The following is a 57671-nucleotide window of genomic DNA, read 5'->3' on the forward strand; positions in this document are numbered from 1 at the left end:
GCAAAAAAATAAGCCAAAATTTAACAAGGAAAGTCAGTAGTGGCAAGGGATAGAGAAATTTAAAAGGCTAAAAACTGTCAAACTCCCAACATGTAAGTTTTTACAATAAATTTCTTGACAAGAAAAAATAACTATCTTATACTCTAAGCTTTGACACTTTTTCGAGCAAAAAACTACCCTTATCGTTGTTATTTAAACGTTTTGGGGAGTTCTTATTTTGCTTAAAATTACCGTAAACTTTTTTAATGTTTCTATTGAATAAAAAAAGTTTTTTTTATTCTAACTAAAAGTGCATAAAACCAATAAAAACTATGATTTTCAAAATTAATAAAAACTTTTAAGCTCCACAGATATGAAGCTTAAAATTTATGATTCAAAATATTTTTTCGTAAATTGAATATACAAAGTTTAACATTTATTGATAGTTTACGGTATTTTTAAGACAAAAATTTGACAAAAATAATGGGTTTGAACCCTTGATAGATTTAGCTTAACAAAAAATGAATTAATTTAAAAGTGTCAAATTCTCGCCATGTAAGCTTTTACAATAAATTTCTTGACAAGAAAAAATAACTATCTTATACTTAATTCAACATCATAAAGGTAATGCGCGAGCTAAAAAAGTATCAAGATAATTGACAGAGATCCAGCGGTGATGAGAGATTGGTTATTGATATGAAAATCACACTTGCAAACTGAATATGTGAAGCAAAAAGTAATATATTACGTGATGGGGAGCGTTATTACCCCGGCAGGTTAGATAATCTAAGCTGGTGAGGCATTTGTTGTGAGGCAAATGTGAATTATGAGGTGGAACAGAGTCGTCAAAGCTCCCTTTGAAGTAGAAATACTTCGAAGAGAGTTTTTTTAGTATATAAGGAGAGTATTGTATGGCAAAAGAAAAGTATACATATCAAAGACCACGAGGAACTGCTGACATTTTGCCAGGTGACTCAGAAGTATGGCAAAAAGTTGAAGCGATAGCAAGAGAAACATTTGCACAATTTGGTTATTCTGAAATTAGGACACCAATGTTTGAAGACTTCAATGTTTTTGCGCGTAATGTTGGTGATACTTCGGATATTGTTGAAAAACAAATGTATGATTTTGAAGATAAAGGTGGTCGAAAAATTGCATTAAGACCAGAAGGTACAGCTGGAGTAGTTAGAGCATACGTTCAAAATAAATTATTTGGACCTGAATATCCAAAGCCTTATAAAGTTTATTATATGGGACCTATGTTTAGATATGAGCGTCCAGAATCTGGAAGACAACGTCAATTTACACAAATTGGTTGTGAAGCTTTGAACAGCGAATCTCCACAAATTGATGCTGAAGTTATTTTAGAGGCTTTATTATTCTTTAAACGTTTAGGAATAAAAGGGTTAAGAGTAGCAATCAATACGCTTGGTGATGATGAAACGCGTACCAATTATCGTAAAGCCTTAATCGATTATTTAAAACCGTTTTACGACCAACTAAGTGATGATTCTAAAGAACGATTATACAAGAACCCTTTACGAGTATTAGATAGCAAAGACCTTACTGATAAAAAGATTGTTGAAAATGCTCCTTCAATTTTGGATTCATTATCTGATTATTCAAGCGACTATTTCAACAAAGTGAAGGCGATCTTAGACAAATTTAATGTTGATTATGTAATTGATAACGACATGGTTCGTGGGCTTGACTATTATACACATACAATATTTGAAATTATGTCTAATGCCCCAATATTTGGTGGTGATTACACTACCATTTGTGGTGGTGGTAGATATAATGGTCTTATTTCTCAGTTAGGGGGTCCTGATGAAGGCGGAATAGGTTATGGTATAGGTGTAGAAAGATTACTATTACTTCTTAATTCTGAAAATAAAGGATTTATTGATAAAGATTCACTTGACTTATACTTTGTTACTGTAGGAGATAAAGCAGATTCTTATGCATTCCAAGTAATGGAAAAACTACGTGAACAGGGTATTAGAGTTGATAAAGATTACCAAGGATTAAAAGTAAGTACTCAAATAAAAGAAGCATACAGAAGAAATAGTAGTCACTACATTGTGATCGGTGATAAAGAGTTAGAGTCAAAGCAAGTTGAATTAAATAATACTAAGAATGATAAAAAACAATCAATAGATATTGATCAATTAATAGCCGAACCGTATAAATATTTAAAATAATTGCAACGAACGAAATATAAAATATTAAATCTTATAATAAATATACATACACATAATAGGACAAATCTGGCAGACACAGATTTGTCTTATTTTATTGCTCTAAAATAATATTAAAATATATACTAATTATTTTAAATATATATAAAATTATTGATAAAATGCTATAATAATATAAGCGATATCAAAAAAGAGAAGAGGAAAAACAATGAAAATTTCAATTTTAGTGATACTATTTTTGAGTTTATATGCTGGTGTGGGGCAATTAGATGCATTGGCTTTGAAAATAGGGTTGTATTCTCCATTATTTGGTGGTGCGGTGACTGGATTAGTTTTAGGTGATTTAAAAACTGTTCTAATTGTTGGAGTTACACTGCAGTTAGCAACTTTGGGTGGTGCAACTGTACCTGACTTTTTATCTGGATCTATTATGGGAGCTGCTTATGCAGTTATTTCTCATAGAGGTGCAGCTTATGGTATAGGTTTAGCAATTCCAATCGGTTTGTTATTAACTCAGATGGATATTTTGGTGAGATTGACTAATACATTCTTCCAAAACCAGACAACTAAGCACATGAAAACTGAAAATTATAAGGCAATTAAAAGAGATAATGTATATGATATTATTCCTTGGGTATTATCACGTGCTATACCAGATTTCATTGGATTAACATTTGGTGCAGCAGTTGTTAAAGCGATTAATAATTGGATTCCAGTATGGCTTATGAATGGATTAAAGACCACGGGAATCATTTTACCTGCAATGGGTATTGAAATTTTGATGCGTTATTTACCATTAAGGAGATACTTATCCATACTTTATTTTAGGTTTTGAATTGATGGCATATTTTGCAAAGCAAAGATCATTATTAGGCCTAGCTTTGATCGGCTTTGCTTTAGCAGCAATTTTTGTAATGCAGAAAAAAGATTTAAGTAATAAAAAAGTTATTAAAAAATGAAACGAAATTAGCTACTCAAAATGCTGATATTCAAAATTTAAACGGCACAATAGAGGCAAGTAGAGTAGACACATAGAAGGTTGAGTTCGATGGCTAAGAAAAATAAATCTAATGTAAAAATGAATAATTTGAGTAAAAGTGATTTACAAAAAATATTTTGGCGTAATATTTTAGGTTTACAATTAGGATGGAATTATCCACGAATGCAAGGGCTAGGCTATGTTTACACTGTAATGCCAGCTTTAAAAAAGCTATATAAAGACAGTAAAGATAAGATGAAACAGGCTTTGAAATTAGAGATGGAGTTTTTTAATACTACACCTCAGATGTCACACTTAATTGTTGGTGCAGATATTGCTTTGCAAGATGAATTAGGTATGAATCATGATAATGAAAAAGCTATTGCTGGTTTGAAAACTGGATTAATGGGGTTCATTTGCTGGAGCCAGTGATACAGTTTTTGTAGCAATTTATAATGCTATTATTTATTCTATTGCTGCGTATCTATGCTTATCTGATCAGCCATTAGGGTTATTAATTCCAGTAATGGGATGCATGGCAATTATTTGGATTAGATGGAAATTTTTCAATATAGGACTTGTCCAAGGTAAGAAATTAGCATTTGCATTTCCAAACAAAATGAATTTATTAACAGAAGGTGCATCAATTTTAGGATTAACAGTAGTAGGTGAAATGATTCCTGCATTGATTAACTATAAAGTCGGAAAAGTTACTATGTCAGTTCAAGATATGTTAGATAAAATTATGCCAGAATTAGTGCCTTTGGCAATAGCGATGTTTTCATACTGGATACTAGGTAAAAAGCACATGAATTCAACTCGTTTAATTTTTATCTTAATTTTATTAGGCATGGTTTTAGGCAACCTACAGCCAATTTTCAACTGGGTTGGTAGTATCTTTTAATGTATGAAGGGAAAATAAAAATGAGTGTTTGTGCAGCAAGAGTAGATGAACGCATGATTCATGGACAAGTCGCAATGGTGTGGACTAATGTTGTTGGCACTAATAGAATCTTAATTGCAAATGATAATGTGGTTAAAGATGATATGAAGATCGAAGGGTTAAAACTAGCAAAACCAGCAGGAATTAAGTTAAGTATCTGTTCAGTTGCGAGAGCTATCCAGAATATAAATGATAATAAATATGGTGAAGATAAAGTGTTTATTATCACAAAAAATATTCTCGATGTGGCAAAAATTGTAGAAAAGACGGATATTAAAGAATTCAATGTTGGTAATATTTCAGCACATGATGGTACACGTCAAGTAAAAAAATCTGTAAATTTAACATCAAAAGATATAAATATCATCAAAGACTTGATAAAGCATAGTATAAATATCACTGCTCAGATGATTCCTAATGAACCTGATTATTCAATCATGAATTATATTGAAAAGTAGAATTATGGATAATAAAACTATTGAACGAATTAATAAATCAATTAATTGTTATATTGATAAACAAGATATCTTTGGAGTGTCTTATAGCTTAATTGATGTTAATACAAATCAATATTCATATATCGGCTTTCAAGGTATAAATAAAGACAAAATTTCTATAATTCCGAATATGATATACGACTTGGCATCTCTTACTAAAGTAATAGGAACTACAACCAGGATTTTTCAATTAATTGCTGATAACAAAATCAAACTTACTGATGATATAGGTAAGTATTTAATAGGTATTACATATCCTGACATAACGATTGAGGAATTATTGATGCATGATAGTGGACTACTTGCTGACTTGGATAGTGTACATCAAATGGATAAAGGCACTTTAATAAAAAAAGTAAGAAATGCTAAATTATTGTACAAACTTGGAACTAAAATCATTTTCAGATCTAAACTATATTTTATTAGGATGGCTGATTGAAGAAGTGGATAAAGCTATGTTAGATATAGACTTGTCAGATAGTATTTTTAATCCATTAGGGATGCTGGATACAGGCTATAATCTTTTAAAACATAGAGAACTTTTTGTACCAACGGAATATCAGGCCGAGAGAGGTGGAGTAATCAGAGGTCAAGTTCATGATTATAAAGCATATTTATTAGATGGTGTAAGTGGACACGCTGGATTGTTTTCGACTTTGGCCGATGTAACTGAATTTGTTAAAGTATTGCTTACTGGTGGAAGCTGTGAAGGAATACAGGTATTTCCAAAGATTTTTTATGATTATCTAAAAAATCCTAGGTATCGCAAGAATGGTCGAGGATTAGGTTGGGCTGTATGGAATATGCAGAAAAATATGTTTTGGCATACTGGCTTTACAGGTACATCTATTGCAATAAATCTGGTTTTGTTTGTTTAACTAATAGAATTTACCCAGCTAGAGAGAATAAAAGCTGGATAAGAGATAGACGAAGATTAGTTAAGCTATTTTTTAAAGAAAATGAGGCAATTAAATAATGCCAAAAATAAAAAATATTGTATGTAGTATCAAAAAGGTGCCTCTAAACCATCCATTTATAACTGCATTGCATCAGGTTAATGAAAGTCAATGCATTCAAGTCAAGGTTGAATTAAGTGATGGCAAATATGGTGTTGGTGCAGCCACTCCAAATGAAAAAGTCACTGGTGATACTTTATTTGGTGTTAAAGATGTGGTTGATATAGTTATTAAACCGGAGTTAATTGGAAAAAGCATTGAAAATTGGAATGAATTATTAGATATACTAAAAAATAGAGTTATACATAACAAACCTGCTAAAGCTACTGCTGAAATTGCTCTGTATAATGTTAGAGCTACTATAACTAATCAATCTTTAGTCAATTTATTAAGTGCTGCGACAAAACCTATATACACTGATTATACGATTAGTATTGAAATGATTAATGAAGCAAAAGATCTAGTAGATAAAGGATTTAGATCATTAAAAGTTAAATTGGGTAATAATGATATAGATCATGATATCCATACTATAAAAAAATTGCTCAAGCTATTGGATCTAAAATTTCATTGCGTATTTATTGTAACCAGGCTTGGAGTGTTAAAGAATCTTTGAGAGCAGGCAATGAATGAGTTAAAAATTGAATATTGATTTTATTGAACAGCCTGTGAAATATTATGATATTCAAGAATTAACATTTTTAACAGCGCATTCATTAATCCTAAATATGATAGATGAAAGTGTGGCTTCCTATGAAGATTCAATTAATATAATTAATCATCAGGCATGCGACTATATCAATATTAAGTTAATGAAAACAGGAGGTTTAAGTGAAGCAATTAAAATTAATGCTTTGGCTCAAGCCTGCAATATAAAAACTATGATTGGTTGCATGATTGAGCCAGTTGAGAGTATTAGAGCGGCTACGATTTTTGCGATAGTAAATAAAAATGTTAAGTTTGTAGATTTAGATTCAGTATTTATGGCTGTCCAAGATCCAAGTTTATCTAAATATTTCGAATTAAAAGATAATCAAATTAATTTAAAGGCATAAAAAATGCAAGTTGATAAAATAAAAAGCTTAGTCTCAAATAATTCATGGACTACAGCAATTAGTATTAAACAAGGTAATCATTTTATTTTTGAAAATGAATTTGTAAAAACTGAATTTAGAGCTGCATCTTTAATAAAACTTGGTATTGCAGTTTATATCAAAGAAATGATGTCTGATAGCATTGATAAAAACATATATTTAAAAGTCAAGACATTGTTGGTGGTGTGGTGCAGGAGTTATTAACCGATTATCTATTAATAATTGGAAAATTAGCGATTTAATTGATCTAATGTTAAGTGTATCTGATAATACTGCTGCAAATGCACTAATTGATTATTACAAACTAGATCATATAAATAAATTTTTACAACATAAATATACCAATGTATGCTTAAATAGATACTTGATGCAAAAAAGTAAGAAAGAAAATCTTGTTTCTTGCAATAGTATTATGAATATTTTTGAAGATCTATTGGTCGAAGATAATAAAGAAATTACATATGTAGTAAAAAATGCACTTGCTCATCAAGAAAACCGCAATAAATTAGTAGCTTTTAGTAGTCCCCAATATAAAACCTATAATAAAACAGGTGAATTACTAGCGCAGCAGCATGATATAGCAAGATTTTATAATAATAAAAGTGCAATAGATTGTTGTATTATGACAGATTATAAAAATATTTACGATTATAAAAAAGTAATTCAAATGATTGAGCAAATAGGGCAACTAATATCTATATAATAGTGAAAAATGAACATATTTAAATATTTTTTTAGACTATTTTTTATTTTAAATTATCAAAATTAGGTTTGAAGAGAATCGCCATTAGTGATATTATTAGCAAGAACGAAAAGCTTTCTTTTCTCATATATTATAAAGTTGGTTAAAAATAGAGGGGATGTGTATAATATGTCCGAAGAGAATGGAAAGAGCGCAGAAAAGTTGGGTCTTGTAGGACTTATTGCTCTTTGTGTTAGTGCTATGGTTGGTTCCGGTGTGTTCGATTTACCTAAAAACATGTCGATGGAAGCCGGACTTACAGCACAAACATTATCTTGGATAATAACTGGTATTGGTATCTGGTTTATTGCACAAATGTTTGTTATTTTGAGTGATGTAAAGCCTGATATGACTGCTGGATTATACAAATACGCACAAGTTGGTTTTGGATCATTTAGTGGATTCTTTACTGCATGGGCATATTTCATTTGTGAATGTGCAGCTAACGCCGCATATGCTGTTTTAGTTATGAGTACCTTAGATTATTTCTTCCCAGGAGTATTTACTGGAGGAAATAATTGGGCTTCAGTTATTGGTGCATCAATTATCACTATTGCTATTACTATCTTAGTATTAGGTGGTGTTGAAGTATCAAGTAAAGTTCAAAAAGTTGCAACAGTTATTATGTTATCTGTTGTTGTCGTATTCTTATTGACAGTACTTATGCACTTCAATTTACATACCTTTACATTGAACGCAAACGCTACACATGCAGTTAAAGCTGTTAGCGATAAACCAATGGGAAGCATTATGCAACAAATAATGAACACTATGATGGTTACACTATGGTTCTTTGGTGGTATTGAAGGTGCCGTTGTTATGTCTGGTAAGGCAAAGAATGTAAAAGATGTTCCCAAGGCTACTATTATTGGATTTATTGTTTGTTTAGTTATGTATGTATTAGTTGGTACACTTTCATTAGGTGTATACAGTTATGGTCAATTAGCTAAATTAACTTCTCCATCTACTGCTTACATCTTAACTAATTTATGGCACAATACTTTAGGTAGAGATGTAATTACAGTTGCATTGCTATTCGCAGTATTTTCAAGCTGGATTTCATGGATCCAAATGCTAGCAGAATTGCCACAACATGCTGCAAAAGAGGATGGATCATTCCCACGTATCTTTGCAAAAACTTCAAAAAAGGGTGAACCTATAGTATCGATTATCGTAGCCACCGTGGTTATTGAAATTGTTATCTTGATCGCTCACTTTGATGTTAGTGCATACCAAATGTTATTGACTATCGTTGGTGTTATGACTATTCCACCATACTTGTTCTCATCTATGTATTTGATCAAGATTAGTAGACCTAGTGCTACTGACTTTGATTGGCAAACTAAGCATAAGAAGACAAATGGTATGATAATGGGATTATTGTCATTTGTATACATTATATTTATGGCTTTTTCGGCAGGAATTAAATATACTTTAATTTCATTTATTTTTTACGCAGTAGGTATTCCTATTTATATGTGGGCTAGACACCAACACGGTAGGAAGATCTTTACCAAAGGTGAATTGATTTTTGCTATTGTTGTTATTTTAGTAGCTATTTATGGAGTATATGATTTACTTCACTAATATACGTTAAATAAATATATAAATATTTATTATAGTTTCATTTAAAAAACGAGTTATTCGCATTAGCGAGTAGCTCGTTTTTTGGATATTATGAGGTAAAACTTTTTAACTAAAACTTTTGATCTATAGCAATATTAATAATTTTTACGATATCATCTGAATATAGTGGTTTATAGTGCCCAACGGGATTTTTATCGTTATTTGTGGCTTTTAATCCCATTTTTTTGAATAATTTATCGTCTTTTTTAATTCCTAAAGCCGCTAGATTTTCATGCATTCCTACACATATAAAATACTCTTTAAATCGCTTGATTGTCATATTAATAATTTCATCATCATTGTATTCAAAACGGTCATAGTTAAATAAACGAAGCCCTAATTGAATGAATTTATTAGGTAAAAATTGACTAGTATATTTCATCCAAGCAGGGAAAACAATAGACATGCCCTCACCATGTGTAATTCCGAATTTTGCTGTTAATTCATTTTCAATTCTGTGTGATCCCCAATCTGGTTCACGACCACATTCAAGAAAGCTATTGTGAGCTGCGATAGAAGTCCACATTATTTCTGCACGGACTTGATAATCTGTTGGATCTTTTCTTAATTTAACTGCTTCACCCATTAAGGCTTGAATAGCTCCTTCAAGCATATGGTCGGTTAAATTCACGTTTTCAACTCGTGTGAAGTATCTCTCTAACATATGCGTCATCATATCTGAAAGACCAGCTCCAGTTTGAAACAATAGGAAATGACGAGTATATTCAGGATTCATTATTGCAAATTTGGGAAGAATGATATTATTTTCTAGAGTTAATTTATGAGTTTCATCATTGACGATACTATCATTTGACATTTCTGAACCAGATGAAGCTGCGGTAGAAATAATACCTACTGGTAATGACTCTGTTGGTGTTGCTTTTCCTGTAAAAAAGTCCCATGTATTCCCATCGTATAATGCACCTACAGATACTGCTTTTGCAGTATCAATAACTGATCCACCACCAACTGCTAATATAAAATCTATGTCATTATCTTTGACAGATTGGGCTAAATCATTGATTAATTCAATTCTAGGATTTGGAACGATATTTCCATTTTCTAAAAATAAGATTTTTTCCTTATCGAATTTTTCCTTAACAACTTCAGCAATTCCAAGCTTGTCATAATAATCCCCACTATACAAAACTAGTACTTTTTTATTCTTACTATATCGCTTTACTAATTCTCCAATGTTTTGCTCTTGTCCTCTACCAAAATAGATATGAACAGGATTGTAATAGTTAAAATTTTGCATAATACACACTCTCCTTAAATATAAAAGTTACTAATAAGTAAAAATATTGAATTCGCTTACAAAACTCTTAACCAAAGTAATTATTGCACAATACAAAGTCAGGTTCAATATTTAAAATGAAAAAATTACAATTTAATGTGTACAAAAAAAAAAAAAATTATAATGTAATTAGTAAGCGCTTACCAATAAAAATGTTAGTTGAATAAATACGAGGATGAAAAATGGATAAAGAAAAGAAGGCTAGTTCGTTTTTAGGTCTAGTTCCATTAATTGGGTTCTTAATTTTATATATTTTAAGTGGTGTAATATCAGGTAAGTTTGATTCAATGCCGTTACTTGTAGGCATGATAATTGCAGCAATTATTGGTTTTAGTTTACCTGAACCAATTGGACAAAAGAAACTTAAATTAGCGGATAAAGTTATGATCTTTTGTAAGGCTGGTGGAGAAAAAGGTCTTATTATGATGGTCATAATCTTTATCTTAGCAGGTGCCTTTCAAGGCGTAGCTACCAAAATGCATGCTGTTTCATCAGTTACTAATTTATGCTTGAGTGTGTTGCCACAAAATTTGATTTTACCAGGTATTTTTTTAATTGGTGTGATTCTAAGTTTTGCAATGGGGACGTCAATGGGTACAATTGCAGCATTAATGCCAGTTGGTTTTATGTTGGCTAAAAGTACAGGAATAAATCCTGCAGTTGTTGCAGGTGCAGTAGTTGGTGGAGCAATGTTTGGAGATAATAATTCATTCATTTCTGCATCTGCTATTGCTGCTGTAAATAGTCAAAAAGTTCTAATGAAGAATAAATTTTTACTGAACTTTTTATATGATATTCCAGCTATTGTAATAAACTGTATACTTTTAACTTTATATCCTATAAAAAATGTTGCATTGAGTAGCGGAGGATATAAATATGATTTGATCGATATTCTTCCATATGTAATAGTAATAATCTTATCTCTATGTGGTATGAACGTTATGTCGGTTCTTATGCTTGGGATTGTATCTTGTATTGTAATTGGAATATTTCATAGTAATTTTACATTAATTACTTCAATGAGCTTTTTGCAAAAAGGTATGGCAGGCATGGAAGATATGGCATTGATTTGTATCTTTGTAGGCGGTGTTGTTGGACTCATGAGATATCTTGGAGGTATCCAATGGTTAATTGATAAGTTGAGTAAAAATACAAAAGACAAACATGGAGCTTTACTTTCAATTGGTTCATTGATAGTTCTACTTTGTGTAGCTACTACAAATAATACCGTAGCTATTATTACTGTGGGACCGATGGCGGTAACAATTGGCAAAAAGTTTAAATTAACTAGAACACGTGTTGCGACCGTTTTATCAATGTTTGCAACAAATGTTCAAGGATTTATACCTTATGCTGGACAATTGCTTGTAGCAGGTGCAATGAGTCATATTTCTCCTGTTGATGTAATGCCATGGGTATGGTATTGCTACTTAACACTTTTAATGAGTATTATTTTAGTATTTACTAACCTTCCTAAATTGAAAAACGATAAGCAAGATTGTTATGAAAACTTTGAAGATTTAAGTGATGATGGAACATTATTAACAGAGGCTAATAAAGGAGTTTAAAATTATGGATTATGATAAATATTTTGATTTAAATCTAGTTCAAGCAAAACAATATGTCGTAGATCATACTGATTTCTTTGGCAATGAAAAAGCAAAAGACTTAAATATAAAAGAAGTTAGTGATGGTAATATTAACCATGTTTATAGAATTGATGATGGAAAGAAATCATTGATTTTAAAACAAACTGGGAAAACCATTCGAACTTCAGGTAATCCATTGGATCAACACAGGGGGCATATTGAAGATAGGACATTGGAAATTCAACGTAAACTAAGTAATGGTCAGGTACCTAAGGTTTATGATTACAATGAAACAATGCATGTTATTTTGATGGAAAATGTTGCAGATTTCAAGAATTTAAGATATGAATTGAAAAAAGAACATATTTTTCCTAAATTTGCAGAACAAATTTCAAGTTTTATGACAAATGTATTATTACCTACGACTGATTTGGTTATGGATCGAATAGAAAAAAAGAAAATGGCAAAAGATTTTATCAATGTAGGCCCATGTGATATCACTGAGAAATTAGTTTTAACAGAACCATATTATAATTATCTCAATAGAAATGTTTTTGATAATAGGATACTACCTTTTGTTGAGCAAAATTTATATAATAATTCGCCCTTAAAAGTAGAAGTAGGAAAATTACGTAATAACTTTATGAATAATTCACAAGCTTTACTACATGGAGACTTACATAGTGGCTCAATTTTTATTAACCAAACAGATATTAGAATATTTGATAGTGAATTTGCATTTTACGGACCTATGGGCTATGACATTGGCAATCTTATAGGTAATTTAGTATTTCCATATATTGCAAGAAAGTTGTATATCAATAAACTATTTCAAGGAAACCAAGAATTTATTGATTGGTTGAGAAAATCAATTGCTGAAGTTTTTGATATGACCTTTGCAAAGATGTCCAATAAATATAATTCTATTGTCGAATTTCCATTTTATAAAGAACGTGGATTTAAGAATTATTATCTTCAAAATGTAAAAAGTGATACTTTAGGATACGCAGGTACTGAAATAATTCGTCGTACTGTGGGTGATTCGAAAGTATTGGAAATTACTGATATAGATGATCAAGATATGCAAAATCAAGTTATGGAAATCTTAGTTAAAATTGGCAGTAATCTGATAATGGACAGAAAAGTATATAATGATGGGTCAGAAATTGTCGATGATATTGATAAAATTTTTGATAAAATGACAGAAAATAGTTAGAGAGGCCACATTATGGAACGTCAAGATAAAGGAATGCCATTTTTACTTAGATATGAAAATGTAGCTTGGTATGAAGATGGTACAGAACGTATTTTAGACAGACGAGTATTTCCACGAGAGAAAAAATTTGTTACTTGTACAGATTATCATGAAGTGATAAAAGCCATACAAGATATGGTTACTCAAAGTGCAGGTCCATTTACCGCGGTAGGAATGGGAATGGCATTAGCTGCATATCAATGCAAAGATAAGTCAGAAAAAGAGCAAATTGCATTTTTAATTAAAGCAGCTGATGAGTTAGGCAATGCACGTCCAACTACTGCAAATAGGTATTCTGCTATTACACATAGAGCATTAGAAAAACAAATTAAAGCATTAAAATCTGGTAAATCTGCAATAAAAGGAGCTTTTGATGATACTATTGAATCTCTAAACAGACGCTATGCAACTGAACAAAATATAGGTGATAACTTTGTTAGTATATTATCAAATAATTCAAGCATTCTAACGCATTGTTATGCAGAAACTGTTATTGGTTGTATTATCCGTGCTGCACAAAAGCAAGGAAAGACTTTGAAGGCTTATGATACAGCTACTGAACCATTTTTTCAAGGTGCTAAGTTAACTGCCAGTTGTTTTCAAGAAGGTGGTTTTGAAACGACGATGGTTCCAGACAATATGGTCAACTTTGTTTTGGAGCATGGAGATATTGATGTATATACTACAGCAGCAGATTCAGTAACGATGGATGGATACTTAGTAAATAAAGTAGGAACAAAGCAAAATGCTATATTGTGTAATAAAGTGGGTGTTCCATATTTCCCTACAGAAATACCTGATTTAGATAAAAAGACACATGAAAATATAAAAATTGAAATGCGTAATCCCGAGGATAGCTTAAAATTTGATGGAAAGAAATATGTGATGGATGGTGTTAAATCAATTTATCCTGCTTTTGATATTACTCCTCCATATTTAATTAATGCTCTTGTAACAGACCGTGGTGTATTTTCACCATATGATTTAGCAGATTATGCTAAATTAGGTGCTGAAGATTTTTATTAATTGAAAGAATGAAAAACAATGGATTATATCGAAGAACGTAAAAAAATCGTTGAATATGGAAAACAAATGATTAATAATCATTTAACTACTGGAACAGGTGGAAACTTAAGTATTTATATTCCTGAAAAGAAGGTTATGCTGATTAGTCCATCTGGCATAAATTATTTTAAAACACAATTAGAAGATGTTGTCGTGATGGACTTAGATGGTCATATTCTTGAAGGTGATAAAAAGCCTTCTTGTGAACATGAATTACATAGTATTTTTTATAAACATAATCCTAATGTAAAATCAGTTATTCATGCACATGCTGATTATGCCACAGCGTGTGCATGTTTAAGAATTAATATACCTCCATTACACTATATTATGGCTGATATTGGCGATGAACTGCGTTGTACACATTATAAGATATACGGTTCTCATGAAATTGCTGAAGAAGCTTATAAAGTAATGGGTAATAATAAGGGGATATTATTGGCTAACCATGGTTTATTAGCAATTGGTAAAGATATTGATTCAGCAATGGGAATTGCAAGAAATATTGAAATGATGTGCAAATTATATATTCGAGCCTCAAGTATTGGTAATCCTGTTATTTTGTCTAAAGATGAAATGGCAGCAGTTGCTAAGAAATTTGAGACATATGGTCAAATAAAAGAAACGAAATAATAAGCACAATATTTTTCCATAAAAGAAAGGTAAATGTAAAATGACTTTGAAAAATGTGTGGGATAGGTTGTGTTTTAAAGAGGATCCGTCTTTTTATAAGTCTAAAGATTCCCATCTCGCTCATTCTTTAAGAACAAAAGATTTAATAGCTTTAGGTATAGGTATGGTTGTTGGTACAGCAATATTTACCTTACCAGGTATTGTGGCTGCTGAAAATGCTGGACCAGCTGTTTGTTTGTCATTCATAGTAGCAGCAATAGGTGCAGGACTTTCAGCATTAGCATATGGTGAAACATCTACAGTTTTGCCTTTTGCAGGTTCGGCATTTTCTTGGATTAATGTTCTTTTTGGAAAGTTTTGGGGATGGTTAGCAGGATGGGCTTTAATGGCAGAATATTTTATCTCCGTTGCGTTTGTTGTTTCTGGTTGGTCTGCTTATATGAAGGGATTTTTAAATAGCTTTGGAGTTTATTTACCTAGGGCAATAAATGGTGGATTTAATTTAAAGAACGGAAATTATATTGATGTTTTATCTGCACTAGCTATATTTATTATTGCATGTTTATTATCACGAGGTGTTGAACAAGTTAGTAGAGTAGAAAATATTATTGTATCAATAAAAGTAGCCGTAATTATAATGTTTATTATTGTTGGTGCAACAGCAATTCATTCACAAAACTATATACCTTTCATTCCTAACCATATACCAGGAACAAGATTTGGTGGACTAACAGGGATAGTAGCCGGAGCGTCTCAAATATTTATTGCATATGTTGGATTTGATGCTATAGCAGCTAATGCTGCTGAAACTAAAAATCCTAAAAAGGCAATGCCACTAGGTTTATTGGGTACATTAATTCTAGGAACTGGATTATTTGTAGCAGTATCTTTAGTTTTGGTAGGGATGTTTAAATATTCTGTTTATATAGGTAATGCAGAACCAGCCGCTTGGGCATTAAGACATGCGGGATTTCATATAGCAGCTAATTTACTTTCTATAGTAGCTTTAGTGGGATTGTTTTCAGCGCTTATAGCAATATTATTGGCATCATCTAGATTATTGTATGCGTTTGGAAGAGATCATATGTTACCACATACATTAAGTAATATTGATAAACGTAAAGTCCCAAACCATGCTCTGTGGTTCATTGCAATAACTGCAATGATTTTAGGATCTATATTTCCTTTTGATTTTTTATCAACTTTAGTATCTGCTGGGACATTAGTCGCATTTATTATAGTTTCATTAGGCATATATGCCTTAAGACCAAGAGAAGGAAAGGATCTTCCTGACGCTACATTTAAAATGCCATTATATCCCATATTGCCTGCTATATCAGCATTATCTTCATTATTTATATTTTGGAATTTAAAAAATGATGCAAAGATATTAATGTTAATTTGGTTTGTTTTAGGAGTAATAATATATTTTTCATATGGTATTAGACACTCCAAAATAAAACAATATAAGTGACAATTGATAAAAAATAGTAAAGGAGAATAAGAAAAATATGTTAAAAGGTATTTCGCCAGCTATATCACCAAAGCTATTAAAAATACTCGCAGAAATGGGTCATGGTGATACCATAGCACTAGGAGATTGTAATTATCCAGCCACTACTACTGGTAAAAGAGTGGTAAGAGCTGATGGCGTTAAAGCTACTGATTTATTGGATGGAATTATGCGATTATTGCCTTTAGATGTGAAAGAAGAGGGCAGTCCAGTTACTTTAATGAAATCTACCGATCATCCGGATATGAAACCAGAAATTTGGAAAGATTTTGAAGATATTGTTAAACAATATGAACCTGAAGTCACTTTTGATTATTGTGATAGATTTGGTTTTTATGATAAGGCAAAAGAATCATTTGCTTGTGTCCAAACTTCTGAAGAAAAGTATTTTGGTTGTATAATTTTGAGAAAGGGAGTTTGGTTCACAGCTAATGACAAAGATTAACATATACAAAAAAAGTATAGAACTATAGTCTCACATCAAAATATTGATGTGGGGCTATTTTTTGTTAAGATTTTAAACAATTTTCTAAACAAGAATCTTAACAAACAAATAAACAATTAAATTGTTTATTTAGTTATTTATTTAGTTACTTAATAAACAGTTCATTAATATAATAAATTATAAATGAAATTGTTTACATTTTAAATAACACTATACATTTAATTTGAATCGTGTATTATTAATTGAGCCGACTAATAATATGAGGAGAGATGCGCATGACAAATCGCCAAAACTACGATTTACCTATAAAACCGCTGAAATGGGATGATGAAAATATCCATAATATCTTGAATAAAATAGATCCCAAAGTGATAAAATACGATAACAAATATGAGATCAAGCCTTCAATGCTAGTCTTGTACAATTTAAATATTCCATATCAGGATAAATGGAATTCAGTAGTTTTAGATGAAGATGATGGGATAGTACTAACTAAGCAAAAGACCAAAAGTATTATGTCTGATTTTGCAGAAAAATTTGTTTTATCTTTTAGTCATCAACATCACTTTCATAAGGAATTAGCTAATCACTATAAACATACCTTTGCTGCAGGTAGGTATGCGTTTTTTTCAATTAATGGGTATTCATTAAAGCACACTCATTGGATTAGCTTGCATATGATCAAGTGCTATCATATGCAAAAATCAGGAGTGGTTTTTCATTCAAATGGAGCTATTAGATATTCATTTAAATTTACTAGGATTCCTAAGCATTTTGAAAGAGATTTATTTGCAGGGATCAATCATGCATATGTGATTCGCAAGGTTTTACTTAAGACGCTGAAGCCGATGGGATTTAATTATCTGAGGCAAGATCCATCGCTACTAACAGAGAATGATTATCTATATGAAACTAAGGCGAATTATGTAATTGATAACTTTACTGTGCAAAAAATGCGCCGAGTGTTAGATAATGAAGTGGTTGATCATGCGGTTAAGTATCTAAATAAAGAATTAGAATTAAAAGTGCAAAATGAATTTACCAAGTCAATTCGCAGGCATTTGAATAATCGATATAGGATATAGAAAAAGCAGATACAACTTGCGATCTAGCAAGCATATCTGCTCTATTGTTTTAAAATTTGGTAATGTGGGAATAATTATTAATAACTGTATATTATAGTAAGTTTAAATATTTTGCGGGAACCCATTGCATTTGAGAACCTAAACGGTAGTAAACTTGACCGTTAATAGTCTTTTTAGCAAAAATCTTCCAACGTAAGTTGGTTCTAATATAATTGCCTGTGAATTTGCCATTCATATCTAATAAGGCTATTTTCCAGTTAGCATTTCTGTTAATAACAGGAGCATATGCTATGGCTTCAAATGTAGTTTCATCATTTTCGTTAGCAACTTTTTCACCAGTATATTTTGCAGGAACCCATTGCATTTCAGTACCTAAACGGTAATATTCTTGGCCGTTGATGGTTTTTTTAGCAAATACTTTCCAACTTGAGTTAGTATTAATATACTTACCAGTGAAGCGTCCATTACTATCTAATAATGCGACTTTCCAGTTAGCGTTATTGTTAATAACAGGAACATATACTACTGCACTATAAGCTTCTTCTGATGATTTATCAGACATCGAACTAGTACTAGTAGATGTTGTGCTGCTCATTGATGAAGTACTGCTACTGGTGTTAGAATTTGTATTTGTTTTCTTTGCAGCAGGAACTGAAGGATAACTGGCTAAAGCAGATTGAGCCTTAGAAATTGCTTGGGTTAATTGAACAAAAGTTGGAGTCTTTGACTTCAAAGTAGAATCGGCAAGTTTTAAAGCAGAGCCTAATGTTGAATAATCAACTCTAGCTTGTTTGTAATTAGCAACACGATCACTTAAAGCAGCTTTTAATGAAGCAAGAATTTCTTGACCTGCAGCAATATTTTGCTTACTTGAGCCAGCAGGAAAAGTTGCTAGAGCAGTTTGAGCTTTAGAAATTGCTTCAGATAATTGAGTAAAAGTTGGATTTTGCATCTTCAAAGTAGAATCAGCAAGTTTTAAAGCAGAGCTTAATTCAGAAGATGCAACTTTGTTTTGCTTATAATCAGCCATACGATCACTTAAAGCAGGTTTCATTGAGGCTAGTAATCCTTGACCTGCTTCAATATTTTGTTTACTTGTGTTAGGTTCTAACTGACTGTGATTATCAGCAATGTGGTTAGCGATATTGCTTAATTGTGCATTAACTGCATTTAAATTAGTGTTAACTTCTGCAAGTAATGCAGCAACCTTAGTACGTTCGGCTTGAACGGTGACTAATCTTTCACGTACTTGATCAACTGTTGTAGCAAATTGTGCGCGTGCAACCGATAAATCAGTAGTATTCAAATCTTTAACTGTTTCACCAAACAAATTTCTGTGAATTGCAGTGTTGAAGCTATCGTAATCTTTTGCAGTAGCATTTTTGTCATTTAATGCAGTTTGTGCACTACCTAACACCATTTCACTGATAGCAATTCTAGAATCCAAATCGGTTAAGTAACTAGTTGATTTAGATTTCATATACTCGAGCTGTGATTTTTGTTCAGCAAGACCTTGACCAACTTTTGAAACATCTACAGTTTGAGTTGGAGCACTACTTGCGCGTACAACTTTTTGAGAGCTAACTACTCCTAAACCTAGTAGCAACGCCCCCCCATACTGATTGAGAGCATCTTTTTGTTCATGATTCTTTTCTCCTTTTAAAATTCAAATCATAATTACAATACAATAATATAACGTCTTCATTGCAAATTAAAGTCACAAGATTACAAAAATATTAAATTATTATAAATTAAGCAAAATGTTATAATTATTAAACATACATATTTAACAATACTGATTGATACAAATGCTTTATTAATCTTAAAATACTAGATTTTAAGATTGATAATATAATAAAGACGGTAGCAAAAATAACTTATAAAATAACATAAAAATTAATTTAATATTTTATACAAACAATAGAGCAGATACAACTTGCAATCTAGCAAGCATATCTGCTCTATTGTTATATACTTCTTAATGTTTCGAGCAACAGTTTCTTGTGTTTACTCAAAGTCTTTCTTGAAACTTGATAGTGTATCGCTAATTGAGTTAGTCTAGTTTGCTTCAGCAAATGCTCATAAAATATGACTTGTTGCAAGTGTGGCAGCGTAGCAACCACATCTTTCATCGCAAACATGACAGTCCAATTTTTGTTGGTGTTATCACTGATATTATCTGCATGATCAAGATTTGCAAATAGTTCATTAGTTAAATAATGGTGTTTCAGTTGGTCGTAGCAATGCCACAAGATTTTTTGAAAACTTAGTTTATCAATTTCGATTTGTGTTTTTTCATGGTATTGAACAATGTTTTGAGCATAGATTAGCAATCCTTCTGAAAACAAATCTTCATATAAGTAGCTGCTTGGTACAATTTTGGCGGTTTTTAATGCGCCATGGATTAGTTTTTGATGATTCCAAGCATATAGCATGGCATCGTGGTTAATATTATTGTTTTTCAATGTGACAATTTCCTTTGTATTTGTGTCACAAGCTTGTGCTAGTTTAATTTAACAAAATTCAATAATATTAAAAAACAAAAGTTAGTACGCTTAAATATATTGGCGTATAAGCACTTGCATATCTGCTTTAAAATAAAGAATGCTTTAGTAACAATAGTTGCTAGTAAGTAAACTTTGCAAAAAATTATTTTAATTATGCAATAGTGCTATTAAGGAGTGATATTTAATAAACATTCACATAAATAGGCTTGAGGATTTTTTAACTTCGAGCCTTTTTTCTATTAATTTTTTTCTCCTAAAGGTTACATTTTTACAACTTGAATCGTTAGTAATAGTGTGAGCAGCGCGCAGCTTATAAGACACATAGAATATAGGAGAATCAACCAATGAAATTACAATTAACTAAGCAAGATGTCGTTTATACATTTTTATCAGATGCATACAAAAATGGTGAAAAGGACCGCACATTAAAATACGTAAAACCAAACGCAAACCCAGATAACTTAGCAGCAGTTGGACAAGCAATTGCTAAGTTGCAAGATGATGAATTGAAACAAACTGTATTAGTGCAAACTCAAGCAGTAGTAGCTGAATAAGGAGAAAATAAATGACTAAGACTTTAAGATTAACTTTTATGAATGGCTCACACAAAAAGACAGGTTTAACTATTAATAAACTTGCTGAAAATTTATCTGCGGAAACTATCCGCCAAAGCATGGACACCATTGCACAAGCTGGTGTGTTTGCTAATGAAGGGATTGATGTATATCAAAAGCCACTTAGTGCTGAATATATTGAACGAACTGTTACCAGTGTGTTTGACGATTCTGCAACTGGTGATGACAAGTAAGAATTTATGCATAATAAACGAAAAGGCAGGCTGGAAGGTTTGCCTTTTTAATTATAACTAATACTTGCATAATATTTAAATTATAATATAAAATTTATGTATTTAATTTGTAATCATATTGAAATAGATTAAGAATGTCTTAATATGATAGTATTTAAAGTGTCTATACCACATATTAAAAAGGAAGAATACATCTATGAAAAAACGATCAAAAATTCTCACATCATTATCGCTGACTGCCGCAATGATTGGATTAAGTCAAGTTAGACCAAACAAAACTGAACTGCAAGCAGCAAATCAAGTTATCTATACACCAATTATTAACAACAATCCAAATTGGAAGATAGCTTTATGGACTAAAGATGGTCAACTATCTGGTGAATATTTACCAACTAATACTACTTGGAAAGTTATCGCAACTAAATACATGCATGGGCAGACTTATTATTGTTTAGGCACAGATAGGCAATGGATTCCTGCAAAATATGCGACCAGTCAATTGCCTGTAGTGCAGTCTGCAACTAATCCATATACTAAAACACAATTAAATGGAATTGATGTGGCAAGCTATCAAACAAATATCAATGTGGCAAATGTAGAAGGGGATTTTGCCATAGTTAAGGCAACTGAAGGTACAGGCTATGTTAATCCATACTTTAAGAGCCAAGTTCAATCAACTTTAGCAGGTAATAAATTACTTGGACTCTATCATTTTGCCAATGGTTATGATTATCGAACTGAAGCAGATCATTTTTTGAATCACGCTAGACCATATTTTGGCAAAACAATTTTGGCGTTGGATTTTGAAGGGGATGCAGTTAAGACAGGCGGTGTTAGTTGGGCTAAGAACTTCTTAGATTATGTACACCAAAAAAGTGGTCAAACTCCATTCATATATATGGGATTAGCTGACGAAAACCACTACAATTGGAATTCAGTTGCAAATAAATATCCTCTTTGGGTAGCTCAATATAATAACTACAATACCAATTACGGCTATACTCCAAGAAATATTTATGGCAAAGTTAAGCATTGGAATAAGATCTCGATCTTCCAGTATTCTGCATCTAATAAAATTAAAGGTTGGAGCCAACATATAGATACTAATGTTGCATATTTGACTCCTCAGCAATGGAATCAATATGCAGGAAGAAATGCAGTTGCCCAAGCTCCTAAAAATGTCGAAAAAACATCTAAAGCTCAACCAAGTCAAAGCTTGCCAGTTAATGTAGCACATGCACCAATCATTAATGGTAATCCAAGTTGGAAGATTGCATTGAGAAACCAAGATGGGACAATGTCTGGTGGATATTTAGCAACTAATTCTAATTGGAAAGTTTTAAAGCGCAAATTAATTAATGGTGAGATGTATTATTGCTTAGGATCTGATAAGCAATGGGCACCAGCTAAATATTTTACAGGCAATATTGTTGCCCCAATAATTAAAGATCATATTGTAAAAAAGCCAATTATCACGCCAACTCTTAACAAAAATGTTGTTCATGTACCTGTAATTAACCATAATCCATCATGGAAAGTTGCACTATGGGATCAAAATGGAAAGTTTACAGGAAGTTATATTTCAACTAATACTAATTGGAAGTTTTTTGATACAAAAATAATCAATGGAGAAAAGTATTATTGTTTAGGATCTAATCGCCAATGGATTCAAGCAAAATATACTAGCCACAATTAGCCAATAAAAAGAGCCAAGATCATCATGATCTTGGCTCTTTGCATATATAAAATTATCCTTGATGTGCTGAGTGACTCTTTCTGTTGGCTCTAACACGATTATTTTCAATACGTTCAGCTTCATGTTTAGCAGGGTCTAAAACTTTTAATTTATAAGTATATAATCCTGCAGCAATAGCACTAACAGTTGTAAAGATTCCACAGAAAAAGCCAGAACCAAATTTATTTTTTTTAGCCATAATATTTCCTCCTAAATAATTCTTTTATTAATTAAATTCTAGCAATTATATTAGTGAATAACAATGGTTGCGCATACAAAAATCATAATTATTAAAATTAGCGTGAAAACCTGCTATATTTTAAATATCTCAAAGAACTTTAGTGCTTAAGGTAATAAGGTTTAAGAGATAATTGAAAAGCTGTATAAAAATTGCAAAAAATCAATGATGTTTATGATTTAGCTATAAACAAGTTGACATAGATGAATTTTTGTACAAGGTTAAAATGATTATTGAGTATGTGTGAGTGCTTGATAGTCATTTTTTTGACATTACTTTTACTATTGACATACGTATAAATTATATTAAAAAGATCGGAGTACCAATGTCTATCTTTGGATCATACACCAATCATCCATTATGCATCAACTACCATATTTTGTGGCCAGCCATTTTGTGATTTATGTTTATCAAGTGCCATTATATTTTTCATTTCATCATCAGTTAATTTGAAATCAAAGATATCAAAGTTTTGTTTAATATGCTCTGGATTAATTGAACGTGGAATAGTCATGATTTTTCTTTGAGTTAAAAAGCGCAATAATACTTGAACTCCAGTTTTATTATATTTATTCCCAATATCAACAAGGGTAGGATCACTATTTAATAAGCGTGCACCTTGAGCTAGAGGAGACCAAGACTCATGGATAATGTCATTAGCTAATAAAAACTTATGCATCTTAGTTTGTTGTAAATATAAATTAGTCTCAATTTGATCGACTACAGGCTTTACTTCAGTCTTATTTATTAAATCTTGAATTTGTGCAATATTATAGTTTGATACACCTATTGCCTTAATTACACCTGCATGATAGTATTCTTCCAAGGCTTTATATGACTCAATTGATTTTGGGCGTGGCCAGTGCAAAATCATCATATCTAGATAATCTGTTTGTAATTTTTTGAGAGATTCTTCAATACCTTTTTTAGTTTCATCATATCCATCAGTATCTACTTTTGTTGTCAAAAAAATATCTTCTCGATTGATTCCACTAGCAACAATCCCATCGCCGACTTCTTTTTCGTTGTTATAATCCTGTGCAGTATCTATATTTCTATATCCAACTTTAAGCGCTTCTTTGACAGCGCTAGTTGTATCTTTTGGCTTAATTAGATAAGTACCAAAGCCAAGTACTGGGACTTTTGTACCTGTGTTTAATGTTAAATATTCCATAAAAATCTAACCTCATTTCTAATTACATTTCTATAGTAGATTTTAGCATTATTTATCTGCTTTTGTATCTGGTTTAATAGCTGCCTTGTCATCTTGTATTTTAGTTACGTTAGCTTTATAAACACCTGGTTGAATCTGATCATTCATATTGATGTTCCAGCGACTAGTTTTATATCCTTCATCAATATCAACTACTTGAGGCAGACCTTGGCTTTGCATTAACATGTTCATCCAAGTTGTGCCTTTTTTGACTACATAAGCAAGTTGCTGAGTGGGTTTTGAATTAACTTGGAACTTTGCATGTTCACCCGCATCAAAGGCAATAGTCATATACTTATTTGGATCATATGGACTAGTTATATCATTTGGATGAGGACGATTTTTGTCATGTTCATTTAATGGATTGTCCTTATCAGAAGGGATGTATCCATTAATTACAGGGCGAGTGACGCCGAATTTTGCCATAAAGATTTTAGTTGAAACAGTTTTGTTTGAGTTTTTATTTAATAAATCAAAGTTTGAACCATCCCAACCAATAAACTCTAATCCAGGTGTAGGGATAGCTTGTGGAATTTTCATCCCATTTTTTAAAGCTTCATCCCAAGTCAAATTATCACGCACCATGTATTTGAACCCAGCAGTCACTTTATTATTTAACTTCAATTTACCAAGTCTAAATGTTGAAAAGTACACATCAACATAGTCACCTGCATTAACATCATTATCCCCAAATGAATCCAAAAATACTTTTTGTCCATCTTTGTGACGCATATTGCGGAAGTTAGCATAGATTTCAACATCATTGTTAACTTTTTCTTCTTTTGATAGATCACGTGACCAATTTTTGAAAAAGAAGTCTTTACTTGCGACAGTTTCAGGAATAGGCAAGTTCACATCTTGAATTGCTTTATCTTTTCTCACTAAATAAGTTATAGCCTTACTTTTTTTGCCAGCAACTTGCAAGTCACCAAAATTATTACCATAGTGATACTTTTGATTAGCCTCACGCACAATGTACGTGACTGCCCAATAATTGTTAATATCTTTAATGCCTAAATTTGGGTTAGTCTTGATTAGCTCTTCTTTATATAACTTTCGATGCTCCATCGTGTCAGTAAAGATAGGACCTACAACAATTTTGTCTTCAATTGAAGTGTCATATGGCTTAGGTTCTGGATGATGGTGTTCATGTTGTGTTTTCATTTTCATAGGTTTAGCTGGATCAATTGGATCAATATGTTCATGATTGCCATGAGGGTAGATGATATAGTTTTGTTCAATATCAAATTTAATCTTTGATCTAAGTTCTTGTTCAGAAACTCCTTTGTTTATCGCAAAAATTTCAGCATATTTTGCATCTAGCAGCTTTTTCCATTTCGTTATTTCTTGTTCAACTGCAGGATCATCAAGTTTGACTTCTGGAGTGTTGTTTTGTTGCTTAGTTTCTGCTTTAGTTTCTACAGTTTTAGTTTGAGGAATCAAATAATCCCATTTAGTATTTTTTAAGTCAGAGTAGGGGATAAAGTGTGAATGATTTCCATGTTTGACAACTAATCCAGAGTCTAATTTATTGGTAATATTTTGCCCAGTAAAGGTAAAACCATCATCTGTCATTTGGTTGATTTTACTTTTGGGTATTAAGTTAGTTTTAATTGTGTGAGTACTAGTATTTTTAGTTGAAGCTGCAATTTGATTTTGGACTTTACTTTTTTCAATATAGTGGAAGTGATCACCATGTTGCACTATATAGCCATTAGCATCTTGTGAAACAACGTCGTTTGGATTAAAGATATAGTTATCGTGGTCATGGTTGTGATGATGGTGGCTGTGTCCATGGTGATTATCTGTTGATTTTTTAGTTGGAGTATAATTTTTAGGAATTAAATGTTCCCACTTAGTTCCTTTTAGATCTGAATAATACATAAAGTGGACATGTTTTCCATGCTTTACTAGAATTCCTTCAGGCGTCTTACTTTTGATTTGTGATTTATCTGATAACAAAAAGCCATCTTCTGTTTCATAATCAATTCCTGCAACTAATTTGCGATCTTTAGAAGTTGATTTTTTAACAGATTTTTTATTTTTTTGATGAGTTTGAGCATCTTTTTTTGAACTATTTTTCTGACAAGCAGTTAAAAATAAATTGCATGACAATAATACACTGGCAGCAGTTAAAATATATTTCCCTCGATTCATTGGTTAAGTAACCCTTTCTAATGTGTCTAATATTATTAATCACTTAAGTAAGCGCTTTTTAAAATTTACTTAAGTTGTTCAGAATATCAAACTACATATTCAAAGGCAACAAAAAAGCCTCGAAAAAATCGAGACTTTTAGTTAAGGTTACATATGTTCTAATTGAGAGTTAATCTCATCTTTGTCAAATTCATTCAAATCAATCTTTTCTCCGCTATTGGTTTGATTTTTGCTATATTGAATTTGAAGCATATGTATTTTCTTCGCATGACTAAATTATGTAGTGGATTGTTTATGTTTAGTATATGTGATAGCAATTTAATGTAATAGCCTTTTGATGTAAAAAGGCAAGAAATATTGTAGTTCATGTAATTTATCTGTATAATGAGTATATAAAAACAAGCGTGTTCCAGCACGCTTGTCATGTCACTAGTTAGATGGTGGCATTACGAACTTAATTACGAATCAAGACCATCATCACTGATGGTCTTTTTTGTCGGCTTTTTTCTTTTTGTTCCTTTTGGATTTGAAGAATTGTTTTACATGGTCAATGATTAAGTAATACTTTCATTAGGCAACCTCCTTTCTGAGTTATTCTGATTACAAATACAAGTTAATATACTTATAAGCATCACTCCTTTGAATAGAAGTTGCCACCATCACTACCGCGACTTAAATAATGATACAGGAATATTTACTAATTAGCTATACCAAAATAAAAAATTTCAAATCAAAAACCCATAATCCATTTTTGGAATGTGGGTTTTATCATGTATATCAATATAAGCGTTTTTAATTAATCTGTTTATTTATAAAATTTTGCATATTGTGCAGGAATCCATTGGTTTTGAGTTCCTAAACGATAATATAATTTACCGTTGATTATCTTTTTAGCAAAGACTTTCCAGTTAGTATTAGTCTTAAGATATTTACCTGTGAAATTACCATGCTGGTCAAGCATTGCTACCATCCAGTTTTTATCATGGTTAATAAGTGGTAGATAAACAATTCCTGAAATATGTTCTTCCATATTTTCCATGCGCTCACCAACATATTGTGCAGGAATCCATTGGTTTTGGTTTCCAATACGGTAATACAATTTACCATTGATCATTTTTTTAGCAAAAACTTTCCAATTTGAGTTCGTTGAAATATAGTTGCCAGTAAACTTACCATCTTTGTCCCATAGTGCAACTTTCCAGCTAGGACTGTTGTTGATCATGGGAACATAGACAATTCCACTCATTGGAGTTTCAGGGTTAATAGGAACATTAATTTTTGGTTGCTCTGCTTTTGGCATATCTTGTTTAGGCATTGAAGGAGCAGGCACAGCAGGTTTTTCTGCTTTAGGTGCAACAGGCTTCTTAGCTTCAGGCATAGCAGGAGTTTCAACCTTAGGTTGCTCTGCTTTTGGCATATCTTGTTTAGGCGCAGGTCTTTTTGCATCTTTTAGCTTCAAGTTTTCTTGTTTAGCAGATCCTGCAACTTTTTCAATTAAAGCCTTTGCCTCTTTAAAAGCATTATCTACATCGTTTTTAGTAGTGGCTCTATTAATAGCACTTAGTCCCTTATTTAATTCATTAGTGATCTCATTTTTAGCCTTATCTTTTTTGTCTTGTGACAGCAATTCTAGCTTATCAATATCACTTTTTTCATCTGTACCAATTTTATTTAAAGCAATGCGCTTATCAAGTCTTTCTTTATAAATTCCAGATTCTGGAAGAGTTCCTTTTAAGCCAATATTTAATGAAAATTCTTTATTAGTTTTTTCATTAAATAATTTTAAAGTATATGGACCTGGGTAAATTGAGCTATCTAAAACTGTTACTAATAATTTTGTCTTATCTTGTTCGATTTTTAATCTGTCTTGACCTAAGTCATATAATTCACCAACAACTTTGATTTTAAAATTACCTGGATCTAAAACCATTTCATCTTTATCATTTTTAATTTCTAATACAAGAGTTTGCTGGCTTTTGTCAGCTATTGTGATAGTGTTGCTACCTTTTAAAGTGATTGACTTAATTTGAGATGAAGTTTGATCTTGTTTAGGCATTTCTGTATGAACAGAAGGATCGTTGCTTTGGGGTAGATCTTCATCAGTCATTTCAGGCAATTTAGGTGCAGGTGAGTTAGGCGAATTTTTAATATCTTGAACATTTTGTTTTAAGGTTGCAAGTTTTGTTTCAGCTTGTTTATATAAACTGTCTATATATGAATTTGCAATAGATGCAGAAATTTGAGTGCGCAAACTTTTCAGTTCTGTTTCAATTCCACTAGCAATAGCTATTTTTGAAAAATCAGATCCAGCTTCTTTTTTGATTTCATCTAGATATTTTTTCGCATCAGCTTCTAATTTATCTAATTTTTTTAGAACATCTTCACGATGTTTGAGATTATTTACCTTATTTTTTGCTTCAATTTCTTGTTCACGATCTAAATACAGTTTCTTATTTAATGCTTCTACGCTATTAATATCTACATCATCACCAATAGACTTAATTGAATCTATATTATTTTTGTAAATAGTACTTACAAAAACTTCATAATCTCGTCGTTCTTCAGCAGTTAAATTTGGTAGTGTCTTAATTTTTGCCAAAGTTGCTTGATATTGAGCTTCATTTTCAGCAAGCAATTTTGCAATTACATCTTTGTATTTTTCTAATCTACTAGTTGCAGTTGTTTTAACTTCAGCAGCTTGGATTTGTTGTGCACTTAATTGACTGATTCCCGCTAAACCAAGTGTTGCAACAAAGACATTTCCAATAATCCACTTTTTATTAATTGTATATCTTTTATTTCTAGTTTTCATAACATCTTCTCTCATTTCTATAAATCTACAATTATGATAATTTATTAGTTTTTTATGCCGATTCATCGGATATATTTAATAATATCATGCAAGTTAAAAACTATACAAGTAAAATAATATATATTTTTTATCTAATACATATATAAGACAAAAATAATACATTGAGCCAAGGACATAAAACTTCCTTATAATAACGATTTCAAAATCAAAAATTAAGGTTTAACATATTACAGAACAGCAGTTTTTTGGCTATAATATATAATTGTCTATAAAGAAGTTTTTCAAGAGAGGATCAAGATATATGAGTCGAGAGACGATTTTGGCTGGATTAAATGACCAGCAAAAAAAAGCAGTTGAAATAACTGAAGGCCCACTATTAGTGGTAGCAGGTGCAGGATCTGGAAAAACTTCAGTGTTAACAAGAAGAATTGCTTACTTGGTTGAAGAAAATAATGTAGCTCCATGGAATATTTTGGCAATTACTTTTACTAATAAAGCAGCTAATGAAATGCGTGAACGTGAAGAAAAATTACTTGGAGTAGCTGCTCAAAGTATTTGGATGTCGACTTTTCATGCTTTATGTGTCAGAATCTTGCGACGTGATGCAGATAAGATTGATTATGCAAGAAACTTTTCGATCGCAGATACTCCAGAGCAATTAACTTTAATTAAACATATTGAAAAAGCTCAAAACATCAACCCTAAAATGTATGATCCAAAATCTGTTTTAGGTGCTATTTCTAATGCAAAAAATGACCTAATGACACCTAAAGCTTATGAAGCAATTGCGGTAAGTCCATTTGAAAAGACTGTTGCACAAATTTATCGTGAGTATCAAAGAAGGTTGCACCGCGATCAAATTATGGACTTTGATGATTTGATAATGCAGACATTAATTTTATTCAAAAAAGATAGTGCTACTCTTCATTATTATCAAAACAAATTTAAATACTTATTAGTTGATGAATACCAGGACACTAACCAAGCACAATATGAATTGTGCCATGAATTAGCTGCTCAATACAAAAATATCTGTGTTGTAGGGGATGCTGATCAGTCAATCTATGGTTGGCGTGGCGCCAATATGGAAAATATCTTGAATTTTGAAAAAGATTATAAATCAGAAAATGTGCAAATTGTAAAACTAGAACAAAATTATCGCTCAACTGGGCACATCTTAAAAGCAGCTAACTCAGTTATTCAAAATAACGAAAACCGCAATGACAAAAATCTATGGACTGATAAAGGCGATGGTGAAAAAATTACCTATTATCGCGCTCAAAGTGGAGATGATGAAGCGTTATATGTTGTTGCAAAGATCAGAGAAGAAATTAAAGATAATCATCGAGATTATGGAGATTTTGCAGTTTTATATAGAACTAACGCCCAATCTCGTGCAATTGAAGAAGCACTAGTTAAATCAAATATTCCTTATCAAATTGTTGGTGGACATAGGTTTTATGATCGAAAAGAAATCAAAGACATCATGGCTTATTTGAAGCTAGTTGCAAATCCATCTGATGCAATGAGTTTAAACCGTATTATCAATGTGCCAAAGCGTGGGATCGGCCCAACTACTGTGACTAGATTATTAGAATTTGCAAATGAAAATAATTATGGAATCACTGAAAGTCTGCACCATGTATCGCAAGCCCCAATTGGCACTCAAGCAATGAAAAAACTGCAAGACTTTACTGCAAAACTAGATGATGCAATCGCTTATGCAAAAGACCATAGCGTTACAGGACTAACTCAAAAGATTCTAGAAGACTTTGGCTATAGTGCAGATTTGCGTGCAAAGCATACAATTGAAGCAGATACTAGATTAGAAAACTTAGATGAATTTTTGTCCGTAACTAAAAGATTCGATGATCATTATGAAATGCAAGAAGATTCAGATGCTTTGAATGACTTTTTGTCAGAAGTTTCATTATTAAGCGATCAAGATGATATTGCTGAAGGTCAACAGCAAGTTACTTTAATGACTCTTCATGCAGCTAAAGGTCTAGAATTCCCAGTAGTATTTTTAGTTGGGATGGAAGAAGGAATCTTCCCATTATCAAGGGCAATGTTTGATGATGATCAACTTGAAGAAGAGCGCAGATTAGCTTATGTAGGAATCACTCGTGCTAAGCAAAAATTATATCTAACTAACGCTTGGTCAAGAATGATGTATGGCCGACCGCAAAATAATCCAGCATCAAGATTTTTAGATGAAATTGAAGACGATGATTTAGACTTTGAAACACCAGAAACAAAAGCCGCAAGTATTTATTCAAAAGTCAAAGCACCATTTATAGAACATGATCAAAGAGCACGCTCTGAAGTCTATACCCCTAAAAAAGCTGCTGGTGCAGTTGGAGCAGAAAAAGGTACTTGGAATGTTGGTGATATGGTGCAACATAAGGCTTGGGGACAAGGAGTTGTGATCAAAGTCAACGGTACAGGTGAAGATATGGAGTTAGATATTGCATTTAAAGATAAGGGAACCAAACGTTTATTAGCCGCATTTGCTCCTATTAAAAAGGTATAATTTTAATTAAAAGGGGGTTATATCAATGGCCATAACTCAATTGCAAGCCGAAAAAGAAGTCAAACAATTACGTAAGCAATTAAATGATTGGGCTGAAGCTTATTATTCAAAGGATAATCCAGAAGTTGAAGATGCTGTATATGATCAAAAATATCAACGATTAGTAGAATTAGAAAAGCAATTCCCTGCATTAGTTACTCCAGATTCTATTACTCAAAGAGTTGGTGGACAGATCAATACTGAATTTTCAAAAGTTGACCATGCAATTCCAATGCTTTCAATGGGGGATGTCTTTTCTAAACAAGAGTTAAAAGAATTTGACCAAAGAATTCAAAAACTAGTGGGTCACCCAGTTGCGTATAATGTTGAATTAAAAATTGATGGTCTATCTTTATCATTAGAATATACTGATGGAAAATTAACTCGTGCATCAACCAGGGGAAATGGTAGTGTCGGCGAAGATGTAACTAATAACGTGCGCTATATTTCAGATGTACCTGAAACTTTGCCTACTCCATTAACTACTGAAGTTCGTGGCGAATGTTATATGGGCAAAGAAGCCTTTGTAAAATTAAATCGTGAACGCGATGAAAAAGGAGAAGCTGTTTTCGCTAATCCCCGCAACGCAGCAGCGGGGTCATTACGCCAATTAAAGGCACAAGTTACTAAAAAACGTGATTTGAGTACTTTTATTTATACTTGGGTCAATCCTCCACAAGATATTACTAGCCAGCATCAAGCAATTAATGCAATGGCTGAATTGGGTTTTCATACTAATCAAACTGGCAGAAAATTATCAACTATTGATGAGATTTTTGACTTTATAGATGAATATACTAAAAAACGTGATGAATTAACCTATGGAATTGATGGGATTGTCTTAAAAGTTGATGATTTAGCACTTCAGCAACAATTAGGTGCAACTGTAAAAGTTCCACGTTGGGAAATTGCTTATAAATTTCCTCCTGAACAACAAGAAACAATAGTTCATCAAATAGTTTGGACAGTTGGTCGAACTGGTGTGGTAACTCCAACTGCAGTTATGGATCCAGTGGAATTAGCAGGAACTACAGTGTCTAGAGCCGTATTACACAATCCTGATTTATTAAAAGAAAAAGATATCAGAATTGGTGATACAGTTTTGGTTCATAAGGCTGGAGATATTATTCCAGAGATTTCTGAAGTAATTATGTCAAAAAGACCAAAAGACTCTGTCCCTTATAAAATTCCAACCCATTGTCCTTCATGTAATCATGAATTAGTTCACTTAGAAGGCGAAGTTGCTCTGCGCTGCATTAACCCTGCATGTCCAGCCCAAATTCAAGAACAGATCACTCATTTTGCATCAAGACCTGCAATGGATATTAGTGGCTTAGGACCTAGAATTGTTGAACAATTAATCAAAAATGATCTAGTTCATGATGTGGCAGATTTATACCATTTAGAGCCAGCAGATTTAGCAAAATTAGATCATTTTAAAGAAAAGTCAATTCAAAACTTGCTAACAGCAATTAACAATAGTAAGCAAAATTCTGTTGAATTATTAATCAATGGGTTAGGAATTGATCATGTTGGAAGCAAGGCAGCTAGAATAATTGCAGAAAAATATAAAAACTTAACTAAGATTATGTCTCTAACAGTGCAAGAGTTGACAACAATCGATACAATAGGAGAGACGATTGCTGAATCAATGGTCACTTATTTTGCACAGCCAGAAGTTAAAGAAATGATCCAAGATTTAATTAAGAGTGGATTAAATATGGATTATTTAGGAAAAGTTGAAACAACTATTCCAGATAACTTCTTTAAAGATAAAACAGTCGTTTTAACTGGAAAATTAGCGCATTATACTAGAAGTGACTTCACTAAACGCTTGCAAGATTTAGGAGCTAAAGTGACAAGTTCTGTATCCAAAAAAACTGACTATGTAATTTATGGGACAGATGCAGGATCTAAATTAACTAAGGCTCAAAATCTAGGAGTTAAGTTATTGACTGAAGAGCAGGCAATCGCACAAATTTAATGTTAAGGGATTATTAATGATAAAAAGATTTTTGCAAATAGCTGTATTAGCAGGTGCTTTAATCACTACAGTAGGATGTGGTCGACTAAAAGATTCTAACCTGGCTAATAACCCAACTACTTCAACAAGTAAACAAAAAAGTTATCAAACAACTAGTACTAGCAAAAATGGTTATACTGTTTTGCTAAAAAATGGACAATATGTAACTAGTCCAATTACTGGATTATCTGCAACAACTAATGATAATACAATTGACACTAGAGCTTTGCAAAAGGGATTAGTTGATTTATCAAAAGATAAGTTTTCAACTAACCGTTATGTTTTCCAAGAAGGGCAAGTCTTAGACACAGGAACAGTAACTGATTGGCTAGCTCGCAAGAGCAAAGATAACCCAACTGGCTTGAACCCAGAGCAAGCAAGTAAAAAGTCCAAAAAATATGAACCATATATATTAGAAGAAATCTTAGAACAAGATTATCTAACAGGCTCTGGTTCAAATTATCATTTGGGTGGTGTATCAATTGCATTAGCATTGAATTCACAAGATTACTATCAAAAGAAAAAAGATGGTCCTGAAACTCAAGTAGATATTAATCGGGAAACTCAAGATAGTTTTGGCAAAAAAGCTGCTGATCTAGTAGTCCAAAGATTGCGCAAAAAAAAGGGTATGAAAAATATCCCAATTATGATAGCGTTATTTAGTAAGACAGGTAAAGATTCACTAGTTGGTGGAAATTATTTTAGTTATGGTGTAGCAGACAATAATAGTAGTAAAATAAATAGTTGGAAAGCTGTATCTGAAAAGACACAAGTCTTGCCAACTGTAGGTAATCAAAAAGCTATCAACAGTAATGATGCATCTGCTTTTAATAATTTCAAAACTGCTGTTCAAGGATATTTCCCAGATATTAGTGGTGTAATTGCATCTGTACATTATACTGATGGCAAGTTGGATCAAGAAAATATCCAAATTACAACGCAATTTTATGGGTATACACAAATTGAAAGCTTTTCTAGATTAGTACTCTCTGCAGCAAAGAAGTACTTACCAAATAATGTGCCAATTGAAATTAAGATTAGCTCAGTTCAAAATGTACAAGCCTTAGTAGCTAAAAATACTGCAGATGATAGTTATTATGTACATGTTTTTGGCGGTGAATAGGAGGAAATAGTTCGTGAAGATTACAAAAGAAGAAATCAAGCACGTAGCAACTTTGTCACGTCTTGAATTTAGTGAAGATGAAATTGATCAATTCACTCAACAAATGGATGATATTATCAACATGGCCAACACTTTAAGCGAAGTAGACACTGAAGGTGTTGTAGAAACTAACCAAGTAGTTGACCGTGATACTGTATTTAGAGCAGATAAAATAGAGCATTGGCAAACTAGAAAGCAAATGCTTGAAAATGTTCCAGAAACTAGTGATGGCTTCATTAAAGTGCCAGTGATTATTGATAAGGACGATAACGATTAATGAATTATTTAAATGAAACAATCGATTCACTTAACCATAAATTAGCAACTGGTGAACTTACAGCTAGTCGTTTAAGTGAAGATACTATTGCAAATATTAAAAAGACTGATGAAAAACTTAATGCTTGGATTACTGTAGCAGATGATGTCAAGGTAAAAGATGACCTTGATTTTTCAAATAAGCTAGCTGGTATTCCAATTGGTATTAAAGATAACATCGTAACTAATGGAATGTTAACTACTGCAGCAAGTCATATTCTAGACAACTTCATGCCAGTTTATGATGCCACTGTTATAACTAAGTTAAAAAAAGCTGGTGCAATATTAGCTGGAAAAACTAACATGGATGAATTTGCGATGGGTTCATCTAGTGAAAACTCATACTTTGGTGCAGTTCACAATCCATGGAATTTAGATAAGGTTCCAGGAGGTTCATCTGGTGGATCTGCTGCAGCTGTAGCTTCTGGTGAAATTGTTGCAGCATTAGGATCAGATACTGGAGGGTCTATTAGACAACCAGCTGCTTTTAATGGGATTTTTGGAATTAAACCAACTTATGGTCGAGTATCACGTTGGGGGTTAATTGCCTTTTCATCATCACTTGATCAAATTGGTGTTTTAACTAAGCGTGTTAAAGATTCTGCACAAGTATTAAATGTTATTGCAGGCCGCGATGAAAGAGATTCTACTGTATCTGAAAAGCAAGTCCCTGACTTTACTGAATTTTTGGGTAAAGATATTAAAGGATTGCGTGTTGCAGTACCAAAAGAATACATGAGTGATGCTGTAGATGAAGGGGTCAAAGAAGCAGTTCAAGGTCAAATTGACAACTTACGTGACGCAGGTGCAATTATTAATGAAGTTTCGCTACCTCATACTAAATATGTTGTTCAAACTTACTACATTATTGCATCTAGTGAAGCTTCATCTAACTTGCAAAGATATGATGGAATTCGTTATGGTTATCGTGCACAAGACACTAAGAACTTATTAGATGTTTATGTGAAATCACGTTCTGAAGGATTTGGTAAAGAAGTTAAGCGTCGCATTATGCTTGGTTCATTTGCATTATCTGCAGGAAGTTATGATAAGTTCTTTAGACAAGCTGCAAAAGTTAGAACATTAATTTGCCAAGACTTTGAGAAGATTTTTGCTGAAAACGATGTTGTTGTAGGCCCTACTACAACTGAACCTGCATTTAATATTGGTAGTGAAATTTCTGATCCAATTAAGATGTACAATAACGATATCTTGACTATCTCTGCTAACTTAGCGGGATTGCCTGCAGCAAGTGTTCCAGCTGGATTAGTTAATGGAATGCCAGTTGGTTTCCAAATTATGGCTAAACGCTTTGATGAAGCAAATGTCTTTAAAGTTGCTGACTTTATTGAAAGAAATAATGAATTTTATAAGATTACACCAACAGGAATGGAGGATTAAAGAATGAATTTTAAATCGACTATTGGACTAGAAGTTCACTTCGAGTTAAAGACAAAGAGTAAGATCTTTTCTCCAACTCCTGTAACTTATGGTGCTGAACCCAATACCGAAACTAACGTTATTGACTGGGGATTCCCTGGTGTATTGCCAGTGTTGAACAAAGAAGTTTATCGCTTAGGAATTATGGTTGCTATTGCAACTCACGCTAAGATTTCACCAGTAACTCACTTTGATCGTAAGAATTATTACTACCCAGATAATCCAAAGGCTTATCAAATTACTCAATTTTTCCAACCACTAGCACGCGACGGCTATGTTGAAGTTGAAGTTCATGGAAAGAAAAAACGTATTGGTATCCATGAAATGCATATTGAAGAAGATGCTGGTAAAAACACTCACGGATCTAATGGGTTTTCTTATGTTGACTTGAACCGTCAGGGTGTACCATTACTTGAAGTTGTTTCAGAACCTGATATGCAAGATCCAGATGAAGCATATGCATATCTAGAAAAATTGCGTCAGATCGTTCAATTTACTGGAGCTTCTGATGTTAAGATGGAGCAAGGTTCTATGCGTGTTGATACTAATATTTCAATCCGCCCTGCTGGACAAAAAGAATTAGGAACAAAAGTTGAAATGAAGAACTTAAACTCATTCCAACATGTTCGTCAATCTCTTGCATATGAAGAAAAACGTCAACAAGAAGTATTATTATCTGGTGGACAAATTCAATTATCAACCCGTCGTTTTGATGAAAATACTGGTAAGACAGTTTTGGAGCGTGTTAAAGAAGGCGATGCAGATTATCGCTACTTCCCAGAACCAGATATTCCTCCATATCACATCAAACAATCATGGATTGATGAAATTGCTGAACAAGTACCACAATCCCCAGCTGAACGCCGTAAGTACTATATTGATGAATTAGGAATTACTCCTTATGATGCAGATGTTATTTTGCAAACTAAGGAAAGTTCAGACTTCTTCAATGGTGCAATTGATGCTGGTGGTGATCCAAGATTAACTGCTAACTGGATGAACACTCAAGTTAATGGTTACTTGAATGACAACAAAGTTGAATTGAAAGATATTAAGCTAACGCCTGAAAACCTAGCTAAGATGATCCAATTGATTAAAGATGGTACTATTTCAAGTAAGATTGCCAAAAAAGTCTTCGCAGAAACTGTTAAAAATGGAACTGACCCTAAGAAATATGTTGAAGACAAAGGTATGGTTCAATTATCTGACCTTAGTGTATTGGAACCTATGGTTAAACAAATAGTAGATAATAACCCACAATCAGTTGAAGACTTTAAGAACGGTAAAGATCGTGCAATTGGCTTCTTAGTTGGTCAAATCATGAAGCAAACTCGTGGTAAAGCCAACCCTAAGATTGTTAACCAATTGTTGAACAAAGAATTACAAAGTCGTTAAAGTAGGTAAGTTGTTTAATGGTAAGGAAAGCAAGATTAATTTATAATCCTGTTTCAGGACATGAACAGATGCCAAAACAAGTTGGTGGAATTTTAAATATTTTGGAGCAAGCTGGCTTTGAAGCTAGTGCATTTCGTACAACTCCAGATAAATATTCTGCTCAACATGAAGCAACACGTGCTGCAAAAGCTGGTTTTGAGTTAATTGTTGCAGCTGGTGGCGATGGAACTATTAACGAAGTAGTTAATGGGATTGCATTTTTACCAAAAAGACCCAAAATGGCAATTATACCTGCGGGAACAACGAATGATTTTGCCAGAGCAATGAATATTCCTCGAGAAGATGGGATAGAAGCTGCTGAAATTATCTTAAAAAATAAAACTCGCAAAATGGATATTGGTAAAGCAGATGATAAATACTTTGTCAATATTGCAGCAAGTGGTTCACTGACTGAATTGACTTATGGGGTTCCATCTGAAATTAAATCAGCGATGGGCTATAGCGCATATTTACTAAAGGGTGCTGAAATGTTGCCCAATATAAGTAGTAATGATCTGCGCATGACCTATGATAAAGGCGTTTATGAAGGTGAGTTGTCCATGTTTTTGCTTGGGATGACGACATCTATTGGTGGACTTAATCAAGTGATGCCTGGTGCTGAATTAAGTGATGGATTATTTCAATTATTAATTGTGAAGCCATCTGATCCATTGAATATGCTTAGATTAATGGTGATGGCACTTAATGGTAAACATGTAAATGATCCTGGGATTATTTATACCAAAACAAAAAAACTCAAAGTTGAACTAATTGGAAAAAGTAGAGGTAAGGAAATACCTGTTAACCTAGATGGTGAAATAGGTGGATATTTGCCAGTTACATTTACTAATTTAAAACAGCACATTGAGTTTTACATTGGCTAAATATGTGAAAATACGGTTAAATAGAGTCTGGTATTAATCTAGACTCTATTTTTATGAAAGAGAAAATTTTTATCATGAAAAAGTATCTGATAAGTTAAAATTGACTCCTGATATGAATCGGAGATTTATAGTCAAAAATTTTACTAGAAGGAATAAATATTTAGATGCTAAAGAGGTATTATATGGAAAAAAATCAACTTGTAGAATTAACAATTACAGACTTGTCTTATGAAGCAATGGGAGTGGCACATTTAGATGGGATGACAATCTTTGTCAATAATGCACTTCCTGGTGAAGTGGTATCTGCTAGATTATTAAAGGTTAAAAAAAGTTTTGCTTTTGCAAAAATTGAAAAGATAATTAAGCAAAGCCCAGATCGTGTATCTATTAAATTAAATCAATGGGTACAAACAGGACTAGCTAGTCTAGCTCATCTAACTTATGAAAAACAACTAGAATTCAAGCAAACGCAAATAATCAACTTGCTTAAAAAAGTTCATTTAGATGACATTGAAGTAGCTAAAACTATGCCTTCGCCCCTTCAAGTAGGATATCGCAACAAAGCTCAAGTGCCAGTAAGAAGACTTAATGGTAAATTAGAGATTGGATTTTTCAGAAAACATTCACATGATTTAGTGCCATTAACTGACTTTTTCACAACTGATCCTAAGATTGATAAGGTCTTAGTTGCAGTGCGTGATATTTTGCGTAAAAATTATGTACCTGCATATGATGAAGCACATAATAAAGGTGAAGTTCGCTACCTAGAAGTTAGAAGAAGTATTGCTACTGGTGAAGTTATGGTGATATTAGTTTGCTTGCATAAAGATTTCAAGCAATTGCCTAATGTGATCAGTGAAATTAGCCAGATTGATGGAGTTACCAGCATCATTTTGAACCATAATCCTAAGAAAACTAATGTAATTTTGGGTAAAAATGATTACTTATTATGGGGCAAAGATCAAATCACTGATAAGGTTGGTGATCTGGAATTTAAGATTTCTCCACAATCATTTTTCCAAATCAATACCTTGCAAACGCCTAGACTATATGACCTAGCAATCAAGAGTGCTGACTTGCAAAAAGATGATGTTGTAGTTGATGCATATTCTGGTATTGGTACGATTGGATTAAGTGTTGCAAAGCATGTTAAGCAAGTTAGAGGGATTGAAGTTGTCAAAGATGCAGTGCAAGACGCTAGAGAAAATGCACAGTTAAATGGCATTGATAATGCGGAATACTTCGTTGGTAAGGCAGAAGAGATGATGCCACAATGGGCTGCAGATGGGATGCAAAGTGATGTAGTCTTTGTTGATCCTCCAAGAAAAGGGTTAACTTCTGAATTCATTGATGCGACAGTTAAGACTAATCCGAAAAAAGTAGTTTATATTTCATGTAATCCAGCTACTTTGGTTCGTGATTTGGTTGAGTTTAAAGAAAAAGGCTATAACTTCAACAAGATTACCCCAGTTGATATGTTCCCACAGACTCCACATATTGAATCTATTACTGTTCTCGAACGTACAGAAAAATAGCCGATAAACCGCGTCATAACGGTATTTACAGATGATTGAAAGTGTATTTTTTCCTTTCTAAGTGATTGGAATTAGTACACTTTTTCTATTTAAGGTCGGCGGGTCGAGTGTTCAATGTCCTATTTCGATAGTCGAGTATGCTAATGTCCAGTTTAGCGGGTCGTGTTGATTGAGGTAGTGAATGTGTGTAAAAGTTGATATGAAGGCAGATACAGATGGTGCGAAAATAGACTAATTTGGTGCTCAGGGGTGAGTGGGCGAAAGCAATATTGTATTTTGCTTATTTTGCTTGAAAATTAGAAAATTTGCAGGACAGTTGTGTACTCGACGTATAATATTAATAAAAGAAGATCATTAAGGTAGGTAGCAGAATGGCAAATCGACAAATCAATATTGAAAATCTAACGATGAACGAAGTACTTAAATCAATGCATCGATTAGGTGGGCAAGTTACCAGGAAAGAAATACGACAGGATATTCACGATAATTCAAATGTCATTTCCGAAGATGAAGTAGATAAAATTAAGGTTTCTAAAAAGACAGGCAATAAATACAGTCCGTTTGCGTGGACACTTAATTATGCCGTTAAATATCTGATCATGACTGGGTATCTTATACAGGATGGACGACTACTTGAGTTATCAGAAAAAGGCCGCAATGTTGAACTGTCTTCCTTTGATGGTGCCCGTGATGTTCGTCCAATAGTTGAAAAGATGCTTACTAAACAAAAACAAAAAAGTTATATAGAGCCATTAGTTCAAGAATGGCTAGATGCATATAGAGGACTAAGAAAAGATCCTGATGATATGACAGAAATTCTTATTCTTTGCTCAAAGAACATTGCGTTATTTAATATGGTTTTCAAAAACCCTAGACTATTTCATGAAGAGGAGTTTAGATTTGTATCATTACGAAAAAATGACGGTACAGTTTCTCCAGAATTAAAAATAAATGGAGTTCCTTATATCAACTGTGAGTTTGTTCCTAAGTATATACAATGGTTACTTTATCACCAGTATGCAATGTAAGCCTGAAAGAAGTTAGGGCAGTTATTAAAAGATACAAGTTAAGTGCTGATGTTAGAAATAGCAAACTGCCGTATTAAAATGAATTTTACAAAATGTGTTAGTTAGTAATGTTTTTATAAAGGAGATAGATGGACATGGTTACTAAGAAGTATGCACCAGAGTTTGAGAAATATATGCAAATGATAATACATTGCAGTAATTATGATGGAATGCCTTACAGAAGGGAAAAGGATGGTACTGTCGGATGGGTGGCAACCGCAAATTCTAAGATAGGCAAGGAACGACAAGAGTGGATAGATAAAAAGGCTAAGGAATTAGGGATCACTGGTTCTAGCAAAAATGCAAAAGTAGCCCTTGCTATCCATCCTACCAAAGAGAAAGTTTGCCAGATATGTGGGAAGAAAATGTCGTTACGTTATATTTATCCTAATAAGAATTTTGTTAAATATTTAGAAAAAAGGTATGATTATGATTTTAATAGATATGATTCTGTATTTGACGTTATTAAATACTTAAGAAAATCTGGGATTAATGATGAAAATATAAAGAATATGTTGATTAAACACGCTAAATTGTCATTAAATGAGATGGGAAATAAATCGATTGATGAAATTATTAATACTATTGAGAAAAAATGTAGAAATTCAAATCTAAAAATGTTTGGACCAGGAGCAATGTCTGACTGGCCAGATCGTTTTGATGGGTACCATTCCTATAATAGATGCTGTCGAAAAAGAGAAGACAAAGGTAGAAGTGATTCCAACCTTAAATCATATACTAAAGATAGACGAGCTTATGAATATTGGAGTGATGGGAATATAGTCGCTGCTAATAAATTTATGGGGAGTAAATATTTTGATGGTGTTTCTGCAGACCACATAGGGCCTATTTCTCTAGGATTTATTCATGATCCTCATTTTTTGCAGCGAATGTCTGGATCAGCAAATTCGTCGAAGCGTGATAGACTTAAAATGGATGATTTTAACCTTATAAAGGAGAAAGAAAAGAAGTATAGAATAAAACCTATCTCTTGGTTTGCTTCGGATATTTGGGCAAAAATGGAAACATCCGTTTGTAATGATGATGATCTTAAAAAGTATAGGACAATATTAAAACAAAATATGAATGCATATATGGAATGCTTATGGATAATTAGTAGTAATACAGATGATGGGAAAGGAAACGACTTTTTAACTAGGGTCTTGCTCAAGCCAAAGGAATCATATTTTAGGTATAATTATCACTTTAATTCAATTAATGGTTCTTATGATAAGACTCCTAAAAAAGTAAGTAAGCAGTTAACTAAAGAGTATGAAAGGTATATAAGAGTTTCTTTCCAATCAGTAGAAGATTACCATAATAAAAACAATAGGCATATCAAATCGATTTTAAATAAACAGGAAAAGCAAGAATTATCTTCTTTGTGTAAAAAAATAAATACTAATGTTTCTGATCCGATCGTATTTAATCAGTTTGTTTTACTTAATAAAAGCATCCAACACAGATTGTTAAGAAATTAAAAATAGATGTTAGTGAAAAAATCAGGTATTACATAATTTTTCGCTAGCATCTATTTTATTGCTAATAATTTTGATTAGTAATTGTATTCATGTACTGTTGAATACTTATTTCATTTTGAATAAATTGTTGATATAGGCCTTCACTTTGGGGAACTTTTACTAGACGGTTATGTTCAATATCTTCAATATTAGAAATTGCATCGGATACAGATATAAAATGATTTTGAGTTGTTTTCGTAGGATATAAAGATTCAGGATCTACATTTAAATCATTTCTAATACCTATAATTATTACTCTTTTCCTTTTTTGCGGGACGGCGTACTCATTAAACATAAGTTGCTTCCCCATGACATTATAGTTTAAGTCCTTAAAAACCTGCTTAATTTCATTATATGTTTTTCCCGATTTATAGCTCAACAATCCCGGTACATTTTCAAAGATGAAAGCTTTAGGAGTTACACCCTTTACTATTTTGTAAAACTGTTTAAAGAGTTTGTTTCTTGGGTCATCATCTCTTCGAAAGCCGGCTAATGAAAATCCTTGACAAGGAGGACCTCCGGCAATAATATCAGCCTTTTCTTTGATAGCTTTAGATATAATTTCATGTTGTATTAACTCGTCATTAATATCGCCACAAAGTACATCCGTTTCAGGGTTGTTTATTTTTAGAGTAATACAAGCGCTTTTGTCTATGTCATTAGCAATAATGTGCTTAATACCAGCTTCTTTCATTCCATAAAACATTCCGCCTGCTCCGGCAAAAAGTTCGACAGCATTTGACACGTGAAGCTGTTCTTTAAGTTGTTTTCCTAATTGAAATCCAATAATAGGGGGTACAGCATTTCCAATTTGATTTAGTTTGTCCCTTTGATTACCAAAAAAATAGTAGCTATCGGGGAAACTTTGTAATCGAGCAGCTTCCCTAGTCGTGATCACTCGATCCTTAACTGGATGTATATAGCAACCGTTTCCCGGTCTATTAAAATATGTTGTTATGGTGTAACTTGGATTATTATATTTTAATCGACCATATAAAGTAGTTCGCCCTCCAGATTTTACTATACCTTGCAATCTTTTAGATTTTTGTACTATCTTATCTGGAATGTTTTGCCAATTTCCACCCTCTGGTATACTTTTAACCATTTGCATATCAAGGTCACTAAGTTTATAGGTGGTGTTGTTTAATAATAAATGATTATCTATAGCTGATCTGACCTCCATTTTTTTATTTTGTGCAATTTCACTAATATCATCCTCAAAAGGTGTGAGTAATGATAGTTGAACATTTTTTGCTTTTTCAGTTTTATTCATTTTTTGCTTTTGTCCTTGTGGTATGTTTTTTATAGTATTTTTGGAATTTTTAAAGTAATTAACTACTTTTTGATTTATTTTTTTATTTAATTCAATTGAAGGATTAGATACCATTTCTTTTACAAGTGAAGATAATTCTGTAACTTGTTTTAAAGAAACAATAGGTAAAGGAAGCAAATCAATTTGGTAATTGTTAACATGGCTATTACTACTAAAAAGCTTAAAATACCAATTGACTATGTTGGAATTTAAAACACCAAGTAGGAAAAAAAGGTCTATCCCAAATCGATTCTCAGAAATACTCAAAAAATTGCAAGAATTGCCTAGAATGTGTTTAGGGGGGATAAGAGAAAAAATAAGTCTATCTTTTTTATCAATATTAACAATTTGCTGACAAGCAATTCGAAAATTTTGCGTATATCTTGCTTTTTTTGAATATTTTAAAAAACTTGGTTTAACATATAAAACATTGTCCCTGTCCATTTTATATTTATGAATATTTCTTCCCTTAATAAGTTTCAACGAAGTAGGATTTTCGGTAATAAAATTTTTGTTTAGCGAAATATCCAATTCACCACGCTGGTTTAAAATAAAATCTAAGTCTTTTAACTTAGGTGATTGTTCAAGCAAATTTAAAATTTCATAGTTATGCTCATCTGTGATGATTATGGAATTATCATGTGAATTATTAATAAGTTGTTGTTTATTAACATAAGAGTGGCTGTAAGTATGATCTTTATGGATTATCACATGTATGCCATGATTAGAAATAGATTTTTGATTAATCATGGTTAAATATGACAGTGACTGCTTTGCATCAACAGCGTATGACGATTCTGGTATGTAACCAACGGTTGTTAAATCCTTGCTAATGACGTACTTTCTTAAAAGTGAACAAGTTTTATCAGTGAGAATAGTCGATGGTATTAATAATGCAATTCTGCTACCAGGATGGCTGTATTGTGAAATGATCTCCTCTGAAAAATATTTATAGAGATTAGCACCTCCTTTCGGGGACATAGGAAATCTAGAGCTAGCATCATTTTTTATCTGTGCATAATTTTCTTTAACATTTAAAAAATTATGGACATCAGCAAATTGCCGTTTTTCTGCTCTTAAATTTTTGTAAGGAGGATTTGTAACAATTATGTCAAATTGATTTTTTGAAAAATAGTTGCTTATTGGTTTATATTCTGCTGGGTGTTGAGAAGAAAGGTCATAAATTAATGCCCCTCCTATATTGGTATCCTTTGAACAAATGTTAATATCAAAATACTCTTTTGCAAATAATTTGAGTAATGACCTGTATTTCTTTGCAGCCACTTTATCCGATTCACAGTAATAAATATTGTGAATCAAATTAAGTGCTTGATTTTTTGTTAAGTTAAATTGTTCCTTTATTACCCGTAAGTAGGCAAAAACAAATGAACCCAGACCGCCACAAGGCTCTAGAAATGAAAGGGACCATATATGTTTTTCATTGAGAAGTTTTGTAGTTGAAAACATATTTTTCATAATAAAGTATGCCAGGTCGGGGTGAGTATAATAGATCCCGTTTTGCCTCTTAACTTCTGACACTAGTGATTTTTGATAGTCATTAGAAATTGTGATTAATTTATTCCAAGTATTCATAAGATCCCCCTCTTTTACTTTAGAAAGTATACCTCATCTTAGAAAAAGAGACAATATAAATGAGACAAAATAGCAATTAAGGATTTATTTAATCGTTGTCAAAGGCAATAATTATTAAACTAATATTTTTCCAAAAACTAATGAAATAGTTGGCTCTAATTCATCTTAAATTTCCACTATAATTCAGAATTTATAGCCCGAGTTAATAACTGTGCTAATTCAGCGCGAATAGTATAAATCGCTTAGTAAAGCGGTTAGTCAATATCCAACTGATCTCGTGGCATATTGAAAGTGTGACAGTACTAGAGCGTGCAGGAGAATAAATAATAATATTAGGAACATTTGTGATGAAGATGATAGTAAAGCACAAATGATAGGATTCAAAAATTGTGAATCGACTAAAATTAAAAATACAATAGATAATATTAATCATCCTGTTTAAGTTTGCCGTTCATCTATTTTATCTTATCTCCACATGATTAATATCTTCAATCTCTATAATATGTTCATCAATCATCACTTTATCTTCATCAAAACCCAAAACATGCCCCGAAAAACTCTTAGGAATTACTCCTTCCTGATCTAGTAATCCAAGTTGTACAGATATGATACGCTTTTCGCTGTATGCTTTCATCAAAACCTTACTTATATCTTCAATAGACATTTCTTCTTTTTTGACCTCTACATAGGCATTAGCTTCACTCTTTTTATGCATCTTCAGCACATGATCGCTTAGATAAAATCCAGCCCACTTAACCATTCCACGATCGTGGTAATGTCTAAAAAAACAATCTACCTGCTTGTCAAAATCACTATTCATAAGCATTACCACCATTGTGGCCGCCAACTAGTTGACTACGCTGAACAGCAGTAGCACCTTTCATAAGACTAGAAGCCTTAATAACACTACTAAACCCATATTTTTTTCGTAATTTATCAACCGTATAATCTAAATTGCGTGCTTTAATTTCTTGTTGAGGATCTTTGAAAATATTGAGTTGCTGACTAATATCGGGCGAAAGACAACTATAATCTACGCCGATGTTTCTGACAGGAACATGATTCCATTCTTGTCTAAAAATAGAAATTAATGTGCTTACTAGTGCATCATTTGAAGAGGTAGAAATAATCTTTTTTTGAATAGAAAAACCTCTTTTATTGATGTCATAATCTAACGCAGCATAAGAATAGCCAATTGAAAGACTAACTTTTCCAGCTCTTAAACCATGAGCACGTATTCGAGCAGCAACTTGCTCACCAATCTCTCTAATTACAATTTCAATCTCATTTTGTTTATAGTAATCCCGCGGTAGAACTTGAGAATTACTATAACTTTTTGATTTTGGAACATACTTATGTGAGATAATGCTACGATCAACACCCCAACTCATTGCAAAAAGTTGCTCACCTATGACTCCGAACTCTTTTTTCAGAATTGAAGGATCAGTATGCGCTAACTCATACATATTATTAATCCCTAATCGCCTTAAATGTGTTGCAGTTCTCTTCCCAATACCCCAGACATCTTCCAGACAGCTAATCTTCCAAATTTTATCAGGAACATCTATATAATGCCATCGAGCGATCAATGAGTGATTATGCTTAGCCTCAATGTCCATCGCCAATTTGGCCAAAAGAGGATTCTCGCCAATTCCGCAGGTTGTATATAGGCCAAGCGTATCCTTAATATCTTTCTGAATTTTTCTGGCTACCAGATATGGATCATCACCGAATAATTTCCAAGACTTCGTCATATCTATCATTGACTCATCAATAGAATAAACGTGTATATTTTCTGGGGCAGCATATTTCTCAAAAATTTGCACAACTTCCATGCTCCGTTTAATGTACAAATTCATATGCGGGCTAACAATCTTAAGACTGCTCGCTTTTTTTAAGCTAGGTAAATCCCTACCACGCATGACATTTTTAATGTCATATCTTTTCTTAGCCATAGGTGAAGAAGCCATGATTAAACCTGAGTTAAATGAAGCACCTGGCTGTCTAGACATCACAACTAACTCAGCTAGCATCGGGTTAAGGCCAAGTCGTATACACTCGCAACTTGCGTAAAAACTCTTCATATCTATCATAAAAATAACTCTGTGCGGTTCATATTTATAATCATACATGGCAACTTATCACTCCTTGCCATATTATACAAACATATGTTTGTATTTTCAATAAAAACTAATAGAGATCTGTATCAGTATTTTTGCAAATTATTAACAACTGTTATATAAGAATCCAGAATGGCAAGCCGAATGTTTTGCAGGTGAGTTGCTAATGTCTTAATAAAAAAACACATATTTAAATTTCAAAACACAGTCAGCTCAATATGGGAAAATTCATGTTGAGCTTTTTTCGTGTCTAAAATTCACAATTGTTTTTGTACGGAGTGACCATGTTTTTATGTCAAAAATTAAAGCACCAAGGCCAAAAACTAACCCCATTAATCCCCATAAAATAACCGACACCAATATGGCATCAATTGAGCCATTATCAAGTAACTCCAGATGATCAATATGTGTGATATTAAAGATTGCTGATCGTTTGGTGATCGTTTGATTAGTATAATATTCAATGCTTAAAAACTAATATAATTGTTGATATATCACCAAATTACAATGTTAATTGATCGTTTGGTGTTAAAGTAAAATAATATATAGCCACTTGTGCTAAAAATTATTACGATCATTTAACCACTGACCAAATAGTTGTAGAACTATCCCTACAATGATTGGGGCAATACATAAAAAGCGAACACTGAAAAATAATTAGGAGCACATTATCGTAGCAAACCATAAAATTGAAACTGAAAATAAAGCTATGAAAGATATCTTAATAGCAATGCAAAATCTGGGTGGACCAGTTACTAGAAAAGATATCTTGCAAGAATTAAGAGAAAACTCTAACTATTTTTCACAAGAACAAATTGACAAAGAAAAAACATCAAAGAATACTGGCACAGTATATCATCCCTTTAGATACACTCTTAATTTTGCAGTAAAGTATTTGATACTAGCTGGATTTATTGAAGACTTGGGACATTATCAATTAGAGCTTTCTTAAAAAAAGGTAGAAATGTTGATTTAAATACATTTAATGCACAAAAAGATGTTAGATTAATTTTGGATCAAAATAGTAAAGAAAGTGAAGCAGAAGATGAAACTGCAGAAGCGGATGATGTAAGTGATGAAGAGTCTTGGCGGTGTCAGTTATTGGATGCATTAATGAAAATGAATCCTAAAAAGTTTGAATTGTTTTGCCGAGGGCTATTAGTGAGAATGGGCGTTGATGTGGATGACAAGATTGGCGTCCAATATGTTGCAGATGGCGGGTTAGCTGGATTTGGTTATGTGCAAGCAGATGATTATCGAACTACACGAGTAGCATTGCAGGCAAAGCGCTGGCAAGGCAAAGTGTCTTCTCTTGAAATTGATAAATTCCGTGGTGCGATGGATAAGTATAATGTCGAATTTGGCATTTTTATTACTAATTCTGATTTCACTCGGGATGCTAGAAAGACTGCCAGACAAGGCACTAGGATTATTACTTTAATTAATGGTGAGAAGATTTGTGATTTGGTTGCGAAGTATAATTATTATGTAGAACCAGTAACTACCTATCGTTTGAAAAATTTTTATTTAGATGAAGATTAGAATAGGTAATTAATTGAATTAAGGTAATATAGTTCACCAAAACAGTGTTCATTATGGTATACTCTCAAGTTTGACACTTTTTCGAGCAAAAATAATGGGTTTGAACTCTTGATAGATATAGCTTAACAAAAATGAATTAATTTAAAAGTGTCAAATTCCCGGCTAGAAAGTCATCTGATTTTTATGATTGGATGGTTAATGGTTAATTAGTATTGTATGGTTCAGGTTAAATAATTGATAATAGTTCAATATGGAAAAAATCATGTTGGGCTTTTTTAGTGTCTAAATATTGCAGTTAGTCTAGTATAATAGGGTGTAGAAATTTTTAAGAATAATGGAATAGGATAATTGTAAGTATGATAACATCAGATGAAATAAAGCGTAGATTATGGAATGGAGCCAATGATCTTAGAGGTTCAATGGATGCAAGTCAATATAAAAATTATATGCTTGGCTTAATGTTTTATAAATTTCTAAGTGATAAAACACTTCAGACTTTTAAAATAAGTGCTGGAATAAAAGATCCACAAAATATTTTTGTAGAGTATGAAACAAATTATAAAAAATATGGTGATCAGCTTACTAAAATGCTCCAAGATAAATTAGGTTATTATGTAAAACCTCAATATCTATATCAGAAATGGGTAAAAGATATAAATGAAGGTAATTTTGAACTACAAAATGTTATGGATAGTTTAAATAATTTTGAGCGTTCTATTGCCATTAGTGATAATTATGATGACTTTAAAGGCTTATTTTCGACTTCAATCATTGATTTGACTGATTCAGGATTAGGTAGTGATCTAAATAAGCGAAGCAAAAATATTCGGGATTTGATCATGTTATTCGCTGATCTGAATATGATTGAACTTGAAAATGCGGATATCTTAATGAATATTTGATCGGGCAATTTGCTTCTAATGCGGGTAAAAAGGCAGGAGAATTCTATACTCCAAGACAAGTTAGTGAAGTTATGGCACAAATTGTAGCTAAAACAACCACTGTAAAATCAATTTATGATCCAACGGTCGGATCTGGTTCTTTGTTGTTGACTGTAGGAGATCATTTAAATAAAAAAGCAAAAAGCCAACTTCAATATTATGGTCAAGAATATATTACAGAAACCTATAATTTGACTCGGATGAACTTATTATTGCATGGTGTTCGACCAGAAAATATGACCATAAAAAATGGAAATACCTTAGCCCAAGATTGGCCTGAAGATCCTAGTCAACCAGGTGAAGGTGTTCAATTTGATGCTGTTGTGATGAATCCACCATATTCTGATAAGAAATGGAACAAGCATGAAGATACTCCATTAAAAGTTAGTGATCCTAGATTTTCTAGTTTTGGTGTTTTGCCCCCAGACTCTAAAGGTGATTTTGCATATTTGATGCATGGTTTATATCACTTAGGCCAACAAGGCACTATGGCAATTGTATTACCTCATGGGGTCTTATTTAGAGGGGACACAGAAGGTATTATTCGTCAAAAGTTAATTGATAAAAATTATATTGATGCAATTATTGGCTTGCCAAGTAATATGTTTACTAATACTGGTATACCTGTCGTAGTTATAATCTTAAAGAAAAATCGTGATTTGAATGCACCAGTCTTAGTTATTGACGCATCTAATGACTATGCAAAGATAGGTAAAAACAATGTCTTACGCGAACGTGATATTGCTAAGATTGTGGATACCTATATTAATAAGACAGAGGTTAAGCACTATAGTCATTTAGCGTCTTTAAAAGAGATTAAAGCAAATGATTATAACTTAAATATTCCACGTTATGTTGAAGCTAAATATTCTGAACTTGTTCAAGATGTTGATGGATATTTACAAGGAGGAATTCCTAAAAAGAGCCTTGATGAATTAAAGGTAATTCAAAATGTCGCTCCTGAAGTAATTAAGGCTGCTTTTAAAGAAATTCGACCTGGATATGTAGAATTAACACAAGATGTTAATACAATGAAGAAAAATATTTTGGCCGATGATAAGATCAAAAATAAAATTGATGATCTATCACAAGATATTAAGGCATACTTTGACAAATATTATGTTCAATTAAAAGAAGTTGATCAAAATACTGAATTGAATGAACTTAAAGACGAGATGTTAACAGATATCAAGAATTTATTAGCAAAATATGATTATGTTGATAAATATGCTGGATATCAAATTATTGCTGAATTATGGAATAAATATCTAAAAAATGATCTAGAATTAATTAGTAATGAAGGTTTTTATAAAGCTGGAAGGACTCGCCAACCTAATATGGTCACAAAGGGGCAAGGTGCTAAAAAACATGAAGAACAAGATGGATGGGTTGGTGCAATAGTTCCTGTTGAATTGATCAAACAAGAATTATTTAAAGATGAATTAGATCAAATTGAAGAAGAGAAAAGTAAAGTTAGTGACTTTCAAGCTCAATTAGATGAAATTAGTGACTCTTTATCAGAAGATGATGGTGAATTTGAAGTATTAAATGATGATAATACAGAATTTAATATCAAAGAAGTAAAAACTGAATTAAATGAAGCATTAAACAATATTACCATTCCAGAAGTTGAAGCATTAAATGATTACTTAAACTTTTTAGAAACTAAGCCTAATAAAGCTGATAAGCTTGATTATATGGCTCAACATCAGCCAGTTAATTGGAATAAAATTGACCAAAATAAAGATCGTACTGTTGGTAAAAGTAGTGTAAAAAAGCGTATTAAAGAACTGCAGGATAATTTTAAGTTTCCAGATGATAGTTTTGAAAGTAAGTTAGTTAAAGTCATAGATATTGTTGATAATCAAAAGCAATTTGAAAAGAATATAAAAAATCAAGAAAAGCAATTAAATGATGCAGTATATGATCGAATTGAAAAATTAACTGATAAAGAAATTGATCAATTAGTTTATAAAAAATGGTTTGGTAGCCTTTTGAATAAGTTTATTGCTTTAGTTAAGGCACCTATTAATGAAGAAATTAGTACTTTAGAAAAATTGAATTCAATGTATTCAGAAACAATAAATGATTTAGATCAAGAAATTAGTAGTGCTGAAGATGAATTTAATCAGATGTTGAGTGAATTGGTGGTGAAATAATGAGTAGTGAAGAAAAATTAGTGCCGAAAAGAAGGTTTAGAGAGTTTAGGGATGCTCCAGCTTGGGAAGAGAGGAAGTTTGCTGAGGTAGCAACAACACGAAGAGGACTTACTTATAAACCTCAGGATGTTATGAACGGTGATAACAATAATAGTCGTGTCCTTCGTTCTTCAAATATTAATGGAAATACTTTTGAAATTCATAGTGATGATGTTTTTGTTAATAAAGATTCTGTTAATATCTCTTACGTTCGTAATGGTGATATTCTTATCACAGCCGCTAACGGCTCAAGCAAATTAGTTGGAAAACATGCGATAATTCATGATATTCCTGAGAAATCCGCTGTTCATGGAGGATTTATGCTGTTGGCTTTTTCAGATAATTCAGAGTTTTTAAATGCGTTAATGGGTTCACCCTGGTATTCAAAATTTATAAATAATTACGTTGTAGGTGGAAATGGAGCAATAGGAAATCTTAAAAAAAATGATTTAGATAGCCAAATAGTATATATTCCTTTAAAGGCTGAAATTAAAAAAATAGGCAAATTCTTTCAAAATCTAGACCATCTCATAACCCTCCAACAACGCAAACTCGACAAACTCAAAAATCTCAAACAAGCATATTTAAATGAAATGTTTGTCTAATCAAAATTAATAAAAGGAGAAAAAATCTATATGAATACTCCTAAAAACGCAAGTGAAAAGCAATACCAACAAAACTTCGTCAATGAACTAACAAAATATAAATGGGTTGCACCAGAGGAATTAAATGGAAATACTCATAAAGTAACTGTTCAAGATTTAATTAATAATTGGCGCCAGCAGTTAAATAGGATTAATGCAGAAGAATTAGAGCAAGTTGAGCTTACTGATAATGAGTTCAATCAAGTGATGACAAAAGTTAAGAATATCTCTAATAGCTATGAAGCAGCTAAACTATTGTCTATGGAAAATAGTACTGGTAAAATTGATGGAATTTTTCGTGATGACAATCCAAATGTAACAAAAAAGCAAATTACTCTGACTATTTTTAAAAAAGCTGAAGTATCAGGCGGAGATTCAAGCTATCAAATTGCCCGTGAAGTACAAACTGAGCATAATCGTTTTGATATTGTTTTATTAATCAATGGACTTCCATTAATTAATATTGAACAGAAAAGAACTGATAAAAGTATAGATGAAGCATTTGGACAATTCAAACGTTATTATCGTGATGGCGAATATCAAAATAACTTTATGGCTTTTTCGCAAATGATGGTAATTAACTCTGAAATTGAAACTCGTTATTTTGCAACTCCCAAATCAGAAGCCGATTTTAATCCAAGTTTTGTTTTTCATTGGGCAGATTCTAAAAACAATGTTATTAATGAATGGCATCAGATTATTAAGCAATTTTTGAAGATCCCAATGGCACATCAAATGGTAGGTGACTACCTAGTAATTGATGAAGCTAAAGATGAAGAAGATCGACGCCATATGTTAATGCGACCATATCAAGTTCATGCATTGCAAGCAATTGAAGCAGCTGCAATGGGAGAAGACACCAAAAGTCACATCCCACATGGTGGCTTTATTTGGCATACAACAGGATCTGGTAAAACAATTACTAGTTTTAAAACAGCATTATTTTTATCAACACGATTAAAATCATTTAATAAAGTTGTTTTCATGGTTGATCGCAAAGAATTAGATGCTAATACTGCCAAAAGCTTTAAAGCATATTCAGCATATGAATCTGTTGATGTTGATAGTACTGCTTCAACTTATCAATTAAGAAAAAAGCTGGAATCTAAAATAAATAGCATTGTAATAACAACAACTTTTAAATTAGCAAATTTAGTAAAAGACCTTGAAGCTAATAAAAATTATGATCTTGCGGATAAAAAAATAGTCTTTATTATTGATGAAGCTCAAAGAACAACTATGGGTCAGATGATGGGCTTAATTAAGAAATACTTTCATAAGAATGGTCTGTTTTATGGCTTCACTGGGACTCCTTTATTTGAAGAAAATAAAGTTAAAGGCATGATCCATAAACAAGGCAATAAAAGTGAACTAATTAACACTACTGAAAAATTATTTGGACCTGAACTTCATAGATATACTATTGATGAAGCAATTAGAGATGGAAATGTTTTAGGATTCAATGTTGATTACATCAATACGGGCGAATTCAAAAGTTATGATGATTTAAAAGATCAACTGATTCAAAAAGAATTTGGTAAAAAATCAACTCGTATCCAGCAACGTTCAATTCAACAGTTGTCTGATCTTGAAGTTGAAGAAAAAGCTAAAAAAGATGATTTATTAACATATCAAGATGCAACACATATTCCTAGAACTGTAACAGAAATCTTAGAAAATTGGGAAGATCAATCACAAAAAAGACAATTTAATGCTATTTTGACAGTAGCATATAAAGACAGAGTAATTGACTATTACAAAGAAATTCAAAAACAATTAGCTAAAAGAGGTCAGTCTTTAAATGTTGCCATGACTTTCAGTTTTGGTAATGAAAATGATCCTGAAAATACTGTTTCAAATGATATTAAAGAAATGATGTTTCGAGATTATGCAAAATTTACTGGAATTGAATTTACAGTTAATGATAAAACTAATGGCGCAGATGCGTATTTTGAAGATCTAATTGAAAGAACTAAAAAAGGCGGCAGTGGTCGAAACCTAAAGAATATTGATTTGGTAATTGTGGCTGATCAATTATTGACGGGATATGACTCTAAACGGTTAAACACATTATATGTTGACCGTAATTTAGAACTTCAAGGATTAATTCAAGCCTATTCTAGAACTAATCGTATTTTAGGAGAGAGTAAAGAATTTGGCTCTATTATAAACTTCCAGTATCCTGAAATAACTAAACAAGAAGTTATTGAAGCACTAAAATTATATGGTAGTGGTGGAAATTCTAATCGTGTTATAGTTGATGATTATGATGTTGCAGTAAGTAAATTTGCTCAAAAAGTTATAAAGTTAAGATCAACGTTAAAAGATCCTACTGAATGGATACAGCTAAAAGATGATGAAGATAAAAAGAAAGTTTTTATAAATGCTTATCTGAATGCTGCAGGTCAATTGAACAGAGTTTTTCAATATTATTGTTTTAAATGGGATGTTAAAACTTTTGGTATTTCAGAACATGAATGGATGAAATATCAAGGTGCATATAAGAATTTAGGTGATAATGATAATTTATCAAAATCAGATCCAACGATTCATGTTTTACAAGGAAAGACAAAACTTCAAGACACACAAATTATTGATGCGCAACATATTTTAAATCTAATTGACAAAAAGGTGGATAATACTGGAGATAATCAAACTGTAGATCCAGAAACTTTGCGTATTATTTATGAACAAATTCAAGAGTTAAATAGTATGGGAGAAGCACGTACAGCAAATTTAATTAAAAGATTTGTTGAAGAAGAACTGATACCAGGTAAAATTAGCTCAGATATTCAGTTTGATGAAGCCTTTGACGCTTGGAAGAATGAGCTGCGCCAAAAGGATATAGATGTTTTTTCGAAAACTTGGGGATTCGATAAAGATACTGTAGCTGAATCAATTGCAGAATATTCTGTTTCAGATGAAAATATACCCTTAAAAGGTCAAATACTTGAAACTGCTTCTTATGAAAAAGCAACCAAGAAAAATGAATATGGCATATTGGAATATAATATGAAGCTTGGGGAAGTTCTTTCTAAGTGGATAGCAAAAATTAAGAAAAAATATAATTGATTAAACAAGCTTAATTAGGAGCACATTATCGTAGCAAACCATAAAATTGAAACTGAAAATAAAGCATTGAATTCCTTGGTAGTTCTGATTAGCTTTATTGATTACAAATTGATTTATAGCAACTATTTCTGGTTGAGTTAAGTAGATCATTCGTTCTTTAGTCGCTTCATTAACTCTTTATTCTCATTGAAAAGTTGGTCAATCATGTTCATGGCATTTTTGCTTTTTTTAAAAAAATTTGATTTACCTTTTAAATGTAACGTATTACTACCTCGAAACTACATATTAGTATAATGTAATTACGATACTTAATAAAAAGATTATGGTAATTAATCGATTAATATAAAAGGATACTTTTTTATATCAAACTTTTCAATCGATCCTTTTCCGCTTGACTAGCAAATGCGGCATTAACTGAATTAAGATATAGCGTTTTTTCTTCGTCAGATGTCAAGTTAATAGCATTTTCTAACAACTTATATTCTTTAGGCAAGCTAGTATTAGACACGGTCATATCATCTGAATTGAGCGTCACTTTCATCCCCATATTAAGCAAATCTTTAATAGGGTACGAATTAATTTTATTAAAAGCCTTAGTATCTAAATTAGAACTTGCACAACATTCAAGTGTAATATTGCGATCGATTATTTCTTGTTCTAATTCAGGATCTTCAACACATCTAATTCCATGGCCAATTCTTTTTGTTCCCATAGCTAGAGCTTGACGAATTGAAGCAGATCCTGCAGCTTCTCCTGCATGGATAGTGTAGGGAATATTTAGTTCTTGAGCGCGATCAAAGAACTTTTTGTATTTAATATTTGGAATAATACCTTCAGGTCCTGCTAAGTCGATTCCAACTACACCATGGTTCAAAAACTGCCCAGCCAATTCAACTGTTTCCATGTTTTCTTTTTGATTATTGGCATA

At 32.2% G+C, this 57671-nt stretch carries 45 protein-coding genes and 4 pseudogenes (1 of these 49 only partly in view); 36 read left to right on the top strand and 13 right to left on the bottom strand.

Annotation, left to right across the window (positions count from 1 at the left end; translation table 11 throughout):
• Positions 1-890: 890 nt before the first annotated feature.
• The 11 genes and pseudogenes from hisS to hdcC all read left to right on the top strand — a co-directional run bounded on the left by hisS (position 891) and on the right by hdcC (position 8978).
• Entirely contained in the window at positions 891-2183 is a 1293-nt protein-coding gene (hisS, locus tag AC38BG_RS03725) for a histidine--tRNA ligase (RefSeq protein ID WP_489936534.1), read from the top strand.
• Between the two features lie 205 nt (positions 2184-2388).
• A pseudogene (locus tag AC38BG_RS03730) lies at positions 2389-3215 on the top strand (PTS mannose/fructose/sorbose/N-acetylgalactosamine transporter subunit IIC).
• A 13-nt stretch (positions 3216-3228) separates the two neighbouring features.
• Positions 3229-4063: pseudogene (locus AC38BG_RS03735) on the top strand (PTS system mannose/fructose/sorbose family transporter subunit IID).
• 20 nt (positions 4064-4083) lie between these two features.
• Positions 4084-4560, top strand: coding sequence for a PTS sugar transporter subunit IIB (locus tag AC38BG_RS03740; protein WP_489936535.1), 477 nt, complete (start codon positions 4084-4086; stop codon positions 4558-4560).
• 4 nt (positions 4561-4564) lie between these two features.
• Positions 4565-5038 carry a serine hydrolase gene (locus AC38BG_RS03745; protein ID WP_489936536.1) on the top strand — a complete coding sequence of 158 codons (474 nt, stop codon included), beginning with the start codon at positions 4565-4567 and terminating at the stop codon, positions 5036-5038.
• On the top strand, positions 4962-5477 hold the full coding sequence (locus AC38BG_RS03750) for a serine hydrolase (protein ID WP_489936537.1): 516 nt from the start codon (positions 4962-4964) through the stop codon (positions 5475-5477). The genes AC38BG_RS03745 and AC38BG_RS03750 overlap by 77 nt, the downstream gene beginning before the upstream one ends.
• 97 nt (positions 5478-5574) lie before the next feature.
• Positions 5575-6171, top strand: coding sequence for an enolase-like domain-containing protein (locus AC38BG_RS03755; RefSeq protein ID WP_489936538.1), 597 nt, complete (start codon positions 5575-5577; stop codon positions 6169-6171).
• A 25-nt stretch (positions 6172-6196) separates the two neighbouring features.
• Positions 6197-6610, top strand: coding sequence for an enolase C-terminal domain-like protein (locus AC38BG_RS03760; RefSeq protein WP_489936539.1), 414 nt, complete (start codon positions 6197-6199; stop codon positions 6608-6610).
• A 3-nt stretch (positions 6611-6613) separates the two neighbouring features.
• On the top strand, positions 6614-6853 hold the full coding sequence (locus AC38BG_RS03765) for a hypothetical protein (protein ID WP_489936540.1): 240 nt from the start codon (positions 6614-6616) through the stop codon (positions 6851-6853).
• Positions 6854-6890: 37 nt separating this feature from the next.
• The gene (locus AC38BG_RS03770; RefSeq protein ID WP_489937835.1) at positions 6891-7352 is read left to right on the top strand and encodes a serine hydrolase; all 462 of its coding nucleotides are present in this window, start codon (positions 6891-6893) and stop codon (positions 7350-7352) included.
• Between the two features lie 168 nt (positions 7353-7520).
• Positions 7521-8978, top strand: coding sequence for a histidine-histamine antiporter (hdcC, locus tag AC38BG_RS03775; RefSeq protein ID WP_489936541.1), 1458 nt, complete (start codon positions 7521-7523; stop codon positions 8976-8978).
• Positions 8979-9087: 109 nt separating this feature from the next.
• On the opposite strand, the gene AC38BG_RS03780 is transcribed toward hdcC, so the two are convergent.
• Entirely contained in the window at positions 9088-10275 is a 1188-nt protein-coding gene (locus AC38BG_RS03780; RefSeq protein WP_489936542.1) for an iron-containing alcohol dehydrogenase, read from the bottom strand.
• Between the two features lie 221 nt (positions 10276-10496).
• Here AC38BG_RS03780 and AC38BG_RS03785 point away from each other — a divergent pair, with 221 nt between their 5' ends.
• The 7 genes from AC38BG_RS03785 (at position 10497) to AC38BG_RS03815 (ending at position 17899) form a co-directional block, all read left to right on the top strand.
• On the top strand, positions 10497-11882 hold the full coding sequence (locus tag AC38BG_RS03785) for a Na+/H+ antiporter NhaC family protein (RefSeq protein ID WP_489936543.1): 1386 nt from the start codon (positions 10497-10499) through the stop codon (positions 11880-11882).
• 4 nt (positions 11883-11886) lie between these two features.
• The gene (gene mtnK / locus AC38BG_RS03790; RefSeq protein ID WP_489936544.1) at positions 11887-13119 is read left to right on the top strand and encodes an S-methyl-5-thioribose kinase; all 1233 of its coding nucleotides are present in this window, start codon (positions 11887-11889) and stop codon (positions 13117-13119) included.
• 12 nt (positions 13120-13131) lie between these two features.
• Positions 13132-14184 (top strand): s-methyl-5-thioribose-1-phosphate isomerase, encoded by a 1053-nt coding sequence (locus AC38BG_RS03795; protein WP_489936545.1) that lies wholly within the window; start codon positions 13132-13134, stop codon positions 14182-14184.
• Positions 14185-14202: 18 nt separating this feature from the next.
• Positions 14203-14856 carry an L-fuculose-phosphate aldolase gene (locus tag AC38BG_RS03800; protein WP_489936546.1) on the top strand — a complete coding sequence of 218 codons (654 nt, stop codon included), beginning with the start codon at positions 14203-14205 and terminating at the stop codon, positions 14854-14856.
• 40 nt (positions 14857-14896) lie between these two features.
• Positions 14897-16330, top strand: a complete 1434-nt coding sequence (locus AC38BG_RS03805) for an APC family permease (RefSeq protein ID WP_489936547.1) — start codon at positions 14897-14899, stop codon at positions 16328-16330.
• A gap of 37 nt (positions 16331-16367) precedes the next feature.
• Positions 16368-16814, top strand: coding sequence for an RbsD/FucU family protein (locus tag AC38BG_RS03810; protein WP_489936548.1), 447 nt, complete (start codon positions 16368-16370; stop codon positions 16812-16814).
• A 275-nt stretch (positions 16815-17089) separates the two neighbouring features.
• Positions 17090-17899, top strand: a complete 810-nt coding sequence (locus tag AC38BG_RS03815) for a hypothetical protein (RefSeq protein WP_489936549.1) — start codon at positions 17090-17092, stop codon at positions 17897-17899.
• A 91-nt stretch (positions 17900-17990) separates the two neighbouring features.
• Here the strand turns inward: AC38BG_RS03815 and AC38BG_RS03820 are convergent, their stop codons facing one another.
• Together AC38BG_RS03820 and AC38BG_RS03825 are read right to left on the bottom strand one after the other, a co-directional pair.
• A complete protein-coding gene (locus AC38BG_RS03820; RefSeq protein WP_489936550.1) occupies positions 17991-19505 on the bottom strand; it encodes an SLAP domain-containing protein in 1515 nt (504 codons plus the stop codon).
• Positions 19506-19866: 361 nt separating this feature from the next.
• Positions 19867-20364, bottom strand: a complete 498-nt coding sequence (locus AC38BG_RS03825) for a sigma-70 family RNA polymerase sigma factor (RefSeq protein WP_489936551.1) — start codon at positions 20362-20364, stop codon at positions 19867-19869.
• Positions 20365-20750: 386 nt separating this feature from the next.
• Between AC38BG_RS03825 and AC38BG_RS03830 the strand changes: the two genes are divergently transcribed.
• The 3 genes from AC38BG_RS03830 to AC38BG_RS03840 all read left to right on the top strand — a co-directional run bounded on the left by AC38BG_RS03830 (position 20751) and on the right by AC38BG_RS03840 (position 22910).
• Positions 20751-20960, top strand: coding sequence for a DUF1659 domain-containing protein (locus tag AC38BG_RS03830; protein ID WP_489936552.1), 210 nt, complete (start codon positions 20751-20753; stop codon positions 20958-20960).
• Positions 20961-20971: 11 nt separating this feature from the next.
• Positions 20972-21214: a DUF2922 domain-containing protein gene (locus AC38BG_RS03835; RefSeq protein WP_489936553.1), complete on the top strand. Its 243-nt coding sequence runs from the start codon at positions 20972-20974 to the stop codon at positions 21212-21214.
• 196 nt (positions 21215-21410) lie between these two features.
• Positions 21411-22910: a GH25 family lysozyme gene (locus AC38BG_RS03840; RefSeq protein WP_489936554.1), complete on the top strand. Its 1500-nt coding sequence runs from the start codon at positions 21411-21413 to the stop codon at positions 22908-22910.
• Between the two features lie 52 nt (positions 22911-22962).
• On the opposite strand, the gene AC38BG_RS03845 is transcribed toward AC38BG_RS03840, so the two are convergent.
• From AC38BG_RS03845 to AC38BG_RS03860, 4 genes are all read right to left on the bottom strand, one after another.
• Entirely contained in the window at positions 22963-23148 is a 186-nt protein-coding gene (locus AC38BG_RS03845) for a DUF3042 family protein (RefSeq protein ID WP_489936555.1), read from the bottom strand.
• Positions 23149-23545: 397 nt separating this feature from the next.
• Positions 23546-24361: an aldo/keto reductase gene (locus tag AC38BG_RS03850; protein WP_489936556.1), complete on the bottom strand. Its 816-nt coding sequence runs from the start codon at positions 24359-24361 to the stop codon at positions 23546-23548.
• Between the two features lie 48 nt (positions 24362-24409).
• A complete protein-coding gene (locus AC38BG_RS03855) occupies positions 24410-26557 on the bottom strand; it encodes a pneumococcal-type histidine triad protein (RefSeq protein ID WP_489936557.1) in 2148 nt (715 codons plus the stop codon).
• Between the two features lie 805 nt (positions 26558-27362).
• Positions 27363-29369, bottom strand: a complete 2007-nt coding sequence (locus AC38BG_RS03860; protein WP_489936558.1) for an SLAP domain-containing protein — start codon at positions 29367-29369, stop codon at positions 27363-27365.
• Positions 29370-29670: 301 nt separating this feature from the next.
• Between AC38BG_RS03860 and pcrA the strand changes: the two genes are divergently transcribed.
• The 10 genes from pcrA (at position 29671) to AC38BG_RS03910 (ending at position 43282) form a co-directional block, all read left to right on the top strand.
• Positions 29671-31902, top strand: a complete 2232-nt coding sequence (gene pcrA / locus AC38BG_RS03865; RefSeq protein ID WP_489936559.1) for a DNA helicase PcrA — start codon at positions 29671-29673, stop codon at positions 31900-31902.
• A gap of 25 nt (positions 31903-31927) precedes the next feature.
• Complete coding sequence (ligA, locus tag AC38BG_RS03870; protein ID WP_489936560.1) at positions 31928-33925, top strand: NAD-dependent DNA ligase LigA; 1998 nt, start codon at positions 31928-31930, stop codon at positions 33923-33925.
• Between the two features lie 19 nt (positions 33926-33944).
• Positions 33945-35087, top strand: coding sequence for a CamS family sex pheromone protein (locus tag AC38BG_RS03875; protein WP_489937836.1), 1143 nt, complete (start codon positions 33945-33947; stop codon positions 35085-35087).
• 13 nt (positions 35088-35100) lie between these two features.
• Positions 35101-35403: an Asp-tRNA(Asn)/Glu-tRNA(Gln) amidotransferase subunit GatC gene (gene gatC, locus AC38BG_RS03880; RefSeq protein WP_489936561.1), complete on the top strand. Its 303-nt coding sequence runs from the start codon at positions 35101-35103 to the stop codon at positions 35401-35403.
• Complete coding sequence (gene gatA, locus AC38BG_RS03885) at positions 35403-36842, top strand: Asp-tRNA(Asn)/Glu-tRNA(Gln) amidotransferase subunit GatA (RefSeq protein WP_489936562.1); 1440 nt, start codon at positions 35403-35405, stop codon at positions 36840-36842. Before gatC ends, gatA begins: the two co-directional genes overlap by 1 nt.
• A gap of 3 nt (positions 36843-36845) precedes the next feature.
• Positions 36846-38276 (top strand): Asp-tRNA(Asn)/Glu-tRNA(Gln) amidotransferase subunit GatB, encoded by a 1431-nt coding sequence (gene gatB / locus AC38BG_RS03890; protein ID WP_489936563.1) that lies wholly within the window; start codon positions 36846-36848, stop codon positions 38274-38276.
• A gap of 17 nt (positions 38277-38293) precedes the next feature.
• Entirely contained in the window at positions 38294-39199 is a 906-nt protein-coding gene (locus AC38BG_RS03895) for a diacylglycerol kinase family lipid kinase (protein ID WP_489936564.1), read from the top strand.
• 182 nt (positions 39200-39381) lie between these two features.
• On the top strand, positions 39382-40734 hold the full coding sequence (gene rlmD / locus AC38BG_RS03900) for a 23S rRNA (uracil(1939)-C(5))-methyltransferase RlmD (protein ID WP_489936565.1): 1353 nt from the start codon (positions 39382-39384) through the stop codon (positions 40732-40734).
• A gap of 371 nt (positions 40735-41105) precedes the next feature.
• Positions 41106-41762: a winged helix-turn-helix domain-containing protein gene (locus AC38BG_RS03905; RefSeq protein WP_489936566.1), complete on the top strand. Its 657-nt coding sequence runs from the start codon at positions 41106-41108 to the stop codon at positions 41760-41762.
• Between the two features lie 134 nt (positions 41763-41896).
• Positions 41897-43282, top strand: a complete 1386-nt coding sequence (locus AC38BG_RS03910; RefSeq protein ID WP_489936567.1) for a hypothetical protein — start codon at positions 41897-41899, stop codon at positions 43280-43282.
• A gap of 61 nt (positions 43283-43343) precedes the next feature.
• Here AC38BG_RS03910 and dcm read toward each other — a convergent pair whose 3' ends face one another.
• The 5 genes and pseudogenes from dcm to AC38BG_RS03935 all read right to left on the bottom strand — a co-directional run.
• Positions 43344-46226: a DNA (cytosine-5-)-methyltransferase gene (dcm, locus tag AC38BG_RS03915; protein ID WP_489936568.1), complete on the bottom strand. Its 2883-nt coding sequence runs from the start codon at positions 46224-46226 to the stop codon at positions 43344-43346.
• A 460-nt stretch (positions 46227-46686) separates the two neighbouring features.
• A complete protein-coding gene (locus AC38BG_RS03920) occupies positions 46687-47046 on the bottom strand; it encodes a hypothetical protein (RefSeq protein WP_489936569.1) in 360 nt (119 codons plus the stop codon).
• Positions 47039-48358: a Y-family DNA polymerase gene (locus AC38BG_RS03925; RefSeq protein ID WP_489936570.1), complete on the bottom strand. Its 1320-nt coding sequence runs from the start codon at positions 48356-48358 to the stop codon at positions 47039-47041. The genes AC38BG_RS03920 and AC38BG_RS03925 overlap by 8 nt, the downstream gene beginning before the upstream one ends.
• Before the next feature lie 216 nt (positions 48359-48574).
• Positions 48575-48811, bottom strand: a complete 237-nt coding sequence (locus AC38BG_RS03930) for a DUF3021 family protein (protein ID WP_489937837.1) — start codon at positions 48809-48811, stop codon at positions 48575-48577.
• A 93-nt stretch (positions 48812-48904) separates the two neighbouring features.
• A pseudogene (locus AC38BG_RS03935) lies at positions 48905-48982 on the bottom strand (type I toxin-antitoxin system Fst family toxin); the annotation flags it as partial.
• 34 nt (positions 48983-49016) lie between these two features.
• Here AC38BG_RS03935 and AC38BG_RS03940 point away from each other — a divergent pair.
• The 5 genes and pseudogenes from AC38BG_RS03940 (at position 49017) to AC38BG_RS03960 (ending at position 56743) form a co-directional block, all read left to right on the top strand.
• Positions 49017-49888, top strand: a pseudogene (locus tag AC38BG_RS03940) (restriction endonuclease).
• Positions 49889-50244: 356 nt separating this feature from the next.
• Entirely contained in the window at positions 50245-50790 is a 546-nt protein-coding gene (locus tag AC38BG_RS03945; RefSeq protein ID WP_489936571.1) for a type I restriction-modification system subunit M N-terminal domain-containing protein, read from the top strand.
• Positions 50787-52988 carry a type I restriction-modification system subunit M gene (locus tag AC38BG_RS03950; RefSeq protein ID WP_489936572.1) on the top strand — a complete coding sequence of 734 codons (2202 nt, stop codon included), beginning with the start codon at positions 50787-50789 and terminating at the stop codon, positions 52986-52988. The genes AC38BG_RS03945 and AC38BG_RS03950 overlap by 4 nt, the downstream gene beginning before the upstream one ends.
• A complete protein-coding gene (locus tag AC38BG_RS03955) occupies positions 52988-53632 on the top strand; it encodes a restriction endonuclease subunit S (RefSeq protein WP_489936573.1) in 645 nt (214 codons plus the stop codon). The genes AC38BG_RS03950 and AC38BG_RS03955 overlap by 1 nt, the downstream gene beginning before the upstream one ends.
• Before the next feature lie 30 nt (positions 53633-53662).
• Positions 53663-56743 (top strand): type I restriction endonuclease subunit R, encoded by a 3081-nt coding sequence (locus AC38BG_RS03960; protein WP_489936574.1) that lies wholly within the window; start codon positions 53663-53665, stop codon positions 56741-56743.
• A 358-nt stretch (positions 56744-57101) separates the two neighbouring features.
• Here AC38BG_RS03960 and add read toward each other — a convergent pair whose 3' ends face one another.
• On the bottom strand, positions 57102-57671 hold the 3' portion of the coding sequence (gene add / locus AC38BG_RS03965; RefSeq protein WP_489936575.1) for an adenosine deaminase. Its footprint extends 423 nt past the window's final position; the window shows 570 of its 993 coding nt (coding positions 424-993); its start codon lies off the right edge, out of view — the gene reads right to left on this strand; its stop codon occupies positions 57102-57104.

It is taken from the genome of Lactobacillus sp. M44, from assembly GCF_058130005.1.

What these genes read in the sequence shown, in the direction of transcription:
- AC38BG_RS03780 (WP_489936542.1), bottom strand. Translation starts at nt 10,275, where the DNA reads ATGCAAAATTTTAACTATTACAATCCTGTTCATATCTATTTTGGTAGA.
- dcm (WP_489936568.1), bottom strand. Translation starts at nt 46,226, where the DNA reads ATGAATACTTGGAATAAATTAATCACAATTTCTAATGACTATCAAAAA.
- pcrA (WP_489936559.1), top strand. Translation starts at nt 29,671, where the DNA reads ATGAGTCGAGAGACGATTTTGGCTGGATTAAATGACCAGCAAAAAAAA.
- rlmD (WP_489936565.1), top strand. Translation starts at nt 39,382, where the DNA reads ATGGAAAAAAATCAACTTGTAGAATTAACAATTACAGACTTGTCTTAT.
- mtnK (WP_489936544.1), top strand. Translation starts at nt 11,887, where the DNA reads ATGGATTATGATAAATATTTTGATTTAAATCTAGTTCAAGCAAAACAA.
- AC38BG_RS03910 (WP_489936567.1), top strand. Translation starts at nt 41,897, where the DNA reads ATGGTTACTAAGAAGTATGCACCAGAGTTTGAGAAATATATGCAAATG.
- AC38BG_RS03745 (WP_489936536.1), top strand. Translation starts at nt 4,565, where the DNA reads ATGGATAATAAAACTATTGAACGAATTAATAAATCAATTAATTGTTAT.
- hisS (WP_489936534.1), top strand. Translation starts at nt 891, where the DNA reads ATGGCAAAAGAAAAGTATACATATCAAAGACCACGAGGAACTGCTGAC.
- AC38BG_RS03850 (WP_489936556.1), bottom strand. Translation starts at nt 24,361, where the DNA reads ATGGAATATTTAACATTAAACACAGGTACAAAAGTCCCAGTACTTGGC.
- AC38BG_RS03805 (WP_489936547.1), top strand. Translation starts at nt 14,897, where the DNA reads ATGACTTTGAAAAATGTGTGGGATAGGTTGTGTTTTAAAGAGGATCCG.
- AC38BG_RS03945 (WP_489936571.1), top strand. Translation starts at nt 50,245, where the DNA reads ATGATAACATCAGATGAAATAAAGCGTAGATTATGGAATGGAGCCAAT.
- AC38BG_RS03920 (WP_489936569.1), bottom strand. Translation starts at nt 47,046, where the DNA reads ATGAATAGTGATTTTGACAAGCAGGTAGATTGTTTTTTTAGACATTAC.
- AC38BG_RS03835 (WP_489936553.1), top strand. Translation starts at nt 20,972, where the DNA reads ATGACTAAGACTTTAAGATTAACTTTTATGAATGGCTCACACAAAAAG.
- AC38BG_RS03785 (WP_489936543.1), top strand. Translation starts at nt 10,497, where the DNA reads ATGGATAAAGAAAAGAAGGCTAGTTCGTTTTTAGGTCTAGTTCCATTA.
- AC38BG_RS03895 (WP_489936564.1), top strand. Translation starts at nt 38,294, where the DNA reads ATGGTAAGGAAAGCAAGATTAATTTATAATCCTGTTTCAGGACATGAA.
- AC38BG_RS03955 (WP_489936573.1), top strand. Translation starts at nt 52,988, where the DNA reads ATGAGTAGTGAAGAAAAATTAGTGCCGAAAAGAAGGTTTAGAGAGTTT.
- gatA (WP_489936562.1), top strand. Translation starts at nt 35,403, where the DNA reads ATGAATTATTTAAATGAAACAATCGATTCACTTAACCATAAATTAGCA.
- AC38BG_RS03830 (WP_489936552.1), top strand. Translation starts at nt 20,751, where the DNA reads ATGAAATTACAATTAACTAAGCAAGATGTCGTTTATACATTTTTATCA.
- AC38BG_RS03845 (WP_489936555.1), bottom strand. Translation starts at nt 23,148, where the DNA reads ATGGCTAAAAAAAATAAATTTGGTTCTGGCTTTTTCTGTGGAATCTTT.
- ligA (WP_489936560.1), top strand. Translation starts at nt 31,928, where the DNA reads ATGGCCATAACTCAATTGCAAGCCGAAAAAGAAGTCAAACAATTACGT.
- AC38BG_RS03795 (WP_489936545.1), top strand. Translation starts at nt 13,132, where the DNA reads ATGGAACGTCAAGATAAAGGAATGCCATTTTTACTTAGATATGAAAAT.
- AC38BG_RS03925 (WP_489936570.1), bottom strand. Translation starts at nt 48,358, where the DNA reads ATGTATGATTATAAATATGAACCGCACAGAGTTATTTTTATGATAGAT.
- AC38BG_RS03860 (WP_489936558.1), bottom strand. Translation starts at nt 29,369, where the DNA reads ATGAAAACTAGAAATAAAAGATATACAATTAATAAAAAGTGGATTATT.
- AC38BG_RS03810 (WP_489936548.1), top strand. Translation starts at nt 16,368, where the DNA reads ATGTTAAAAGGTATTTCGCCAGCTATATCACCAAAGCTATTAAAAATA.
- AC38BG_RS03750 (WP_489936537.1), top strand. Translation starts at nt 4,962, where the DNA reads ATGCTAAATTATTGTACAAACTTGGAACTAAAATCATTTTCAGATCTA.
- AC38BG_RS03755 (WP_489936538.1), top strand. Translation starts at nt 5,575, where the DNA reads ATGCCAAAAATAAAAAATATTGTATGTAGTATCAAAAAGGTGCCTCTA.
- gatB (WP_489936563.1), top strand. Translation starts at nt 36,846, where the DNA reads ATGAATTTTAAATCGACTATTGGACTAGAAGTTCACTTCGAGTTAAAG.
- AC38BG_RS03840 (WP_489936554.1), top strand. Translation starts at nt 21,411, where the DNA reads ATGAAAAAACGATCAAAAATTCTCACATCATTATCGCTGACTGCCGCA.
- AC38BG_RS03765 (WP_489936540.1), top strand. Translation starts at nt 6,614, where the DNA reads ATGCAAGTTGATAAAATAAAAAGCTTAGTCTCAAATAATTCATGGACT.
- AC38BG_RS03905 (WP_489936566.1), top strand. Translation starts at nt 41,106, where the DNA reads ATGGCAAATCGACAAATCAATATTGAAAATCTAACGATGAACGAAGTA.
- AC38BG_RS03740 (WP_489936535.1), top strand. Translation starts at nt 4,084, where the DNA reads ATGAGTGTTTGTGCAGCAAGAGTAGATGAACGCATGATTCATGGACAA.
- AC38BG_RS03855 (WP_489936557.1), bottom strand. Translation starts at nt 26,557, where the DNA reads ATGAATCGAGGGAAATATATTTTAACTGCTGCCAGTGTATTATTGTCA.
- AC38BG_RS03960 (WP_489936574.1), top strand. Translation starts at nt 53,663, where the DNA reads ATGAATACTCCTAAAAACGCAAGTGAAAAGCAATACCAACAAAACTTC.
- AC38BG_RS03815 (WP_489936549.1), top strand. Translation starts at nt 17,090, where the DNA reads ATGACAAATCGCCAAAACTACGATTTACCTATAAAACCGCTGAAATGG.
- AC38BG_RS03800 (WP_489936546.1), top strand. Translation starts at nt 14,203, where the DNA reads ATGGATTATATCGAAGAACGTAAAAAAATCGTTGAATATGGAAAACAA.
- hdcC (WP_489936541.1), top strand. Translation starts at nt 7,521, where the DNA reads ATGTCCGAAGAGAATGGAAAGAGCGCAGAAAAGTTGGGTCTTGTAGGA.